Origin of the sequence: Nonomuraea sp. NPDC005501 (assembly GCF_040605905.1) — a bacterium.
Classification (GTDB): domain Bacteria; phylum Actinomycetota; class Actinomycetes; order Streptosporangiales; family Streptosporangiaceae; genus Nonomuraea.
Window position 1 is genome coordinate 1 of the sequence record NZ_JBEXDT010000034.1, and the last position, 57,219, is coordinate 57,219.

Here is a 57,219-nt window from a genome sequence, read left to right on the forward strand (position 1 = left end):
TCGGGGGCACGGTCACCCCCGACACCTACCGCGTCGCCGGCGACGGGTCGGTCACACGCACCGTCGCCGACAAACCGGCCCGCCTCGACCGGCGCGGCACGCGGCTCGTCGTCAGCGACGTGCCCGCCGGCATCCGGGACCGACCGGCGATCGACGACGCGACCGCCACGCGGCTCGCCGAGCTGGGCGAGGAGGTCGCCGCCGTGATGGGCGGGCCGCAGGACATCGAGTGGGCGATCCTCGACGGCCGCGCCTGGATCCTGCAAGCACGACCGGTCACCGCCGCACCCCCACCGCCACCACTGCTCCGACCTTCCGCAGCCTCGGGGGCCGCAGGCGCCACACTCACCGGGACACCCGGCAGCCACGGGACCGCGACCGGCGCCGCGAGGATCGTCCGCGGGCCCGGCGACTTCGCGCGCGTGCACCGGGGCGACATCCTCGTCTGCCCCTACACCGACCCCGCCTGGACGCCGCTGCTGCGCATCGCCGCCGGCGTCGTCACCGAAACGGGAGGCGTGCTCTCCCACGCCGCGATCGTCGCCCGTGAGCACGCCATCCCCGCCGTCCTCGGCGTCCCGAACGCGACGAGCAGGCTCCACGACGACACCCTCATCACCATCGACGGCACCAACGGCATCGTCACGACGGCCAACGCCTCATGACGACGCGACACCTCTATCTGGCACGCCACGGCGCGGCCGACGCGTTCGGGGAGCTCACCGGCGCCGGGGCCCGGCAGGCGGGCCTGCTGGGCGAACGGCTCGCCGGCCTACCGATCGACGCCGTGTGGCACTCTCCGCTGCCACGCGCCGTGGCGAGCGCACACGAACTCGCCCGGCATCTGCCGGGCGTGCCCGTGGCCGAGGCCGCCGAACTGGTCGATCATGTGCCCTACGTTCCCAGCACGGCCGAGACACCCCCGTCCTGGACCGGCTTCTTCGACGGCTACGACGACGCCGAGGCGGCCTCGGGCCGAAGGCTCGCCGAGGCGCTGGTCGCCCGGTTCGCGAAGGCGCCCGACACGACCACGACAGGGACCCGGCCCGACACGCACGACGTCCTGGTGACGCACGCCTACCCGATCGCGTGGCTGGTGCGGCACGCGCTGGACGCGCCGCCATCCCGGTGGCTCGGGCTGAACAGCGCCAATACCGCGCTGACGGTCATCGAGTACCGTACCGGCCTGCCGCCCACGATCGTGATGTTCAACGACATGAGCCACCTCCCGGCCGACCTGCGCTGGACCGGATACCCGAACGGCATGAGGCCGTGAAGCGGATCCCGGTCGCCGGGGCCGGCTCTACGGTCTCAGCCGGCCGGCTCGGGACTCCAGGTAGCGTTGCTCGGCGAGGCTCGCTGTGGCCTTCGCGGCGCGCCGGTAGTGCTCGTACGCCCCGGCCGGGTCGCCGGTCTTCTCCAGCAGATGCGCCCGTACGGACAGCAACCGGTGATGCCGGGCCATCCGCTCGTCACCGTCCAAGGTGGACAGCAGGGCCAGGCCGGCCGCCGGGCCCTCGATCTCGGCGAGCGCGATCGCCCGGTTGAGGGTGACCATCGGGTTGGGCGCTATCCGTTCCAGGATGAGGTAGAGGGCGTGCACCTGCGGCCAGTTCGTCTCCTCGGCCGTGGCCGCGTCGGCGTGCGTGGCGGCGATGGCGGCCTGCAGCTGGTAGGGCCCCAGCGCCGGGCCGGCCAGCGACGCCTTGACCAGTTCGCTGCCCTCCTCGATCAGCGCGCGGTCCCACCGCGTACGGTCCTGCTTGTCCAGCGGCACCAGGTCGCCGGCCGCGGTCGTCCGTGCCTCCCGGCGGGCGTGGGTCAGCAGCATCAACGCGAGCAGCCCGGCCACCTCACCGTCCTCGGGCAGTTGCGCGTGCACCATCCTGGTCAACCGGATGGCCTCGCGCGCGAGGTCGGCGCGGTGCAACTCGCTGCCCGAGGAGGCCGTGTAGCCCTCGTTGAAGATCAGGTAGAGCACGTGCAGGACGACCCGCAGCCGCTCCTCGCGCTCCGCGCCGTCCGGCAGGCTGAAGGAGCTGCCGGCGGCCTTGATGCGCTGCTTGGCCCTGCTGATCCTGACCGCCATCGTGGCCTCCGGCACCAGGAACGCGCGGGCGATCTCGGCGGTGGTCAGGCCGCCGACCGCCCGCAGCGTCAGGGCGGTCTGGGAGGAGGCGGTCAGCGTCGGATGGCAGCACAGGAACAGCAGGACGAGCGTGTCGTCGGTGTCCGGCACGTCTTCGGGCACCACCTCGCCGGCCGTCGCCGACTCCCGCTCGCGGCGCGCGTGGTCGCTGCGTATCTGGTCGATGAACCGCCGGGACGCGACAGTCACCAGCCAGCCGCGCGGGTTGCCCGGCACCCCCTCGGACGGCCACTGCACGGTGGCGGCGAGGACGGCCTCCTGGACAGCGTCCTCGCACCCTTCGAACTGGCCGTACCGGCGGATCAACGTGCCGAGGACCTGCGGCGTGAGCTCACGCAGCAGGTCCTCGATGGCTGGTGCTGTCATGCCTCCAATTGTCCGTCAGCGAACATCACCTGCCGCACCTCGATCCCCAGCCCCTCGATCGCGGCGTCCGGGATCTGCGCCGCCAGCTCGATCGCCCGCTCCTTGTTCTCGCAGTCGATCAGGTAGAAGCCGCCCAGATACTCCTTCGCCTCCAGGAAGGGGCCGTCGGTCACGACCGGCTGGCCGTTGCGCACGGAGACCACGGCGGCCTGTGACGGGTCGACCAGCGCCTGCGTGGTGATCAGCTCGCCGGACTTCTTCACCGCCTCCATGAACCTGCCGTGGCCGGCACCGATCGCCGCCTTCTCCTCGTCGGTCAGCGCGTCCAGCACGTTCGGGTTGATGTGCATGCTGATCAGGAACTTCATCTCGTACTCCTCGTGGTTCGCGAGCCCGGCCGGGCCCTTCGACTGGTTGGTCGGAGCCGCCCCCGTCGTCTTGACGTCCCCGGCCGGAACGTTCGCCTGAGTCTTTCCCTCCGTACCCATGTCAAGAAGCTCCCGGCCGCTCCGACGGGGGGCATCACGATGGGTACGCTCGGCCACCGGTCACGGTCCGCCAGGACTGCTCTTCGACCAGCTCGCGGCTGCGCCAGCCGTCAGTGGTGCGGCACACGCGGTGGTGGTACCAGCCGCCGCCCCGCAGCAGCCCGGCGGTGTCAGCCGTCACCATCTCGCGTGACGGGGCCAGCGTGTCGGTGAACGCGGCGCTCACCGCGGCCTCGTCCCGTCCGTCGACGCCGGCCCCGTCGAAGCGGATGGTGACGGAGCCGATCAGGTGCAGCCGGCCGGGCCACCCGGACAGCACCTCGGCCAGCCACGCCGTGACCTCGGCGCGGCTGCCCCGGATGCCTCCCGCGGAGCGGTAGTCGATGACGGCATCGGGGGTGAAGACGTCGTCGAGGAGGTGCCACCGGCCGGAGTCGACGGCGCGGGCGTAGCGGCCCAGCAGGTCGATGATCTCCAGCCGGTCGGCGATCTCGCGAGGGTCCATCCCCGGATTCAACCAAACGCTTGGTAGGCAAGCTAGGGCGGACCATGGATGAGCATCCCGCCGCGCCGTCCGACGGGCGCCGGGCTCACCCGCATCGTGACGGCCGCGGAGCCCTGGGATGCCACCGAGTCGGCGGAGGAGTGGACGGACGCATGCGGCGCACCTTCCTGGTGCGCAGCTTCCAGCTGACGCCCGGAGCCCCCGCGGACGGCCTGGCGCTGGACGCGCTGCGCCGGCGGCCCATCGCCTCGACAGCGGCGAAGCTCGTCCACGCCGCCCGGACGGTGAACGAGCACGCGCGACGGACCGACCCCACGTTCGACGTCCACAGCTTGTCGGCGGACCGCATCCTGACCCACATCGGCCGGCGATGGGGCGCCGAACCCGGAACCCTGGACCTGCACGCGCTGGACCGGGGGATGGGCTCCCGGGACGTCCTGGTCGCCGCGGCCCGACCGTACCACCTCCTGGCAAGCTACAACCCGAACCTGATGGACGTGCGGATCGACCACCAGGACGCGAGTCCGCCACCACCCCGGTAGATCCTCGTCCCGCGTGTGGGGGCCGCGAGCTACGACCGCGCGGCCGCGATGATCATGACGAGGCCGAGCACCGCCAGGGCGAGGTTGGCGAACAGCGGCTGGGCGGCCAGGAGGTCCACCCGGGGCACGATCACCCGGTTGAAGAAGTTCAGGAACAAGCCCATGAACGGCTGGACGGCCAGATGGTCGATGGCGCCGCTGACGCCCTGGAGCAGCAGGATCAGGCCCGTCACCTGGATGGCTTTGCGCATGATCGGACACTATGACCCGGTCCTCTCCCGGCGGATCGGTCATCGGGATGGGGCCGGGAGACTTTCGTAGGGGGTGCCCTTCCGGGGGAAGCGGGCAGGGGAGAGGCGTGAGAGTGGTGGTCCTTTCCGACACGCACGCGCCCCGCCGCTGGCGCTCGTGCCCGCCCCGGGTGGCCGGGCACCTGCGCGGCGCCGACGTGATCCTGCACGCCGGAGACGTGTGCGTCGCCTCCGTGCTCGACGAGCTGGCGGCGTACGCGCCCGTCCACGTCGTCAAGGGCAACAACGACGGCCCGGACGTGACCGCGCCCGAGACGCTGGAGCTGACCCTGGACGGCCTGCGGGTCGGCATGATCCACGACAGCGGACCGGCCAAGGGCCGCCTGCCCCGGCTGCGCCGCCGCTTCCCCGGCGCGGACCTGGTGGTCTTCGGCCACTCCCACATCCCGATGGACGAGACGGGCGACGGCCTGCGCATCTTCAACCCCGGCTCGCCGACGGACCGCCGCCGCCAGTCCCACGGCACGGTCGGCCTGCTGACGATCGACCACGGCGCCCTCCAGGAGGCCCGGATCGTGCCTGTCACCCCATGAGGTACGGGGTCAGGCCGGGTTGACGCGGGTGGACTCGCGCAGGACGAGGCTGCACGGCACCGTGAGCACCCCGCGGGCCCGCGGCGCGCCGGCGATCGCCTCCAGCAGGTGCTCCGCCGCGATCCGGCCGATCTCGCCCAGGTTCATGTCCACGGTCGTCAACGGCGGGCGGCTGCCCTCCACCATGGGCTCCCAGTTGTCGAAGCCCACCACCGCCACGTCGTCCGGGATGCGCAGCCCCCGCTCCCGCAACGTCTCCGACACCCCCCGCGCGATCTGGTCGCTCCCGCAGAAGATCGCCTCCACGTCCGGGTGTGCCCGCAGCAGGATGTCGGCCCCCTGCCGCCCCCACTCCTCGGTCCACTCGCCGAACAGCGGCTCGCCCGCGGGCCGGGCGCCCGCCTCGGCCAGCGCCCCCGCCATGCCCTCCGCCCGCCGCCGGGCCGCCTCGAACCGCTCCGGGCCCGTCACGTGGCCGATCCGGGTGCGGCCGGTGGCGAGCAGGTGGCGGGCCGCGAGCGCCCCTCCGCCCCGGTCGTCGGGAATGACGGAGAAGTCGTCGTCCCCGGAGGACTGGGTCATCGCGTAGACCACCGGCACCGGCAGGTCCGCGCCGATGCTGGGCCGTGGCTCGGTGCGCCGGCCGGTGACGATGATGCCCTCCACGCGCCGCGCCAGCAGCCGCTCCACGTAGTGCTGCTCCCGGATCGGGTCGTCACGCGTGTCGCACATGAACACGGAGATCTGCCCCGCGCCGAGCGCGTCCTCCGCGCCGAGCATGACCGGGATGCTGAACCGGCCGAAGCTGTCGCCGGTCACCAGGCCCACCGTGTAGGTGCGGCCGGCCAGCAGGCCCTGCGCCAGCGGGTTCGGGCGGAACCCGAGGCGCTCGGCCGCGGCGCTCACCCGGGCCCGGGTCTCCTCGCGCAGCTTGCCGCGGCCGTTGAGCGCCTTGGAGGCCGTGCCGATGGAGACGCCGGCGGCCGCGGCCACCTCGCGGATGGTGACGACATGAGCCTGTTCAGAGGACAAACCTTTTCCTTTCCAACCACTCTCACTATAAGACTCTTGACGCTGACCTCGGCCTGGATCTACGTTCCCCTAAGGAAAACCTATTCCTTATTTTCCTTCGGGGCGAGTGAAGGAGCTCTATGGTCAACCCCCCTCAGGTCTGTGGCCCCGCCGTACCCACCCAGGGTGCCAAGGCGGTGTGGCGCCCGCTGGGCGTCCGTGACGTCGACATCACCGGCGGGCCGCTGGGCCGCTGGCAGCGGATCAATCGCGAGGCCAGCATCCCGCTCGGCCTGGAGCAGATGGAGCGCGCGGGCAGCGTGCCGAACCTGCGCCTGGCGGCGGGCGAGGCGGAAGGCGCCTACCAGGGGTACCGGTTCCAGGACTCCGACCTGTACAAGCAGCTCGAAGCGGTGGCCTGGGAGCAGGCCCGCCGGCCCGGATCCGGCTACCTGGAGTTCGTCGCCGAGTCGGCGGCCCTGCTCGGCCGGGCGCAGCGGGCCGACGGCTACCTCAACTCCCACTACCAGGTGGTCAAGCCCGACAAGATCTACGCCGAGCTGGAGTACAGCCACGAGATGTACTGCGCCGGCCACCTGTTCCAGGCCGCGGTGGCCGGGGCGCGGGCGGGCGGCGACGAGCGGCTGACGGCGGTGGCGCGCAGGCTGGCCGATCACCTGGTCGAGGTGTTCCTCAAGGGCGGCGACGACGGCATCGACGGCCACGCCGAGGTCGAGACCGCCCTGGTGGAGCTCTACCGGGTCACCGGCGAGCGCTCCTACCTCGACCTCGCGGGCAAGCTCATCGACAACCGCGGCAAGGGCCTGATCAAGGACAGCGGCATGGGCCCGCTGTACGCCCAGGACCACCTGCCGGTCAGGGAGGCCGACACCCCGGTCGGCCACGCCGTGCGCCAGCTCTACCTGGAGGCCGGCATCGTCGACGTCTACCTGGAGACCGGCGACGAGTCGCTGCTGGAGTGCTCGGTCCGCCGCTGGGAGGACATGGTCGCCACCAAGATGTACCTGACCGGCGGCGTCGGCTCCCGCCACGACGGTGAGGCGTTCGGCGAGCGCTACGAGCTGCCGCCGGACCGCGCCTACAACGAGAGCTGCGCGGCCATCGCCAGCATCCACTGGAACTGGCGGCTGCTGCTGGCCACCGGCCACGGTCGCTACGCCGACCTCATCGAGCGTGTCCTTCACAACGCCTTCGCCGCCTCCACCTCGGCCGACGGGCTGCGCTTCTTCTACGTCAACCCGCTCCAGCGCCGCGACGACACCGTCGAGGACGCCTACCTGGGGCGGCGGCGCGAGTGGTTCGCCTGCGCCTGCTGCCCGCCCAACATCATGCGCACGGTCTCCTCCCTCGGCCACTACATCGCCACGACGGCCGAGCGGGCGCTGCACGTCCACCAGTACGCGCCGGGCGCGATCCGCTCGGGCGACCTGGACCTCGCCGTCGCCACCGGCTACCCCTGGGCCGGCAAGGTGGTCTTCACCGTGGAGCGGGCCCCGGCCGGCCCGTGGTCGCTGGCGCTGCGCGTCCCCGCCTGGAGCGCCGGCGCCGCCACCGTCACCGTCGGCGGCGAGACCGTGCCGGCCGAGCCGGACGAGCGCGGCTACGCCGTCGTCACCCGCGAATGGCGGCTCGGCGACACGGTCGAGCTCGACCTCGACCTGACGCCCCGCCTCACCTACCCCAACCGGCGGATCGACGCCGTGCGCGGCACGGCGGCCGTCGAGCGCGGGCCGCTCGTCTACTGCTTCGAGCAGATCGACCAGCGGGCCGACGTGGACGACCTCGCGCTCGACCCGCGGGCCGAGCTGCGCGTGGTCGACAAGGAGGACGTGCCGGGCCTCGGCCGGACCGTCCTCATCGAGGCCGGCGCGTACGCGGCCGACCCGCCCACCCTCGCCTACACCGGTACACCCCCCACGAGCACGCCCCCCACTCGTGTCACCGCCACCGCCGTCCCCTACTACCAGTGGGACAACCGCGGCGCGGGCGCGATGCGGGTCTGGCTGCCCCTCGCGTAAGGAACCACCAGATGAATCGACGTGATCTGTTCAGGATCGGCGGGCTGGCCGCGCTCGGCGCCGCGGCGGCGGCCTGCGGGGGCGGCGGCGCCGGCGGCTCGAAGGGCGGCACCCAGCTCCAGTTCATGTACTGGGGGTCCACCTTCGAGAAGACGGCCGTGGAGAAGATGCTCCGGCAGTACGAGCAGAAGAACGCGGGCGTCAAGGTCAAGGCGCTGTTCACGCCCGACGAGTACGACGTCAAGCTCAACACCCTGGTCGCCAGCGGCCGGGTGCCCGACGTCGGCTACGTGCCCATGGGCATGTCGTTCCGGCTGGCCGAGCAGGGCACGCTGGTCAACCTGTTCCCGTACGTGAAGAAGTACCCGCAGCTCGCCGGCTGCCTGCCGGACGCCTACCTGTGGTCCGGCCAGGACAAGCTGCACGGGCTGGCCACCGCCAACGAGGTCATGCTGCTCTGGTACGCCAAGGACGCCCTGGCCGAGGCCGGCGTCGCGCCGCCGCCCGCCGACGCCGCCGCGGCCTGGTCGTGGGACCAGCTCGTCCAGAACGCCTACAAGCTGACGGTCGACCAGAACGGCAAGCACCCCGACGAGTCCGGGTTCGACCCCAAGCAGATCCGGCAGTTCGGCATCTCCAGCAGCATCACCTACGGCGCCGCCTGGTACGGCTTCCTGCGCAGCAACGGCGCCGACTTCGCCGACGAGGCGGGCAAGCGCTGCCTGCTGGACACGCCCGAGGCGATCAAGGTGTTCCAGAACCTCCAGGACCTCGTCTACAAGCACCGGGTCATGCCCGGCCCCGGCCAGCTCGCCGCCACCGGCGACGACGTGCCCGGCACGAACGTGCTGCTCAAGACCAAGCGGGTGGCCATGGTCGTCGACGGCCACTGGTCGCTGCTGGACATGAACCAGAGCAAGGTGAACTTCGGGATCGGCGTGCTGCCCAAGTACGGCGAGCCGTTCACCACGACCCAGGTGGCGGGCGCGTCGGCGGTCTTCGCCGGCAGCAAGCACGTGGAGGAGGCGGTCGAGCTGTTCGCCTTCCACAACGACCCGCGCTACGTGGACCTGTACCAGCAGGGCCTGTGGATGCCGCAGGAGAAGAAGTACTACGAGGACTCCGCGGCCGTGGACTCCTGGACGAAGAACGCGGCGCACCCGACCGAGTTCCGCACGGCGGTCGTCGACTACACCCGCGAGCACGGGGTCCCCGACATGCGCAACCGGATCAAGAACATGTCGTCCATCTCCAGCGACGTGCTGACCCCGGCGCTGCAGGAGATCGAGTCGGGCAAGCGGCCCGCCGCGGACGTGCTCAAGGAGGCCACCCCGAAGATCACCGCGATGCTGCAGGGCTGGCACCACACCCAGGAGCTCTAGATGCGCAGGTTCGAGGCGCGATGGGGCGTCCTCATGGCGCTGCCCGCGATCCTCGGGTTCGTCATCTTCACGGTCGGCCCGATGATCGCGTCGTTCTTCTTCAGCCTGACCGACTGGCAGGTCGGCGGCGCGCCCACGTACGTGGGCCTGGACAACTACACGGCCCTCGCCGACGACCCGCTGTTCTGGAAGTCGCTCGGCGCCACCACCTACTACACGCTCGGCGCGGTGCCGCTCACGCTGATCGTCAGCTTCGCGGTCGCCATGCTGCTCAACCAGAAGGCCCGCGGCCTGCCGCTGTGGCGGACGATCTTCTACCTGCCGACGCTGGTCCCGGCCATCGCCAACGTGGTGCTCTGGATCTGGATCTTCAACCCGGACTTCGGGCTGCTCAACTCCCTGCTGCGCGAGGCCGGCCTGCCGACCTCGCAGTGGGTCTACAGCGAGGAGATGGCCGTCCCGTCGCTGATCATCATGAGCACGTGGGGCTTCGGCAACACCATGGTGATCTTCCTGGCGGGGCTCCAGGGCGTGCCGCGCCACCTGTACGAGGCCGTGTCGATCGACGGCGGCGGGCCGTGGCGGCGCTTCTGGCACGTGACGCTGCCCATGATGACCCCGACCATCTTCTACAACCTGGTGGTCGGCGTCGTCGGCACCTTCCAGGTCTTCACCCAGGCGTACGTGATGACCGAGGGCGGACCCAACCAGGCCACGCTCTTCTACGTCTACTACATCTTCCGCAAGGCCTTCACCGAGAGCGAGATGGGCTACGCCAGCGCCCTCGCCTGGGTGCTGTTCATGATCATCATGGTGGTGACGTTCCTCATGTTCCGCAACGCCCGGCGCTGGGTCTACTACGAGATGGCGGGCGCCCGATGACCGCGCTCGCGGCGCCGGAGAAGACGCGACCGCGGGGCGTCGCGCCGACCGCCGGGCTGCGCCGGCCGCGCCGGTACGGCAGGGCGCTGCTGTACGTGGGGCTGACCCTCGGCGCGATCCCGACGCTCCTGCCGTTCGTGTGGCTGGTGCGCAGCGCGCTCATGACCGACGCCCAGATGTTCGTCGCCCCGCCGGAGTGGATCCCGCGCCCGTTCCAGTGGTCCAACTTCGGTGAGGCGCTCACCGCCCAGCCGTTCGGCCTCTACCTGCTCAACACCGTGATCATCGCCGTCGTCTGCGTGATCGGCACGGTGTTCACCTGCTCGGTGGCCGCCTTCAGCTTCGCCCGGCTGCGCTGGAAGGGGCGCAACGCCGTCTTCGCGCTGCTGCTCACCGGCGTGATGCTGCCGTACGCCGTGACGATCATCCCGACGTTCGTCATGTGGCAGCAGCTGGGGGCGATCGACACGTTCGTCCCGCTCACCGTGCCGGCCTGGTTCGCCGGAGCGGGGGGCGGCGTGTTCAACGTGTTCCTGCTCCGGCAGTTCTTCCTGACGATCCCGTTCGAGCTGGACGAGGCCGCCTACATCGACGGCGCCTCGCCGTGGCGGGTCTACTGGACGATCGTCATGCCGCTGTCCAAGCCGGCCATCGTGGTCGTCACGATCTTCACCTTCATCGGCACCTGGAACGACTTCCTGGGGCCGCTGCTCTACCTGCAGGACGAGGAGAAGTACACGCTCTCGCTCGGGCTGGCCTCGTTCCAGAGCGTGTTCATCACGCAGTGGGGCTACCTCATGGCCGCCTCCGCGGCAGTCATCGCCCCGATCATCGCGCTCTTCTTCTTCCTGCAGCGCTACTTCATCGAAGGAGTCACGCTCACCGGCATCAAGAACTGAGAAGAGGTCCCATGAAACGATTAACGGCCGCCGTCGTCCTGCTCCTCGCCTCGATCCTCGTCCCGCTCGGCGTCGGCGCGCCCGCCGCGCACGCCCTGTCCGCCGCCCAGGTCGTCGACATGTACGGCAGGGTCGTCAACGACTACGGCGTCAAGCTCGTGGACTGGCAGGGCTACCTGGCCAACCCGTACATCGAGCTGACCGTCAAGCCCCCGCAGGACGCCCGGTTCCCGGTCACGATCGACCTCAAGGCCGAGGGCACCTCCCGCCTGATGATGGACCTGCCCAGCCAGCTCACCGCCACCGGCGCCACCAAGACGCTGACCTTCGCGAGCGCGAGCGAGCAGAAGACGTTCAAGCTGGCGATCCACTCCAAGCGCGGGCCCGGCGCCGACGAGCAGCACACGCTGCGGCTGTCGGCCAGGGACGCGGGCGGAGCCACGTTCCAGCAGAGCATGCCGATCATGGTGCAGCAGGACGAGAAGACCGCGCTGGAGCCGTCGATCCCCATCACCTTCGACTACCGCTACGACACGATCACCGGCTACTTCTCCGACCCGGCCTTCCGCACGGCCGCCGAGGAGGCGGTCAAGGACTGGTTCCGCTTCTTCGACGTCCAGCCGTTCGACAGCGTGGCGGCCGGGGCCGAGACCAACCACCTGCCGGGCAACGACTGGCAGAACACGATCACCGTCACGAACGGCTCCGCCTACACCGGCATGTACGTGTTCTTCCGCGGCATCCAGTCCCCGTACTCGACCGGCTACCCGGCCGCCAACGGCAAGTACCACACCCGAGGCGGCTCGCAGGTCGCCGGCCCGCTCCACCGCTCCACCGCGATGATCTTCGAGTACGACGAGGCCGGCAAGCGGCTGTTCACCTCCCTGGCCGACGAGGACTGGTACAAGACCGACATCGCGGGCCCCGTCCTCGACGTCCACGGCCTGGTCATGCACGAGTACGGCCACGCCGTCGCCTTCCACAGCGACTGGGCCGGCATGCGCTCCTACGTCTCGGGCGGCGGCAACGACCCGGACGTCGTCGAGTACCAGGGCTACCCGGTGCCCCTCGACAGCAGCTACCACATCCCCGGCGACCAGAAGTACTGGGACCGGATCAGCGGCCAGAGCGGCGGCTGGACCCACCTGTTCCCGACCCGCCGGTGGATGATGACCAAGCTGTCCCTGCTCGTCGCCGAGAACGCCGGCTGGAAGCTGAACCGCAACCTCACCCCGTTCCTCAAGCCGTCGATCGTCACGGCCTCCCTGCCGCAGGCGTCGCCCGGCCAGGCCTACCGGCAGACGCTGACCGCCAAGGGCGGCGTGCCGTTCTACGACTGGCAGGTCACCTCCGGCTCGCTGCCGCCGGGCCTGTCGCTCGACCGCTTCACCGGCGCGATCAGCGGGACGCCCACGACGGCCGGCACGTACGGCTTCACCGTGCGCCTTCGCGACTACGACAAGCTGAGCACCCCGGTCACGAAGACCTTCCAGCTCACGGTCGGCGGGGGCGGCGGCACGTCCGTCAACGTGGCCGGCGGCGCGACCCCGTCGGCCTCGTACACCTCGGCCTGGGAGAGCGTCGCGGCCGTCAACGACGGGATCGACCCGCCGCGCTCGAACGACACCGTCAACCCCCGCTGGGGCACCTGGCCGAACACCGGCCAGCAGTGGGCCGAGCTGACCTGGCCGTCCGCGCAGACCCTCAGGTCCGCCGACGTGTACTTCTTCGACGACGCCGACGGGGTGCGCCTGCCCGCCTCCTGGAAGCTCCAGCAGTGGAACGGCTCGGCGTACGTGGACATCCCGGGCACCTATCCGGTCGCGGCCGACGCCTACAACCACGTGACCTTCACCGGCGTGACCACGACCCGACTCAGGGTCGTGCTCCAGAGCGGCCAGGGCTCGGTCGGGCTGCTCGAAGTCAAGGCGAACACCTAGGAAAGGACCTCATGAGGAAGACCGCCATCGTCACCGCGCTGGCCGGGCTGCTGGGTGCCCTCTCGGTACCCGCTCCCGGCCTCGCGGCCCGGCAGGCCGCGCCGAACCTCGACGTCTTCGACATCTTCTACCGCAACGTCAACGGCTACGGCGTGCAGCTCGTCGACTGGCAGGGCTACCTGGCCAACCCGTACGTCGAGCTGACCGTGCGGGCGCCCAAGACGCCGGGCATCGCCTACCCGCTGACCGTGGACCTCAAGGCCGAGGGCACGTCACGGCTGATGTTCAACACGCCGAGCGAGCTGACCGCGACCGGGGCGACGAAGTCCTTCACCCTCACCGGGCCGGCCGACCGGGAGGTGGTGCGGCTGGCCATCCACTCCAAGCAGGGTCCCGGCCAGGACGAGCAGCACAAGTGGATCATGAAGACCACCGACGCGACCGGCGCGACGGCCACCCAGACCATGCCCATCCGGGTCCAGCAGGACGAGAAGAAGAAGCTGGAGCCGACCGTCCCGATCGACTTCGACTACCGCTACGACACGATCACCAAGTACTTCTCGGACCCCGGCGTCCGCAAGGCCGCCGAGACGGCCGTGCGCAACTGGTTCGCCTTCTTCGACCTCAAGCCGTTCGACACCGTCCCGGCCGGCGACGAGGTCACGCGGCTGCCGGGCGACGACTGGCAGAACGAGGTGGAGGCGAGCAACGCCAAGCCGTACAACGGGATGTACGTCTTCTTCCGCGGCATCCAGACGCCGTACTCGACGGGCTTCCCGACGATCAACGGCAAGTTCCACACCCAGGACGGCAAGCCCACGCCGTACCACCGCTCGACCAGCATGATCCTGGAGTACGACGAGCAGCTCATGAAGCTGTTCACCTCGCTGCGCGACGAGGACTGGTACAAGACCGACCTCGGCTCGGTCATCGACGTCCACGGGCTGGTCATGCACGAGTACGGCCACGCCGTCGCCTACCACAGCGACTGGGAGGGCATGGCGAAGTACGTCGAGAGCAAGGGCCGCGACGACCAGGAGGTGATCGACTACCAGGGCTACCCGGTGCCGCTCGACTCCAGCTACCACGTGCCCGGCGACGAGCCGTACTGGGACCGGCTGAGCGGGCAGAGCGGCGGCTGGCGGCACGTGTTCCCGACCAGGAGGTGGGAGCTGACCAAGCTGTCCCTGCTCATCGCGGAGAACGCCGGCTGGAAGCTCAACCGGAAGCTCACGCCGTTCCTCAAGCCGTCCATCGAGACGGGCTCGCTCGGCCGGGCCACCGCCGGCCGGCCATACGAGCAGCGGCTGGCGGCCAAGGGCGGCGTGCCGTTCTACGACTGGCAGGTCACGAGCGGCGCGCTGCCCGAGGGAGTGACGCTCGACCGGTTCACCGGCGCCCTCGCCGGCACGCCGGCCAAGGCGGGCACCTTCACCTTCACCGTGCAGCTCAGGGACTACGACAAGCTCAGCACGCCCGTGACCAAGGACTACACGCTCACCGTCCGATAAGCGACGCCATGTCCTGACATTGCCCCTGACCAGATCACATTTCATGACTTTTCGGGTCTTGTTATGGCAGGACCTCTTGCAAAGCGCACACGATCTCTTCACCCTCGACCCGTAGGCGTAAAGATCAGCTCTACCCCGGCGGGGGCCCGCCCCCGCCGGGTGTGAAGGAGAGCGTGTGCCGAACACCCCCCGCCGGCGTGCGATCCTGACCGGGATCATCGCCGTCCTCACCCTCATCCTGCCGCTGGGCGCCCCCGCCCTGGCGGCGCCCGCGGCCGCCACGACCGGCGCGGCCGGCGCGGACAAGATCAGTCCCACCGTCCAGGCCGAGCTGGCCGACGACGGCAAGGCCACCTTCTGGGTACGCCTCAAGGGCGCCGCCGACCTCAGCGCCGCCCGCCGGGCCAGGACCAAGGAGGCCAAGGCCGAGCAGGTCTTCGAGGCCAAGACCGAGCAGGCCCGGACCTCGCAGGCCGGCGTGCGCAAGCTCCTGGACTCCCAGGACGCCGACTACACCTCTTACTGGATCGTCAACGCCGTACGCGTCACCGCCGGGGCCAAGCTGGCCGCCGAGCTCGCCAAGCTGCCCGAGGTCACCGGCATCGAGCCGGTCCGCACGCTGACGCTGCCCAAGCCGGACCCGGGCAAGGCGGAGGCGCGGGTCAAGGCCGTCGAGTGGAACATCGACCGCATCGGCGCCCCGCGCGTGTGGAGCGACCTGCGCGACCGCGGCGAGGGCATCGTCGTCGCCCACATCGACTCCGGCGCCCAGTTCGACCACCCCGAGCTGGCCGCCGCCTACCGGGGGCGCAACGCCGACGGCTCCTACACCCACGACTACAACTGGTTCGACCCCGCCCACATCTGCCCGCGCGCCGCGCCGTGCGACAACAACGGCCACGGCACGCACACGATGGGCACCATGGTCGGCGCCGACGGCATCGGCGTCGCACCCGGCGCCAAGTGGATCGCCGCCAAGGGCTGCGAGGTCAACACCTGCACCGACGCCTCCCTGCTCGCCGCCGGCCAGTGGGTTCTCGCCCCCACCGACCTCAACGGCGCCAACCCGCGGCCTGACCTCGCGCCGGACATCGTCAACAACTCCTGGGGCGGCGACGGCTTCGACCCCTGGTACAAGGAGACCGTCGAGGCGTGGGTGGCGGCCGGCATCTTCCCCGCCTTCGCCAACGGCAACGAGGGTCCCGCCTGCCGGACCAGCGGCTCGCCCGGCCAGTACGTGAGCAGCTACAGCGCGGGCGGCTTCGACGTCAACAACGCGGTCTACGCCCGCTCCAGCAAGGGCGAGGGCGAGAACGGCGAGATCAAGCCGAACATCGCCGCCCCGGCCGTGAACGTGCGCTCCTCCGTGCCCGGCGGCGGCTACGACTCCTACACCGGCACGTCCATGGCCTCGCCGCACGTCGCGGCCACCGTGGCGCTCATCTGGTCGGCCGCGCCCGCCCTCCAGGGCGACGTGGCGGCCACCCGGCCGCTGCTCGACGGCACCGCGATCGACGTGAACGACACCTCCTGCGGCGGCACCGCCGCCGACAACAACGTCTGGGGCGAGGGCCGGCTCGACGCCTACGCCGCCGTTCAGGCCGCGCCCCGCGACGGCGTCGGCGACCTGGCCGGGACCGTAACCTCCACCACGGGCACCTCGACCGGCGGCCCCGTGGCCGGCGTCACCGTCACCATCACCGGCCCGGTCACCCGCACCGCCGTGACCGGCCAGGACGGCACGTACGCCGTGCCGCGCCTGCTGCCCGGCGACTACCGGATCACGGCCGAGAAGTTCGGCTACGCCGCCGGCGAGGCCACCGCCACGATCACCGCCGGCCGGCGCGCCACCGCGGACGTCTCCCTGGTCCAGCAGCCCTCCGCGGTCGTGTCCGGCACGGTCACCACGGCCGGCACGCCGGAGCCCGGCGCCAAGGTGGAGGCCGCCGGCACGCCGGTCAGCACCGTCACCGACGCCGCCGGCCGCTACCGGCTGTCGCTCCCGCACGGCGAGTACACCATCACCGTCACCCCGTCCTCCCGCTGCGCCCGCGGCGCCTCCGTGGGCGTCACGCTGTCCGGCGACACGGTCCAGGACATCGAGCTGGGGCTGCGCGGCGACAACTTCGGCTACACCTGCCGCACCGGGGCCGAGCCGTACGTGGCGGGCACCGACAAGCTCGCCCTCACCGGCGACGACGACGCCCAGCAGGTGACGCTGCCCTTCCCGGTCCCGTTCTACGGCACGGGACAGGCCAAGGCGTGGATCGCCACCAACGGCATGGCCACCTTCGCCGCCGACAAGGCCACCAGCGGCGGCAACGGCCGGCTGCCCACCGCCGGCACGCCCAACAACGCCGTCTACCCGTACTGGGACGACCTGGTCGTGGACGCCAACGCCGGCGTCTACACCGGCGTCACCGGCACGGCGCCGCACCGCCAGTTCGTGATCGAGTGGCGCAACGTCAAGTACTACAACGACGCCACGCAGCGCATCTCCTTCGCCGCCCTGCTCGGCGAGGACGGCACCGTCAGCTACCGCTACAAGGGCGTCGACAGCCAGCGCGACCAGGGCACCAGCGCCACCATCGGCATCGAGAACGCGACCGGCGCCGACGGCATGCTCTACTCCTACGAGGAGCCCGCCCTCACCGACGGCCAGAGCCTCACCTTCACCGCCAGCCGGCACGGCCTGGTCGTCGGCGTCGTCACCGACGCCAACGACGGCGACCCGCTGCCCGGCGCCACGGTGAAGATCGGCGACGTGGCCACCCTCACCACCGGCCCCGACGGCGCCTTCTCCGGCCAGCTCCTCGCCGGCGACTACCAGGTCGAGGTGTCCAAGGAGAACTACGGCACCTTCACCAAGCCCGTCACCATCGCCCCGGCCACGATCACCCGCATCGACACGGCTCTGGTCACCGGCCGGGTCAGCTCCTCCGTCGGCGAGATCACCCTGGTGATGCCCGCCGAGGCCAGCCGGACACGCACCTTCGAGCTGACCAACCTCGGCTCGACCACCGCCTACACCGTCGCCGCCGATCCCGCGCAGGGATGGCTCGCCGTCACGCCCACGTCCGGCGACCTGGCCAAGGGACAGCAGGTCACGCTGAAGGTCACCGCCTCCAGCGCCGGCCTCCAGCCCGGCACGCTGCGCAGCGGCAAGCTGCTCATCAGGTCGGCCAGCGGACGGCAGCCCGTCATCGAGGTCAAGGTGACGGTCGTCGTGCCCAAGCTCCAGGTCGCGGTGGACGTGGGCGCGAACAAGGGCGCGGTGGACGCCGGCGGCGACGCCTGGACGGCCGACCGCAAGTACACCCAGGGCGGCCACGGCTACGTCGCCACCTCCAACCGCACCCAGTCCACGTCCAAGACCATCAAGGGCACCGACGACCAGGCGCTGTTCCGCACCGCCCGCGAGGGCATGCTGGAGTACCGCTTCGACGGCGTGCCCGCCGGCACCTACACCGTCGAGCTTGACTTCGCCGACCTCCGCTCGACGGGCATCGGCAAGCGCGTCTTCGACGTGCTGGTCGAGGGGCAGCTCGCCATCCCGGCGCTCGACCTCGCCCTGGAGGCCGGCACGTACACGGCCGTGAGCAGGCAGTACACGGTGAAGGTCACCGACGGCCAGCTCAACGTCCGCTTCGCCACCCGGCAGGGCGACCCGATCCTCAACGCCATCCGCGTCTCCGAGCGGCCGGACAAGGCGACCTCCTGACGGACCGGGCGCGACTCGCCCCGCCGATGCGGGGCGAGTCGTGACCGCGGGCCGATCCTTCCTTGACCCGGCTACGGGTATTCCTGGTGGAAGGCGTCACGCGCGGGGGCACGACGCCGGGACGCAGCAGGGGGAGGACCGGGTGACGACACAGAAGCCGGCCGCCGACGAGCCGATGACCTCACCGCTCGCTCCGGTCAAGAAGCGCCGGGTGGGCGCGGTGCTCGCGAACTGGATGTCCACGACCGACCACAAGGTCATCGGTTATCTCTACCTGATCACGTCCTTCGGGTTCTTCCTGGCGGCCGGCGTGATGGCCATGATCATCCGGGCCGAGCTGTTCGCGCCGGGGCTGCAGTTCGTCTCGGCCCAGCAGTACAACCAGCTTTTCACCATGCACGGCGCTATCATGCTGCTGCTGTTCGCCACGCCGCTGTTCGCGGGGTTCGCCAACGTCATCATGCCGTTGCAGATCGGTGCGCCGGACGTGGCGTTCCCACGGCTGAACGCGGTGGCGTACTGGCTGTTCCTGTTCGGCGGGCTGATGGCGGTCTGGGGCTTCGTGGTGCCGCTGGGAGCAGCGGACTTCGGCTGGTTCGCCTACACGCCGCTGTCGTCGATCACGTTCTCGCCCAGCCTGGGCGGCGACTTCTGGATCATGGGCCTCTCCCTGTCGGGGGTCGGCACGATCCTCGGGTCGGTCAACTTCATCACCACGATCATCTGCATGCGGGCGCCCGGCATGACGATGTTCCGCATGCCGATCTTCACCTGGAACACGCTGCTGACCAGCATGATGGTGCTCATGGCGTTCCCGGTGCTGGCCGCCGCGCTGCTGGCGCTGGAGATCGACCGGAAGTTCGGCACGCACATCTTCGACGGGTCGAGCGGCGGGCCGATCCTGTGGCAGCACCTGTTCTGGTTCTTCGGCCATCCCGAGGTCTACATCATCGCGCTGCCGTTCTTCGGCATCGTCACCGAGGTCATCCCCGTCTTCAGCCGCAAGCCGCTGTTCGGCTACATGGGCCTGATCGGCGCGACGATCGCCATCGCGGGCCTGTCGATGACCGTGTGGGCGCACCACATGTTCCCCACCGGCCAGGTGCTGCTGCCGTTCTTCTCGTTCATGACCTTCCTCATCGCCGTGCCGACCGGGGTGAAGTTCTTCAACTGGATCGGCACCATGTGGCGGGGACACCTGAGCTTCGCGACGCCGATGATGTTCGTGATCGGCTTCCTCGTCACGTTCCTGCTGGGCGGCCTGACCGGGATCATCCTGGCCTCGCCGCCGCTGGACTTCCACATCACCGACACCTACTTCGTGGTGGCGCACTTCCACTACGTGGTGTTCGGCACGGTGGTGTTCGCGATGTTCGCGGGCTTCTACTTCTGGTGGCCCAAGATGACCGGCCGCATGCTGAACGACCGGCTCGGCAAGGTGCACTTCTGGATGCTGTTCGTCGGCTTCCACACGACCTTCCTCATCCAGCACTGGCTCGGGGTGGCCGGGTTCCCGCGCCGCTACGCCGACTACAGCGCCACCGACGGGTTCACCTTGCTGAACGAGATCTCCTCGCTGGGCGCGTTCCTGCTGGGCCTGTCCACGCTGCCGTTCCTCTACAACATCTGGAAGACCGCCCGCCACGCCCCGCGCGTCACGGTGGACGACCCCTGGGGGTTCGGCAACTCGCTCGAATGGGCCACCTCGTGCCCGCCGCCGCGGCACAACTTCACCTTCATGCCGCCGATCCGATCGGAGCGTCCCGCCTTCGATCTGCACTACCCGCGCGAACCCCTGGAACCGGCCGCGTGACCGGGGGCGAGGTTTAGGGAGTTCCCTTTGTGCCATATGCACTGCGTGGGACGACACGCCGGAAGGGGCGCCTGTGATGGTGGAAGGTACGCGGCAGAAGCGGCATGAGAGGCCGGCCAGGCCGCACGTCGTGGTGGTGGGCGGGGGCTTCGCGGGGCTCCGCGCCACCCGCGAGCTCGCCCGCGGGGGAGCTCGGGTCACGCTCGTCGACCACCATCCCTACACCACCTTCCAGCCGCTGCTGTACCAGGTGGCGACCGCCGCCATGGCCGCCGGCGACGTGACCTTCCCGCTGCGGGCCTTCGCGGCGAAGTACCCGCGCGTGCGCGTGCACGCGGCCGGGCTCGGCAAGCTGCTCCTCGCCCAGAAGCAGGTGGAGCTCACCGACGGCGCCGTCCTCGACTACGACTACCTGGTCCTCGGCACCGGAGTCTCCACCAACTGGCTCGGCATCGAGGGCGCAGAGAAGAACGCGCTGCCCCTGTACTCGGTGCGCGACGCCGAGACGCTGCGTTCGCGGCTCCAGCGCTGCCTGGAGGACACCGCCATGGGCAAGCGACCGAGCACCCACGTGGTGGTCGTGGGCGGCGGGGCCACCGGGGTGGAGATCTCGGGAACCATGGCCGAGCTGCGGGCGCGGACGATCCCGCTCACCCATCCGGAGATCAAGCCCGACCAGACCAGCGTCACCCTGGTCGAGCGGTTCGACTACGTGCTGGCTCCGTACAAGCCGAGCCTGCGGGACGCCGCCGCGCGGGCGCTGCGCAAGCGCGGGGTGCGGCTGCGGCTCGGGGCGACCGTCGCCTCCGTCGAGCCGGACGCGGTCGTCCTGGCCGACGGCACGCGCCTGCACAGCGACGTGACCGTCTGGGCGCTGGGCGTGACCGCCCCCAAGGAGGTCGCCGACTGCGGCCTGCCCCAGGGCAAGGGCGGCCGAGTCATCGTCACCGAGACGCTGAACCTCGGCGAGCACCCCGAGGTCTACGTCGTCGGCGACCTCGCGCTGCCGCCGGAGCCGCTGCCGCAGCTCGCCCAGCCGAGCATCCAGATGGGCGAGCACGCCGGCAGGCAGATCCTCGCCGCGGCGCGGGGCCGCGCCACCGTGCCGTTCCGGTACAAGGACCCCGGCATCATGGCGATCGTCGGCCGCGCCCAGGCCGTCGTGCAGCTGTCCAACGGCTTCACCTTCCGCGGGCTGCCGGCCTGGCTCGCCTGGATCTTCCTGCACGTCGCGTACCTGCTCGGCGGGCGCAACCGGGCCAGCGTGCTCGTCAACTTCTTCTGGCGCTACTTCGGGCCGCGCAGGAGTCGCGCCTCGGTCGCGGAGTGACTCATCGGAGGTGCGGATCATGCGGAGAGCGGACAGCGGGAGTGTGCTGTTCATCGGCAACGCCACCACGCTCATCCGGTACAACGGCTACACCCTGCTGACGGACCCGAACTTCCTGCACCGCGGGCAGCGGGCCCACCTGGGTTACGGCCTCACCTCGCGCCGCCTCACCGACCCGGCCGTGGAGCTGGAGGACCTGCCGCCGCTCGACGCGGTGATCCTGTCACACCTGCACGGCGACCACTGGGACCGCGTGGCGCGCGACGGCCTCGACAAGGCCACGACCATCGTCACCACGAGACACGCCGCGCGGCGGCTCCGGCGGCAGGGCTTCGAGCGGGCCGTCGGCCTGAAGACCTGGCAGGAGCACCAGCTGCGCAACGCGACGGGGGCGCTCACCATCACCTCGGTGCCCGCCCGGCACGCGCAGGGCCCGGTGGAGGCGCTGCTGCCGCCGGTGATGGGCAGCGTGCTGGAGTTCCGCAGCGAGGGCCGCATCGACCTGCGGCTGCACATCAGCGGGGACACCCTGCTGGACCACCGCCTGCACCAGATCCCGAAGCGCTTCCCGGACCTCGACGTGGGCATCGTCCACCTGGGCGGCACCAAGCTGCTCGGCACGGTGATGGTCACCATGGACGGGCGGCAGGGCGCGGACTGGGTGGACCTGATCGGTCCCGGGCGGGTCCTGCCGGTTCACTACGACGACTACACGGTCTTCAGCTCGTCCCTGGAGGACTTCCGGAGTCACATGGAGCACTCCGGCCACGGCGACCGGGTCGTCTACCTGGACCGCGGCGACACCTGGACCCTCCCGGTCCGTCCCACGGCCCGGACCCGGAGCTGAGGGCCGCCGGCGCGGAGGCACGTCAGCCGGAAGCGGACCGCTGGCACCAGGTGCGGACCGTGCCGGCCCTCACGCGACATTCCTCGGGGCAGTGACCGGGGCGGCGTGGTGGCGGGCGGTGCCGGGCGGGACACGGGTTAGGGTGCTGGCATGCCTACCGCACTGATCACCGGCGCGACCGCCGGCCTCGGCGCCGCCTTCGCCCGGCGGCTGGCCGCCGACGGCTTCGGCCTCGTCCTCGTGGCGCGCGACGAGCAACGACTCGGCGAGGCCGCCGACCGGCTCAAGCTCAGGTACGGCGTGAGCGTCGAGGTGCTCCCCGCCGACCTCGCCACGGAGGAGGGGCTGTCCCGGGTGGAGGACCGGCTGCGCGAGGACGACGGCCGGCAGGTCGACCTGCTCGTCAACAACGCCGGCTTCGGTCACCCCGGGGCGTTCCTCGACGTGCCGGTCGAGGACGAGCTGCGCATGCTCAAGCTTCACTGCGAGGCCGTGCTGCGGCTGACGCTGGCCGTCCTGCCCGGGCTGAGGCGGCGCGGCAGGGGAGGCGTGATCAACGTGGCCTCGGTCGCCGCGTTCTTCACCCGCGGCACCTACAGCGCCTCCAAGGCGTGGGTGGTGAACTTCAGCGAGTCCGTCGCGGTCGAGGTGCACGAGCCCAAGGTCCGGATCATGGCGTTGTGCCCGGGGTTCGTGCGGACCGAGTTCCATGAGCGGGCCTCGATGGACGTGTCCGGCATCCCGGACTTCCTGTGGCTCGACGCCGACGCCGTGGTCGGCGCCGCCATGCGGGACCTCGCGCTGGGCAGGCGCGTCTCGGTGCCCGACGCCCGCTACAAGGCCATCGTCGCCGTCGGCAAATTCGTGCCCCGCGGCCTGGCGGGCGCCGTCTCCGCCCGCCTCGGCCGCCGCTGACCCACGGTCCGGCCGGGAAGAACAGGCCGGGAAGAACGATCCGGCCGGGAAAAAAGGCGGGCCCCCGCCGCGGGAGGGGGTCGCGGTGGGGGCCCAGTCGGTGACGAGCGTGGCTCGTCACCGACACCTTGGGAGATCACAGGCCCCGGGCGTCACAGGGCCGGGGACCACTGATGGGGACTACAGGCCGCGGTTCTGCTCGTGGCCGATCGACAGACCGCTGGTCGGGTCGAAGAAGTGCAGGTTGTGCGTGTCCAGGACCAGGTCGATGCTCTGGCCGGGGCGGACGTGGCTGCGGGCGTTGACGCGCGCGGTCCACAGCGACTTGTCGCCCACCAGCGGCAGCGTGGCCTCGTCGTCGTCGCCCTGGTCGGCGGCGGCGACGGTGTCCTTGTGCTCGACCGGCGGGGCGTCGATGAGGAACAGCACGTTGATCTCGGAGCCCAGCTCCTCCGTGACCTCGGCCTTGACGGGCAGCGTGGCCCAGCCGTTGGCGTGGCTGCCGGCGGAGGCGGCGTCCTCGAAGTCGGAGGGACGGATGCCCAGGATGATCTTCTTGCCGATGAACTTGTCGAGGCCCGGCTTGTCGGTGAACGTCGAGTCGGGGATCGACAGCCTGATGTCGGCGAACGTCACGGCGGCGCCGTTGTCGTCGCGCACCAGCTCGGCGGTGGCGAAGTTCATCGACGGGGAGCCCATGAAGCCGGCGACGAACAGGTTGACCGGCTTGTCGAACAGGTTCTGCGGGGTGTCCACCTGCTGGAGCAGGCCGTCGCGCAGGACGCAGACGCGGTCGCCCAGCGTCATGGCCTCGACCTGGTCGTGGGTGACGTACACGGTCGTGACGCCGAGGCGCTCGTGCAGCGTGTTGAGGGAGGCGCGCATGGACACGCGGAGCTTGGCGTCCAGGTTGGACAGCGGCTCGTCCATGAGGAACGCCTGCGGCTCGCGGACGATCGCGCGGCCCATCGCGACACGCTGGCGCTGACCACCGGACAGGGCGGCCGGCTTGCGCTTGAGGTACGTCTCGAGGCCCAGCATCTTGGCGGCCTCGTTCACCCGCTTCTGGATCTCGGGCTTGGGCATCTTGCGGAGCTTGAGGCCGAAGGCGAGGTTCTCCTCGACCGTCATGTGCGGGTAGAGGGCGTAGTTCTGGAAGACCATGGCGATGTCGCGGTCCTTCGGCGGAAGGTGGTTGACCACCTTGTCGCCGATGGCGATCTCGCCGCCGCTGATGTCCTCCAGGCCGGCGATCATCCGCAGTGCGGTCGACTTGCCACAACCGGAGGGGCCTACCAGCACCATGAACTCGCCATCCTTGATCTCAAGGTTGAGCCCGTTCACGGCCTTCACGCCACCGGCGTAGATCTTGTCGACATTGGTCAGAACGATGGATGCCATGCCATTCCTTCGGGGTCCAGGGCGGCGGCCTAGGTGATGTGCGGGGTGTCCACTCACATGGATACGTTTTCATGCATCTCACCCGAAAGGGGCAGGAGTGTCAAGGGTTACGGGGTGACCAGCTTCTACGGATTCTGCGGGGTTCCGGTCGGATGGAAACCATGATGGAATCGTTTCCATGGAGGCGAGGCGGGCGACCATCAAGGATGTCGCCGAGGCGGCGGGCGTGGGCGTGGCCACGGTGTCCCGGGTGCTGTCGGGAGGCTCGGCCAGCCCGGACACCAGGGAGCGGGTGCTGGCCGTCGCGGCCCAGCTCGACTACCGGCCGAGCGCGCTCGGCCGCAACCTGCGCCGGCGCCGCACCGGCGGCATCGGCCTGCTCGTCCCCGACCTGACCGACACCTTCTTCGGGCAGCTCGCCGAGGGCGTGCTCGCCTGCGCCCGGTCCGCGGGCGAGCCCGTGGTGCTCGGCTCCACCGGCGACGACCCCGAGCAGGAGGCCGAGCTGGTCGGCATGCTGCTGGAGCAGGGCGTGGACCGGATGATCGCCGTGCCGTCGGGCGGCGCCGACACCTGGGGACCGGTGGCGCGGGCCGGCATGACCGTGGTCTTCGCCGACCGGCTCCCCGCCGAGCGGGCCGCCGACGGCCTGACCGGCGGGGGGCTGCCGGGGGGAGCGGCCGATCTCATGCTGCTCGACGGCGTTCCGCCGCCCCCGCCGCCCCGTCCCGCCGAAGTGCCCGCCGTCCTGGCCGACGACCGGACCGGCATCCGCACGGCGGTCCGCTACCTGCGCGGCCTCGGCCACCGGCGCATCGCCTTCCTCGGCGGCCCCGGCCACGACCGGCGGGTCGCCGCGTTCCGCGAAGCCGTCGGCCCGCCGGTGGACGAGGAGCTGGTCGTGTTCGCCACCGGCAGCCGCGACTCCGCCTACGCCGCCGCCTCGGGCCTGTTCCAGAGCCGTCCCGACCTGACGGCCGTGCTGGCGGGCGGCAACATGCTGGGGGAGGCGGCCGTCCTGGCCGCCCGCGAGCTGGACCTGCGGGTGCCGCGGGACGTGTCGCTCGTGATGTACGACGACGTGCCGTGGGCGGAGCTGTGCTCGCCGCCGCTCACGGTGATCGCCCAGCCGGGACGCGACATCGGCTACCGAGCCGCCGAGCTGGTGCTGCGCACCTCGGGCCGCCGCCCCCGCGCGATCGTCCTGCCCACGGAGCTCATCGTCCGCGGAAGCTGCGGCCCCCGCCGCTGACCTCTGACCGCGCCTCCCGCGCCCCAGTGGCCCCGTGGTTGCCATACTGATCGGCAAGGGATGTACTCGCTCCTGGGTTCCGGACGGTCTCGGGGAGATGTCACGGTGGATTTCGCGATTCTGGGATCCCTGCGCGTGCGCGGCGCGGAAGGGCCTCTTCGGCTGAACGCCAAGCAGCGCGCCGTGCTCAGCGCCCTGCTCCTCCATCCCAACGTCGCCCTCTCCACCGAGCGCCTGGTCGCCGCAGTCTGGGACGCCCCGCCGTCCTCGGCCGTGGCCAACCTCCAGACGTACGTCTCCCAGCTGCGCCGCGCCCTCCGGGGTAGCGCGCTGGACCTGCGCAGGGAGTCCTCCGGGTACATCTGCGAGGTGACGCCCGACCAGCTCGACCTGCTCGCGTTCGAGGACGCCGTACGGCGGGCGCGGCGCGCGCGGCAGGCGGGCGAGCGCGAGACGGCGGCGCGGGCCTACGCGGCGGCCGTGTCCCTGTGGCGGGGCAGCCCCGCGGAGGACGCCCGGCTCGGCATGGCGATGGCGCCCAGGATCGCCGAGCTGGAGGAGCAGCTCGTCGAGGCCAGGTCCGACTGGATGGACGTACGGCTGGAGCTCGGCGAGGAAGACCTGGTGGCCGAGCTGCGGACGCTGGTCGCCGCCCACCCGCTGCGTGAGCGGCTGTGGGCGCAGCTCATGCTGGCCCTGCAGAAGAGCGGGCGGCGCAGCGAGGCGCTGGACGCCTTCCGCCAGGCCCGCGCGGTGCTCCGCGCGGAGCTCGGCATCGAGCCGGGCCGCGAGCTGGCCGGCCTGCACGCCGCCCTGCTCGCCGGCGACCCCGTGCCGGCCCGCGCGCGGAGCGCCCCCGCCTTCCGGGCGCCGCTGTGCCAGCTTCCCGCCGGCACCTGCGACTTCGTGGGCCGGCAGGCCGAACTGGACGTGCTGCTGGCCGCCGCGCGGGCGCGGCCGGACCGCATGTCGCCGCCCATCGTGGTCGTGTCGGGGCTGCCGGGCGTGGGCAAGACCACGCTGACCGTGCACGCGGCGCACCTCCTGCGCGCCGACTACCCCGATGGTCAGGTCTTCCTGCGGCTGGGCCGCGACGCGGCCGGGCCCCGCAGCCCCGGCGACCTGGTGGGCGAGCTGCTCAGATCGCTGGGCGTGGACGGCACGCTGATCCCCGGGCCGCTGGAGGAACGGGCCAGGCTGCTCAGGCAACGCCTGGCCGACCTGGCCGTGCTCATCGTGCTCGACGACGCCCAGGACGCGACACAGGTGCGCCACCTGCTGCCGGGCACGGCGCGCTGCTGCGTCCTGCTGACGTCCAGGTCGCGGATGCCCGCGCTGGAGGGGGTGACCCGGCTGCCGCTGGAACTGCCCGGCGAGGACGACGCCCGCCTGCTGCTGGAGCGGGTGGCGGGCGGGGCCCGGTTCGGGGCGGCGCCGGAGGCGACGGGAGCCCTCCTGCGGGCCTGCGGGATGTTACCGCTGGCGATCAGGGTGGCGGGCGCCCGGCTGGCCATCCGTCCTTCCTGGCCGGTACGTGAGTTCGCCAGCCGGCTGGAGGACCGGCGGCTCGACGAGCTGATCGTGGGCGGGCTGGACGTGCGCGGCACGTTCTCGGAGAGCTACGCGGCCCTGCCCGAGCCGGCGCGGCGGGCGTTCAGGCTGCTCGGGCTGGCCGACCTGGAGAGCATCGCCGAGTGGTCGGCCGCGGCGCTGCACGGCGGGCCGGCCCTCGAGGCGGACGCGGCGCTGGAGACCCTGGTGATCAGCGGGCTGCTGGACACCGGCGAGGTCGACGGGGCGGGCCAGCCGCGTTACCGGCTGCACGATCTGCTGCGGGTCTACGCCGGCGAACGCGCCCAGGCCGAGGACGCTCCGGAGGAACAGCGGGCGGCGCTGGCCAGGCACGTGACGGAGTGTCTGCGCCGGATCAGGGCCGCCACCCGCGAGCTGCCCATACCGACCGCGCCGCCGTACCCGGAGGCCGAGGCGACCGCGGGGGTGGGCGTCGCGTGGCTGGCCGCTGAGCGCAGGACGCTCATCCACAGCGTGCAGGTGGCCCTCGACCTGGGCATGGCGGAGGAGGCCGCCGAGCTGGCGCACCACCTGTCCGCGTATCTGAACCTCGAAGGGTTCCTCGACGACGTGGAGCGGCTGCAGCGGCTCGTGATCGCCGCGGCTCCCGGTGAGCGGATCGCGCTGCGGGCGGAGCTGCTCCTGGCGGGGGTGCCGCTGTCGCGAGGGGCCTACGGGAACGCGAGCGCGCACTTCGGCCGGCTGTTGCGGGACTTCCAGCGGATCGGCGACGCGCACGGGGCCGCGTACGCGCTGATCAACCTGGCCGCGTGCCACCACGGGGCCGGGCTCTGGGAGCAGGGGCTGGACGCCGCGAACCGCGCCATCGCCATGATGGAGGAGCTGGGCGACAGCAGTGGGGTCGACTACGCCGCGATCTGGCCCATCTGGATCCACATGGAGCTCGGCCGGTACGGCGAGGCGATGCGGCTCTGCCAGGAGCGGCTGGCCAAGGCGGGCGACGACCCCCGCGTGCGCGGCGACCTGCTGCGGGCCCTGGGCACGGTCCGCTACATGCGCGGTGACGTGGCCGAGGCGGTGCGGTGCTACCGGGAGAGCCTGGTGCTCAGCGAGGCCATCGGGGACCGTGTCGCGGTGAGCAAGGTGCTGCGCAGGCTCGGTGAGGCGGTGGGCGCGCTCGGCGGGTTCGAGGAGGCCGTGGACGCGCTCGGCCGGGCCCGGTCGCTCTTCCGCGAGTGCGGCGACGAGCTGGGGGAGGCCCTGGCCACGTACGCGCTCGGCGAGGTGCGGCTGCGGCAGGGCCGCGCCGGGGAGGCGCTCGGCCTGCTGGGCACCGTACGCGAGCGGCTCGGGACCGACGGGCCGCCGGTGTGGCGGGCCCGCGTGCTCAGGGAGCTCGGGCGCGCGCACGCCGAGCTGGGGGAGCGCGAGCGCGCGGCCGCGGCGTGGCGCGAGTCGATCGAGTTGTTCGAGAGCGGACCGGAGCGCGCGCGGGTGGAGGCCTACCTGGCCGGCTGATACCTGATCACCGGTACGGCCTCCGCTCCCGACAGGCGTGCCGCCTGCCTGGCCCGGCCCGGGGTCGGCCCTTCGCCCACGACCTGGCCGTCGGCCAGCGCCACCCACACCCCGCCGGGGATCGTCCCGCCGAGCGCCTGCTCCACCTGCGGCCGCGACGGCGCCGCAGTGGGACGCCGGCGCCAGAAGAGCCACTGCACGACGATGAGCGGCCCGAGAATGCTCAGCAGCGGCACCGCGCCGCTGCCGGACAGGAAGGCCGCGACCATCACGGCCAGCAGCACGGCGTCGATCCCGGCCGCCGTCCATCCGGCGCGCCTGCCGTACCACCTGAAGGCCACCAGCGGCCACAACGCCAGCATGAGGCAGTCGCCCAGTCCGGCGATCGACGGGTCGGCGCCGTAACGGGTGGCCAGCACGGGCGCGAACGGCAGTCCGTCCAGCCGTGTCACGAAGTCGAGCGTGAGCGAGCTGAGCCCGGTGGCCAGCGTGTCGTAGCAGGTCAGCGCGGCCGCCAGGGCCGCCACCTGGGCCGGGGTGATGGCCGTCTGGACCCAGAGGTTGACCGCGCCCACGACGAGCAGGAGCACCGCGACGTCGTTCAGCACCAGCACGGCCTGCGTCCAGCCGGCGAAGTACGCCGCCACGTCGCCGCAGCACAGCAGCCCCGCGGAGATCGCGGCCGCCCTGCCGCCGATCACGGGGGCGAGGGTGAGCTGCGCGAAGGTGAAGACCACCACGCCGAACACGGTCACCACGATCCCCACGGGGATGTGCAGGTACGCGAACGGCATCGCCACCAGCGCCACGACCATGACCGCGATGTCCGCCCCGACGAACCGGCCGACCGGCGGGCGCGGGATCGCGTACCGGGTCAGGAAGAGCCCCGCCAGCACGATGGCCAGGGCGATGAGCGCGTGCAGGCCCACGACGTGCGCGGTCATCGGACTCCGATCGGAAGGGGAGCGGCGTGCTCGAAGCTGTGCTCGATCAGGTCGGCCCGGACCTGGCAGGGGCTGGGCAGCTCGTCGGGGGTCTCGACCAGCCTGATGCCCCTGATCGCCAACGCCCCGGCCCGCTCCTCCAGCCGGCCGAGCAGCGCCGGGTCGTCCTTGCCCGACACCACGTGCAGGACGCCGTCCTCGATCGCGAACCTCGTCGGCAGCGGCAGCGCGGGCTCGGCCTGCAGCAGGTCCAGCACGTCGCGGGTGGTCACCTCGCCGTCGACGGAGCGCCCCAGGAGGCGGGAGGTCGCCGGGATCGCCGCCATCGCGCACGTGGGCGGCTCGGGCAACGTCCTGACCATGTCGCCGGTGACGTAGCGGAGCAGCAGCGTCGTGTCGCGGAAGGTGGAGTACGGGGTGATGACCAGCACTCCGAGCGCGTCCGGGCCGGCGGGCTCCATGGTGACCGGGTCGAGCACCTCGACGAGGCCCTGGTCGGGCGGAAGATGCAGATGCCCGTCGTCGCACACCCGCCCGGCGACGGGCGCTACCTCGGTCATGGAGTAACCGTCGAAGACCTTGGCGCCCAGGGCCTGCTCGGCGCGCACGCGCAGCGCGTCGGTCAGCACCTCGCCGCCGGAGTACACCTCGGCCAGCCCGAAGTCGCGCGGGCTCCAGCCGCCGCGCTCGGCCTCCTGGACCAGGGCGCCGAGGTAGGAGGCGGTCACGTTGAGGTGCGTGATCAGCGGCTGCTTGCCGGGCACGTGCAGCGGCGTGGCCAGCCGGTCGAGAGTGGCGCGTGGATCGACCATGCCCAGGTGGACGAAGCCCGCCCCCGTCATCGGCACCGCCCGTTCGACCAGGATCTGGGCGATGGAACGGGAGCTGATCGCGTTGGCCCACAGATGGTCGGAGCGCAGGCCGCCGGCGAGCATGAGGCCGAGCGCGGAGATGGAGGACATCAGCTCGATCTCGTACGCGGAGAACCAGACGAGCGTGGGGCTGCCCGTCGTCCCGGTGGTGTGGGCGAGCACGGCCGGGCGGGCCAGGTCGGAGACGAACGCGGAGGGCATGCCCCTCAGGGCGAGCTTGGGCGTCGGCGGGATGTCGTCGGGGTCCCGCAGGCTGCGGTAGTAGGGGACCTCCGCCATGGCGTGCTTGATCGTCCGGCGCATGCGCCGCTTGGTGAGGTCCTCCTGGATCTCGGGGTCGGTGGCCGCCAGCATGTCGTCGGAGCCCTCGCCCGGCGAGCCGAACGCCTCCATGGTCGCCCGCGTGTCGTCCACCAGGGCGCGTACGTCCCGGATCCGGAACCTGCGGCCCGACATCATCGACCACGCGTAGCCCAGTTGCCGCACCGCTGTGCCGAACATGCCTCTCCCTGCTTCTCACTGATGGCGCGGTGCGTCCCCCGGGCCCCGGAGAGCCCGGGGGACGCGGGACGACGTCAGCCGTTGAGGATGAACACGGCGGTCGACAGGGCGCTGACGGCGTACTTGGCGTAGCGGCGAGCGGTCTTCACCATGGGTGTCTCCCTTTTCGTGCGGTACGAGGGGCAAACGCCGCCCCTCTGCCTGTAGACGATCAGCCCGGGCTCTACAAATCGGCCATATAACCGCTACACGCCGGCGGCCCGGGTCATACCTGAGAGCTACGCCGAAGTGGGCTCCCCGGGGTGAGGACGACCACGAGGCGTGATCCCTAGCGTCGGTGCCGGAAACACGAGTGATCTCCGGCATGGAAGGACCGACAGCCATGGCATCCCCGCCGCGCGGCATGCGCCTGCGCCGCGCCCTGCTCGCCGCGTTCGTCGCCGGGGCGGTGGCCGTGCCCGTGTCGGGTGCGGCCCGCCCCGGCGCCGTACCGGCGCCCGCCCCCGCCGCCCTGCCCCCGTTACGCGCCCTGACGCCCGCGGCCCTCGCTCAGCGGTACGCCGCCGCCCGCGAGGACATCCGCGCGGCCGAGCGGACCGCGGCCGGCCACGGCGACGTCCGCCGCGCCGGCCGGCTGCGCGAGATGGGCGGCCCGGACCGGAGCTTCCTGTCCTTCGACGGGCGCGACGGCGGACGCACCGTCGAGGTCTTCGGCGACCTGTCCCGCGCGGACCGGATCGCGGTCCTGGTGCCCGGCTCCGACACCAACCTGGACATGTACGACCGGCTGCGGGCCGGCGCGACCCGGCTGCGCGAGGCGCTGGGTGAGGGGGCGGCGGTCGTCGCGTGGGTGGGGTACCGGACGCCGAGCACGGTGAGCACCGAGGTGCTGACCACCGGCCGCGCCGACGAGGCCGCGCCCGCCCTGCGCGCCTTCGTGCGCACGCTGCGCGCGCTCGAACCGCACGCCAGGATCTCCCTGCTGTGCCACTCCTACGGATCGGTGGTGTGCGGGCGGGCCGCGCCGGGCCTGGAGGTGGCCGGCATCGTCCTGTACGCCAGCGCCGGTGTGGGCGTCGGCACCGTCGCGGGACTGCGCACGCGCGCCACCGTCTGGGCCGGCCGGGCCACCGGCGACTGGGTCGCCGCGATTCCCCACGTGCGGATCAGGCTCCCGTTCGCCACGCTGGGGCTCGGCGCCGACCCCGTCGGGCCGGGGTTCGGCGCCCGGGTCTTCGCCGCGGGCGACGGCGGGCACAGCGACTACCTGAAGGCGGGGTCGCTCAGCCTGGCCAACCTCGCCGCGATCGTGTCCGGCCGGCCGCCGGCCCGGACGGGACATGACACATGACCGCGCAGGGGGTGTCCGGGCGTGACGTGGTCGGGCCTGACCTGGTCGGGCCTGACCTGGTCGGGCGGGACGTGGCCGGGCGGGACCTGGCCGGGCGTGACCTGGTCGGGCGGATCGAGGCCGCGACCCCGCCGGGGCGTGACAGGGCGCTGGACGGGTTGCGCGCGCTGGCGATCGCCGGGGTCGTCCTGGGCCACTGGCTCGTCACCGCCCTCGTGGTGGACAGCGGCACGCTGCGCAGCGCGAGCCCGCTCACGTACCTGCCCGGGCTGACCCCCGTCTCCTGGACGCTGCAGACGCTGGCGGTGTTCTTCTGGGTGGGCGGCCGCGCCGCGGCGCTCAGCCACGCCTCCGCGCGGGCCCGGGGGGTGGGATACGGGCCGTGGGTCCGCGGCCGGCTGGCCCGGCTGTTCCGGCCGGTCGTGGCCGTGACGGCGGTCTGGAGCCTGGCGGCGGTGGTGATGCTCGCCTCGGGCGCCGGCCAGCAGACCGTGTACGCGCTGGTCAGGCTGGTGCTGTCACCGCTGTGGTTCCTGCTGGTCCACGCCGCTCTGACGGCGGCCACCCCGCTGGTCGCCCGGCTGAACCCGCTGTGGCCGCTCGCCGTCGTCGCGCTGGCCGACCTCGTCCGGTACGGCCTGGACGGCCCCGCCTGGGCCGGCTGGGTCAACGTCCCGGCGGGCTGGCTGGTGCCGTACTGCCTGGGCGCGGCCCGCCTCTGGGACGGCCCGCGCGCCCGGTCGGCCGCGTGGGGCCTGCTGGCCGGAGCCGGGCTGGTCGCGGCCGGGCTCGTGCTGTGGGCGGGCTACCCCGCCGCCATGGTCGGGGTGCCCGGCGCCCCCGTCTCCAACCTCTCCCCGCCCACTCTGGCGGCCGTCGCCTTCGGCCTGGCCCAGTGCGGTGCGGCCCGGCTGCTGTACGACCCGCTGCGGCGGGCGCTGCGACGGCCCGCCGCCTGGGCGCCGGTGGCGCTGGTGAACCTGTCGGCCATGACCCTGTTCCTCTGGCACCAGACCGCGATGATGGCGGTCACGGCGCTCGGCCTGCTCGCCGGCGTGCCCCTGCCCGGCCTGCACACGCTCCCCTCGGACGCCGGATGGGTGCTCGCCCGCCTGCTCTGGCTGCCCGCCTTCGCGCTGGCCCTGCTGGGCTGCTGGGCGGCCTTCCACGGGTACGAGCGGGCGGGGACCCGTTCCGGCGGCGGGACGCGGCATGTCTAGGGTGGACACGATGACCGGGAAGGGGCGCATGGGGGCGAAGGGGCGGGGGCGTGGGCCGCGTGCGCTGTTGGCGGACCTCCGGGCGGACCTCCTGGCCCTCGGGCCGGACCCGCTGCCGCGCATGGCCGGGCCGCGCCCGCTGGCCCGGCTGCCGCACGTGCTCGTAGTCCTGTACGCGGTCACCCTGGGGCTGGCCGGCCGCGGCTATCCCGACTACCCGGCCTTCCAGGGGCTCGCCCTGGTGCACGCCGTGGTGCTGGTCGTGGCGATGTTCCGGCCGCTCATGGCGTGGTGGGCCTCGCTGGCCGTCACCGTCGCCGGCTCGTGGCCCACGAGGTCGGCGGCCGTCGGCGACCTGCCGTACCAATGGGCGCCCTCCGCGCGGTTACCCGGGCCGGTGACACCGGACGTGGGTCGGGTGGCGGCCGAGTGGCTGCCGCTCGTCTGGTCCTGGACCGCGCCCGCGGTCGGCCTGCAGGCGGGGGTGTTGTTCCTGGTCGCGCTGCGGACGCGGCCCCGGGTGGCTGTCGAGACGTTGACGATCACCATCCTGGTGGGGACGTCCTGCGTCCTGCTGATCAACGTGCCGGACAGCCTCGGCGACGCCCCGGCCGGCGTGCCCGTCCTGGTGATCGCGACCATGATGGGCGCCGCGTTGCGCGGCCGTCGCGTGGCCCGCAGCCGCCTGATCGAGCAAGAAGTGATCACCGCCGAGGAGCGCGCCCGCCGCGCCGTGCTGGAGACGCGCAGCCGGATCGCCCGCGAGCTGCACGACGTCGTCGCCCACCACATGTCGGTGATCTCCATCCAGGCGCAGGTGGCGCCGCACCTGGTGGAGAACCCGCCCGGCGAGCTGACCGACAACCTGGCGGGCATCCGCCAGAACGCCGTGGAGGCGCTGACGGAGCTGCGGCGGATCCTGGGCGTGCTGCGCTCGGAGGACGCCCACACCGACGGGTCGCGTGACAGCCCGCAGCCCGCCCTGGACCGGCTGGACGAGCTGGTCGCCAACGTGCGCGGCGCCGGGCTGACGGTGACCGCCGAGACCACCGGCGAGCCGCGCCCGCTGTCGCCGGGGGTGGAGCTGTCGGCGTTCCGGATCGTCCAGGAGGCGCTCAGCAACGTGCTGCGCCATGCCCCCGGAGCGGATGTGCGGGTGGAGCTCCGGTACCTGCCCGCCGCCCTGGTGATCCGGATCGCCAACACCGCGCCGGACCGCCCCGTGCCGCCGCCGGGCGGTCCCGGGCACGGGCTGCTGGGCATGCGGGAGCGCACGGCCATGCTGGGCGGCGAGCTGGCCACCGGCCCGGCCCCGGACGGCGGCTTCGAGGTGACCGCCGTCCTCCCCGTCGCCCCGGCTCCCGCTGTCGCCTTCGGTGAGGACGTCGCATGACGCAGTCCATCCGCGTGGTGATCGCCGACGACCAGGTGATGGTCCGGCAGGGCTTCACGGTCCTGCTCGACGCCGAGCCCGGCATCGAGGTCGTCGGCCAGGCCGTGAACGGCCTCGACGCCGTCCGCATGACCGCCGAGCTGTCCCCGGACGTCGTCCTGATGGACATCCGCATGCCGGAGCTCGGCGGCATCGAGGCGACCCGGCGCACCACCCGGACCGCCGGCGCCACCGCCAAGGTGCTCGTCCTGACCACCTTCGACCTCGACGAGTACGTCTACGAGGCGCTGCGCGCCGGCGCGTCCGGCTTCCTGCTGAAGGACGCCTCGGCCGCCGAGCTGGCGCACGCGGTGCGGGTCGTGGCGGCGGGCGACGCCCTGCTGGCCCCGAACATCACCAAGCGGCTCATCTCGGAGTTCTCCCGCATGGCCGGGGCTCCGCGCGCCCCGCTCAAGGAGCGGCTCGGCGACCTGACGGAGCGCGAGACCGAGGTCCTGTCCCTGATCGCGCAGGGGCTGTCGAACGCGGAGATCGCCGGGCGCCTGGTGGTGGCCGAGCAGACCGTGAAGACCCATGTGGGCCGGATCCTGGTCAAGCTGGGCCTGCGCGACCGGACTCAGGCCGCCGTCTTCGCGTACGAGACCGGCCTCGTCCGCCCGTCCGGCTACTGAGCCCCGCCGGCTACTGAGCTCCACGCCGGCTACTGAGCCCCGCCGGTTACCGGCCGTCCTCCTGGGCGAACATCTCGGCCCATCGGCCGACGAACATCTCCCGCCCCTTGGCCTGGGCGACCGTCTCCGGACCGACGACGCCCTCGCCGAAGGAGCCCGCTCCGCCCTCCGGCCCGAGCGTGACCGCGATGAGCGGCCCGAGCGGGGTGTACTCCTGCTGCTCGCCCTCGCCCGTGATCAGCGCGCGGATGTTGCCGGCCGCCACCTCCGCCTGCCGGCCGGCCATGGCCGCCATGTCGCGGTCGGCGTTCGCGATGTCGCCGACGGCGAAGACGTGCGTCTCGCCCTCCACGCGCATCCGGGGGTCGACGCGGACGTAACCCCGCTCGTCGCGCAGGTCCGCGAGCGACCCGCCGTCGAGGTACTCGGTGTGCAGCCGGACGCCGAACGCGCGGTACCAGAGGTCGGCGGTGATCTCCTCGCCGTCGGTCGTCGTGACGCGGACGGCGCCCCGCGTGGCGGGCGGCGTGTCCGGCAGCTCCCGCAGCTTGACGCCCAGCCGCAGCTCGACGCCCAGCTCCTGAAGCTGGCGGCGCAGCTCGTCGCGCAGCTCCTGCGTGAACGGCCCGGCCAGGACGTCGTCGGCGATGTCGGTCACGGTGACGTGCTTGTCGGGGTGGAACGCCTTGATCTCGCCGGCCAGCTCCAGCCCGACCGACCCCGCGCCCACGATCAGGACGCGCGCCGCGCCGGTCAGCTCGTCGTGGGCCGCCCGGTGACGCTCCTTGGCGGCGAGGAGGTCGGGCTCGTCGTTCTTGGCGGGGAACGGGTAGGAGGAGCCGGTGGCGAGGACCAGGTAGTCGGGTTCGAGGACGCCGCCGGACTCAAGCTCGACCCGGCGCCCGTCCACCCGTACGGCACGGTCGCGCACGAACCGGCCGTGGGCGAGCAGCCGGTCGTACGGGAGGTAGATCTGGTCCACCCAGTCGGGCTGGACCAGCGAGCGCAGGGCGGCGACGTTGTGCAGGAACCCCTCGGTGGGGTCGACGAGCGTGACGTCGGCCACATCGTCGAGCGTCTTGGCGACGGTGACGCCCCCGTACCCGCCGCCGAGGACGACGACGGACGGGCGGGCGGTGAAGGTGTTGTCGGTCATGGCGACTTCCAGCCTGTGGGTGTGTGAGCGGCGTCAGGGGATAGCGGAAAGAGAGTCACTTCTATTTCCGAAGTGACAAGCTACACGCTAGCGCCTACGGATGCGAGTGGGTGGTGCGGAGCACCGTTCCGATGCCGCCCGGACGGGGGATTCGCGGCCGTCCGCGGGCCGCGCGCGTGCGCTAGCGTGGAATCATGGCGGTGACCCCCAACCAGAGCCACGACGTGACGTCGGAGGCATGCGTCCGCGGCGACGCCGCGCTGGCCCGCGCGTTCGTGTTCCTGGGGAAGCGCTGGAACGCCGTCATCCTCGGCACCCTGAGCCAGGGCCCGGTGGGCTTCCGCGACCTCTCGCGCGCCATCGGCGGGATCTCCGACTCGGTGCTGTCCGACCGCCTCGCCGACCTGGCCGCCGCTGGCCTGATCACGCGCCGGGTCGAGGAGGGGCCGCCGGTCGCCGTCTCCTACGCGCTGACCGACCGCGGCGTCGCCCTGATGCCGGCACTCGGCCAGATCTCGGCCTGGGCCAGCGAGCACCTGCTGGGCGACGACTGTTAGGGGCCGGTGCGTTCGCGGCTGGGCACGTAGCCCGGGGCCGATGCCCCTTCGCGTCCGGCGCGCCCACGAAGCTCGTCACGCCTGACGCTCGTGTGCGCGCGGGCGGGCTTCGGGGCGGAGCCCCGATCGGCGCTCCCTGAAGCGACACGCGCGTAGCGCGCCCCTCCTAGGGCGTTGCCCTGGGCCCGCGCGCCTGGGCGTTCCTCCGAATGTGGGGTCTTGGGGCTGGTTTGGGGTGGGGGTCCGTTCCTTGGGGGCCGCTTTACAGGGACTTTTCGATGGCGGCCACGATCGCCGGGTCCTCCGGAGGGGTGCCGGGGCGGAAGCGGGCCGCGACCTCGCCGTCCCGGGTGACCAGGAACTTCTCGAAGTTCCACTGCACGTCACCGGCCTCGCCGGCCGCGTCCGGGGTCTGCGTGAGCGTGGCGTAGAGCGGGTGGCGGTCCGGGCCGTTGACGTCGGCCTTCTCCAGCAGCGGGAAGTCCACCCCGTACGTCGTCGCGCAGAACTCCTGGATCTCCTCGGCCGAGCCCGGCTCCTGGCCCATGAACTGGTTGCAGGGCATGCCCACGACGCTGAAGCCGCGCGGCCCGTAGCGCTGGTGGAGCTCGACGAGGCCCGCGTACTGGGGGGTCAGGCCGCACTTGGAGGCGACGTTCACGATCAGGAGGGTCTGGCCGCCGGCGAGCTCGCCGAGCGTCGTGGCGTCGCCCGCGAGGGTGCGGAGCGGAATGTCGCGAAGAGTCATGATCTGACCCTATAGAGCCCTCCTCGGGATCGGCGCGAAGGCACGGGTGGTGGATCTCCAAACGTGATCGCCAGAAAATGTGACGCAGTTCACTTTTAGCTACAAAAGCCCTGAATACGGACATATTACGCTCTTTGCTACCGATCTACGCAGAGATGGACAACTAGCGATAAAGGGTGCTTTTCCGGCATGGTGTCGCTTCCCCGACCCCCGCTCGAAAGGGACCCCCATCCATGTCCATGCTTCGTCGTGCCAGTGTCCTGCTCCTCTCGGCCGCCCTCGTGGCCGGTGGCGGGGCCACGGCCGCGCAGGCGCAGACCGCCCAGGCGGCCGGCGCGAAGAACAAGGCCATCGCCAAGACTCTGGCCGCCAAGCGCGGCTGGACGAAGAACGGCCAGTTCAAGTGCCTCGTCAAGCTCTGGCGCAAGGAGAGCGGCTGGAACCACCGCGCCCAGAACAGCTCCTCCGGCGCCTACGGCATCCCCCAGGCGCTGCCCGGCAGCAAGATGGCCTCCAAGGGCAGCGACTGGCGCACGAACCCCAAGACGCAGATCAGGTGGGGCCTGTCCTACATCAAGCAGCGGTACGGCTCGCCCTGCGGCGCGTGGGCGCACTCCGAGTCGCACGGCTGGTACTGAGCGAGCCTCGCGGACGTCCCCGTTTCCCGTAAAGGTGGCGCAAGCCGGCCGCCGGGACGCGTCACGGAGGCCCAGCGAGACGGCGACGAGTCGTGAAGGATCACGCAAACACCTGTCCATCGCGTGTCGCTGTGCGTGACCGTTGATTACGGAGCGTAATAGAAACCCGCTAGAGGAACGTCGCGGAGCCCTCCGGGCCGCCCAGCACGATCGGGCGGTCACAGGAACCCGGAGAGGCCGCGCGGGCCCTCCTCGTCCGAGCCACGGACGCGGAGCGGCAGGGTGTCCGGGCGACCGGCGCGCCCGTCCGCACGCGACCCGACAGCAAGGATCGCATTGGACAGCAAACGCGCCCTTCACAGCGCTCTGACCGTGACGGCAACCGCCGTCGCACTCGGCACCACGGCGACGCCCGCCGTCGCCGCACCGAGCGCCACCGAGCCGGCCACCGGAGCCGGCTCGCACGCACAGGCCCACCAGTGGAGGGCCGACACGCGGGCCGTCCAGTGGAGGGCCGACACGCGGGCCGTCCAGTGGAGGGCCGACACGCGGGCCGTCCAGCGGAGGGCCGCGACGCCGGTCGTCCACCAGGGCTCATGGCACGCCCCGGTCATCCGGCTCCGCACCTGGACGCCCTCGGTCAAGTCCGGGCTCGCCACCCGGCTGCTGAACGGCCGGCAGGCCGCCGACCTGAGGCCCCAGCGCAGGAACAAGGTGATCGCCCTGGACCAGGTGGTCCGCAGGTCCTGGTCGTACCAGGAGTTCCAGTGCCTGGACAGTCTCTGGACAAGGGAGAGCAACTGGAATCACCGCGCATACAACAGCTCCTCGGGCGCCTACGGCATCCCGCAGGCCCTGCCCGGGGGCAAGATGAGTGGAGCGGGCGCCGACTGGCGCTCGAACCCGGAGACGCAGATCCGCTGGGGCCTCGCCTACATCAAGGGCAGGTACGGCCGGCCGTGCGGCGCCTGGGGCCACTTCCGATCGCACAACTGGTACTGACGGCAGCCGTTCTGGGGAAGGAACGGCTACCCGAGCGGAGGGCGCCCGGTGTCAGCGGGTGCCCTCCCTGCGTGCCGGATGCACGGTGATCGCCTGGATGAGCAGCTCCACGCCGAACGCGAACTCGGCCTCGTGGTCGCAGGCGCCCAGCAGCGGCGCGAGGGCGCTCACCTCCGGGAACAGGGCCGGGTCGGCGGCCTCCGCGCCGGCCAGGTGCCGGTGGTCGGTGGGCGCGAACGTCGGCGTCACCCCCACCTCGCGCAGCAGCGAGCCCACGACGAAGGCGATGAACAACCGCAGCACCCGCACCGCGTCCGGCCCGTCGAACCCGGCGCTGCGCAGCGTGGCCAGGGCGCGCTCGACCGGCAGCAGCCCGGCGGCGGAGTGGAGCTGGCGGCTGACCACGAGCATGGTGCAGCGCGGATAGTGGTGCGCGATCTGCCGGAAGGCGCGCGCCTGTATCCGGACCCGGTCGGTCCAGTCGGCGTCCGGGTCGTCGGTGAACTCGATCTCGCTGAGCACGGCCTCGGCCACGCCGTCGAGCAGCGCGTCCTTGGTCGGCACGTGGTTGTAGAGGGACATCACGCCGACGCCCAGCTCGGCCGCGATGCGCCGCATGGACACCGCGTCGGCGCCCTCCCGCTCGATCAGGTCGATCGCGGCCGCGACGATGCGCGCCCTGGACAGCGGCAACGTGGTCATGGCTCATTCTATGGACGCGCGTACAGCGTACGTCCCTCGCCGGCGATGTGCGTTTCGCCAGCTTCAGGCGCGAACGCTGGATGAACGCCCATGGTCCCGCGGGGCTGTCCGATGGTTGCCTTGAGACATGGAAGCCATGACAGCCGCGGGGCGCACGGTCGTCCCCGCGCGGGAAGCGCGTGCGGCGCGGCTGGCCGCCGGGCAGCGCGTGAGCGTGGTCGATCTTGAAGGCGGCCAGGTCGGCGACGTGTTCGCCTTCGCCGCCGAAGACGTGACCGAGCACCTCAGCGCCGCCCATACGCGCGCCGCCACGAAACGGTTGTTCCCCGCGGTGGGCGAGCCGTTCGTCACCGACCGGCGGCGACCGATACTGACGCTCGTCTCCGACACCTCTCCGGGCCGGCACGACATGTTGATCGCGGCCTGTGATCCGGCCCGGTACGCCGGACTGGGCGCGACGGCCTCCCACCCTTCGTGCGCGGACAACCTGCATCGCGCGGTCGCCGCGATGGGGTTGTCCGTCCCCTTCACGCCGCAGCCGGTCAACGTGTTCATGCGGATCCCGGTCGGCGAGGACGGACGGCTGAGCTGGCTGCCCGCCCTCAGCCGTCCGGGGGACGCCATCACGTTCGAGGCTGCCATGGACTGCGTGTTCGTGGTCTCCGCGTGCCCCCAGGACCTCGTCGGGATCAACGCCGGCGAGCCGACGTCGCTGGCGATGGACGTCAGCGCCCTGAACTGAGCCGCTGCGGCGGTTCGACCGCATGATGCTGCAGCCCACGGCGTTGTGGGCCCAGGCCAGGGGCCCCGCGCTCAGGCGGGGCCCGGGTCCTCCTCCCGCACCCGGGCGATCAGCTCCTCCACCTGGGTGTTCAGCCTGGTCCCTCGGGACCACCCCGCGTAGTGGGTGATGAAGACCACGACTTCGCGCAGCTCGTCCTCCGACAGCAGGTTCGTGCGCAGGGCGGCGTCGAGCTGGACCTCCGCCTGGTCGTCGATTCCCTGGCCGATCAGCAGGCCCAGGAGCAGCAGGCGGCGGTCCCTGACCGACAGCACGTCACGCGACCACAGGTCGCTGAACTGACGCTCGGCCGTCATGCCGTAGGAGTCCACGGTCTCGATCACCGGTTCTTTCATGAGTGCGCTCCCCAGTCGGAGGGATCCTCATATCTTTCGTCACTTCCTGAGAGGAACCAATGGGGGGTTGCACGAACGTTGTACGGCGGTGACCGTGGGGGAGTGGCCCTGACCATGGCTCCGTCTGATCTGTAACGACCGAAGCCAAGGTCCGGCCAAGATCTGGTCAAGATTTCTCACCGTACATCCGGCTCACCGCGCCTGAAAACGGGCACAACAACGGCGTTGGTCCGCCAAGCGGAGGTAACCCCCGGTGAGAACGGCACGGGCCCGGGTCGCGCTCATGGCCGCGGCCCTCATGCTGTCCGCGTGCGGGCAGCCCGACTACACCTACGTGCGCGACCGTGACGGCACCACCTACTTCAAGGTGCCCGCCTCGTTCGCCCAGCTCGACGCCCACCAGATCGACCTCTACCTGAGCGGGACGCAGCCCGGCTCCCAGGCCGAGGCGGAGCGGTCCCGGCGCGTCTGGTCCGTCGCCTTCGACCAGTCGTCCGCACCGGACGTCACCCACCTGCTCGGCTCCACCGAGCCCTTCGTCTACGCCACCGTCCACCAGCTCACCGACGAGCAGCGCGACGGGGTCTCCCTCGACCGGCTCCGCGACTTCGTCCTGCCGGTGACCGCCCGGGTGCGCGAGCTGTACGAGGCACAGGCCACAGCCTCCGGCAGGCAGCCGCTGTTCACCGGGTTCGAGCAGATCAGCGACCAGGTGCTCACCTTCGACCGGGGCGCCAGGGGCGTCAGGGTGCGCTTCAACTACCGGATCGGGGCGGACGTCCAGACCTTCGACCACACCGCCATCCTCGACGAGCAGGGCGACACCGTCTCCGTCATGCTCATCGGCTGCCAGGCGATCTGCTTCCAGGCCCGTGCCGCGGAGTTCGACAGGATCGCCGACTCGTTCAGACTGCTCCGGCTGCCCGGATGAGGGGGCACAGTTGACCACCACCACGCACCACGAAGGGCTGCGCGCGCCCGGCAGCGGGCCGGCCGACCCCGACTCGGTCACCAGGAAGAGGATGCCGTTCTGGGACCGGAGCAAGTTCCTCATCGGGCTGGGCGCGGCCTTCCTCGTCCTGTCCTGGAAGACCATGGCCGACTACGAGGGCATCGTCACCTTCCCGGAGGCCATGCGGGCCATCGCCTACGAGCATCAGTGGATCTTCTGGCTGCTCGGCGCCGAGGCGCTGCGCCAGCTCCACTTCCTCGTCAGCGAGCGCTCGCCCCGCTACCACGGGTTCTGGAGCCGCCGCGTGTTCGGCGGGTTCGAGCGGTGGGCGCTCACCCGTTTCGACGACTGGACGCGGTACCGGATCTCCCGGGCCGTCAAGATCGTGTTCTGGGTCGTGCTGGTGGCGCTGGTGCTCGGCGCCGTCCTGGAGACCAGCCCGTTCCTGGCGCTGTTCCGGGCCCCCGCGCTGGTGTTCCAGGCGCTGCCGTTCCTGCTCCAGATCGTCTTCCTGTTCTTCGTGGTCATCATCCAGTTCGTCGGCATGTTCTGGTTCCTGTCGCGCGGCGGCGTCGAGACGTACTTCCCCGACGACATCAAGACCCGCTTCGCCGACGTGTGGGGCCAGGACCACGTCGTCGAGCGCGTCCGCGAGAACATCGTCTTCCTCGAACGTCCCGGCGAGATCGAGGAGCGCGGCGGGTACGTCCCCAGCGGCCTGCTGCTGTGGGGGCCGCCCGGGACCGGCAAGACGCTCATGGCCGAGGCGGTCGCGGGGGAGACCGGCAAGCCGTACGTGTTCGTGGACCCCGGCGCGTTCACCAACATGTTCATGGGCATCGGCATCCTCAAGGTCAAGACGCTGTTCCGCAAGCTGCGCAAGCTCGCCCTGCGGTACGGCGGCGTGATCGTCTTCTTCGACGAGGCCGACTCGCTCGGCAAACGCGGCCGGCTCGCCGTGCAGGGACCGCCCGGCCAGGGCGGCGGCTGGTCGGCGTTCTCCGGCGCGGCGGACTGCCACGGCCTCGGCTACCTGTCCGAGGAGACCCGCTCCGTGCTGGCCTTCCGCCGCGGCCGGGATCCGGAGGAGCCCGGCGCCCGCAACCGGTTCGTCATGGGCGGCGGCCTGAACAGCGGCGACCCCGGCACCCTCCAGGCGCTGCTCACCGAGCTGTCCGGGCTCAAGAAGCCGCGCGGCTTCTTCAACCGCCTCGTCCGCCGGCTGCTCGGCATGCGGCCCAAGCCGCCGCCCAAGTACCGCATCCTCGTCATGATGGCCACCAACCGGCCCGACGCGCTCGACGAGGCGCTGCTGCGCCCCGGCCGCATCGACCGCATCTACAAGGTGGGCTACCCGTCCAAGGCGGGGCGGCTGCGCACCTACCAGGGCTACTTCGACAAGGTCGAGCACGAGCTGACCCCCGAGCAGATCGACAAGCTCGCCACCATCACCCCGTACGCCACCGGCGCCACCATCAAGGACCTGGTCAACGAGTCGCTCATCACCGCCATCCGTGACGAGCGCGAGGTCATCACCTGGTCCGACGTGCTGCGCGCCAAGCGGCTCAAGCAGCTCGGCCCGCCCGAGGACGTCGAGTACATCGAGCGGGAACGGCACGCGGTCGCGGTCCACGAAGCCTGCCACGCCGTCGTCGCCTACGTCACCCGCTTCCATCTGGAGATCGACATCGCCACCATCGAGAAGGGCGCCGACTACCTCGGCATGGTGGCCTCCATCAAGCCGGAGGACCAGTTCACCCGGTGGAAGTCCGAGTACGAGGCCGACATCATGGTCTCCCTCGCCTCCCTGGCCGGCGAGCGGATGTTCTTCGGCCAGGACAACTCCTCCGGCGTGTCCGGCGACCTGCACTCGGCGACCTACCTGACCGCGCTCATGGAGTCCCACTGGGGCATGGGCTCCGGGGTCACCTCGCTGCCCGCCCTCCAGGAGCTGGAGATCATGGGCGGCAAGGCCATGCCGCGGCGCGACGGCGGTCCCACCGGCATCGCCGACCAGGAGCCGCCCAGGGGCAGGCCCGAGCTGACGCCCGACGTGCTGGGGGAGCGGATCGAGTTCAACCTCGTACGGCTGCTGGAGCGGACCGAGCGGCTGCTGGAGGAGCACCGGCGCGACGTGCTGTGCGTGGCGCACGCCCTGGAGACCCACAAGACGCTCAACGGCGACGACGTGGTGGCCATCGTCGAGCGGCGCCCCGGGCCGATCATCGACGGCACGGTCTACGCCTCGGACGAGCTGTACCAGGAGCTGGAGGAGTACCACCTGGAGGCGGCGCGGGCGCACAAGGAGCACAGCCGCATCGACCGGGACCTGCCGGGGGTCGCGGAGCCGCCGGGCGCCGGGGAGGTGGTCACGGGTCAGATCCTGCAGAACGCCCCCTCGGGGACACCCGTCATCCAGACAGTGCCCTCTGCTTCCGCTGCGCCCCCTGCTTCCGCTGCGCCCCCTGCTTCCGCTGGGCCCCCTGCTTCCGCCGCGTCCGCCGCGATCTCGGCGGACGGGCGGCCGGAGTTCGTGCCGTGGGCGCCGGAGCCCGCGCCGGCCGCCGCCCCCGTGGCCACCCCGCTGTCGGCTCCGGTGCCGGCCGGCGATCCCCCGGCGGCCCTCGCGTCCCTGGCCGGCCCCGTCCCCACGCCGCGGCGCGGGCCGCGCGGGCGGGGCTGGGTGCTGGTCACGAGCCTGCTCGCGCTGGTGACCCTCGTCCTGCTCGTCGGGCTCGCCCTCACAGGCATGGCGCCGCCCACCGGCAGCGGCAAGGGGACGGGGGTCGCCTCGCCGGGGCTGCTGCTCATCGTGTTCGTCGTCGTGGTGGCCGTGATCGTCGGCATCGGCCTCGCGCTCGTGGCGGTCCGCGGCATGCGGGCGGCCCAGGTCAAGGCCGAGCGCGAGCGCGACCACGCGCACGCCCGAGCGCAGCTCCTGGCCGCCGCCATGGACCCGGACACCGCCATGCGCCTGCTCGGCTACGACGGGGTGAACGGGAGGGACCCGCGCAACTGAAGCGCCGGGCCGGGCGGGAGACCTCCGGCCCGGCCCGTTCGCATGCCCTCACACATCGAGATGCGGATTGGTGTCACTTAACACGACGTTCACATTCGGGCAAAAAGCGGGAAACGGCCGTCCGCAAGACTCGGCGCGGCTGAGAGAAACCCCGAAAGGACCGTTCGTGAGCTACAAGGCTGAGTACATCTGGATCGACGGCACCGAGCCCACCGCCCTGCTGCGCTCGAAGACGAAGATCCTTGCCGATGGCGCCGAGCCGCCCGTGTGGGGATTCGACGGCTCCAGCACCAACCAGGCCGTGGGTCACTCCTCCGACCGGGTGCTGCGCCCGGTGTCCACCTACCCGGACCCGATCCGCGGCGGTGACCACATCCTCGTCCTGTGCGAGGTCGAGGAGATCGACGGCACCCCGCACAAGAGCAACACCCGCGCCCTGCTGCGTCCCATCGCCGAGCAGTACGCCGGCCAGGAGTCCTGGTTCGGCATCGAGCAGGAGTACACCTTCTTCAAGGGCAGCCGCCCGCTCGGCTTCCCCGAGGGTGGCTTCCCCGCCCCGCAGGGCCACTACTACTGCGGCGTCGGCGCCGAGGCCGTGTTCGGCCGCGAGATCGTCGAGCTGCACCTCGACCGCTGCCTGGCCGCCGGCCTCGCGATCTCCGGCATCAACGCCGAGGTCATGCCCGGCCAGTGGGAGTTCCAGGTCGGCCCGGCGGGCCCCGTCGAGGTGGCCGACCACCTGTGGGTCGCCCGGTACCTGCTCTACCGGACGGCCGAGGAGTTCGGCGTGGAGGCCACCCTCGACGCCAAGCCCGCCCGCGGCGACTGGAACGGCGCCGGCGCGCACACCAACTTCTCCACCAAGGCGATGCGCGAGAACTACGACGCGATCATCGTCGCGTGCGAGTCGCTCGGCGAGGGCGACAAGCCGATGGAGCACGTCTCCCAGTACGGCGCCGACATCGAGCTGCGCCTGACCGGCCACCACGAGACCGCCCCGTGGAACAAGTACAGCTACGGCGTGTCCAACCGCGGCGCCTCCGTCCGCATCCCGTGGCAGGTCGAGGTGGACAAGAAGGGCTACATCGAGGACCGTCGCCCCAACGCCAACATCGACCCGTACGTGGTCACCCGCCTGCTGGTGAACACCTGCTGCGCGGCGCTGGAGAAGGCCGGCCTCGTCTGACCGGTGGCACGACGCTGATCTCAGGGAACGCGGGCACCCCCGATGGGGCCCGCGTTCCCGCGTTGTCCGACTGCGCACCGTCGCCTCTCGACGCCGTACGGTAGTCGGGTCACCGCCCATCGTGACACGGGGCCACTCCGCCGCGCAGGCCGACGCCCGCGGCGGAGTGGCTTTCTTCCCGGCTTCCTCTCGCGGGAGGATCCTCCGCCGGCGGTCTAGAGGCGGAAGTCCAGGTCGGGGGTGATGTCGGCGACGTCCATCTGGGCCTTCTGCAGGCGGCCCGAGTGGTCCCAGTTCATCGCCTGCCAGCGGGTGAACTGCTCCAGCACCCACATGCCCGACTGGCGGCTGCCGTTGCCGGACTTGCCGTTGCCGCCGAACGGCAGGTGCGCCTCAGCCCCGGACGTGGAGTTGTTGACGCTGACCATGCCCGCCGAGACGCCTTCGCGGAAGCGGAACGCGTGCCGGGCGTCGGTCGTGTAGATGGAGCTGGACAGGCCGTAACCGGGCAGGTTCGCCAGCTCGATCGCCTCGTCCAGGGTCCGGAACGTCGTCACACCGACGATCGGGCCGAACGTCTCCTCCAGGAACAGCCGGTCCTCCGGCCGCACCCCGTCGACCACGACCGGGTGGTAGTACAACCCGCCCTCGCCGGTGAAGTCCTGACGCGCGCTGTCCGGGGTGATCCGTCCGGTCTCGCCGGTGACCACCCGATGGTGGGGCTGGATCCAGGTCAGGTACTCCTCGTACCGGTCGGCGAACTTCTGGTCGAGGAGCGGGCCCGCCAGCACGTCCTGGTCCGGCTCGCCGATCCTGGCCTCCCGCACCGCCGCGGCGAACCGCTCCACGAACTCGTCGTGGACGCTCTCGTGCACGATCACCGTGCCGAGGCTGGTGCAGCGCTGGCCGGCCGTGCCGAACCCGGAGAACAGAGCGCCCTCGACCGCGAGATCCAGCTCGGCGTCCGGCATGATCACCATCGGGTTCTTGCCGCCCAGCTCCAGGCACGCCGACTGCAGGTGGCGCCCGGTGAGCTCGCCCACCTTCCGCCCGACCTCGCTGGAGCCGGTGAACCCGACCTTCTGCACCGTCCCCTCCTCCAGCGCCCGCTCCAGCCCGCCGAACGTCTCGGCGCCGTCGGCGAACACCACGTTGAGCACCCCGTCGGGCAGGCCGGACGCGGCGAACAGCCGGTACAGGGCATGCCCGGACGCGGCCGCGTACTCGGCCGGCTTCCACACCACGGCGTTGCCGCACAGCAGCGCCGGCACCAGGTACCAGGACGGCACGGCGACCGGGAAGTTGCCCGCGGTGATCACCGCCGCCACGCCCACCGGGTTGCGGAAGGTGAACAGGTTCTTGTCCGGCATCTCCGACGGCACGGTCTGCCCGTACAGCCGGCGGCCCTCGCCGAGGAAGAAGTCGCACGTGTCGACGATCTCCCGCACCTCGCCCAGCGCCTCGGCGTACGGCTTGCCGATCTCCTCGGTGACCAGCCGGGCCAGGCTCTCGGCGTTGGCCTCGACCAGCCGCCCGATGGATGCGATCACCCGCCCGCGCACCGGCGCGGGCACCTTGGCCCACTCGCGCTGCGCCTCCTTGGCGGTCCGGCAGGCGGCGGCGAACGTGTCGGCGTCGGCCATCCCGACGCTCGCCACGACCTCGCCGGTGCGCGCGGGGTTGGTCGACTGGTACGTGCTCGCGCTGGCGGCGTCCTTGCCACCCACGACGGAGACGATCTGACGGGTCACCGGTGCCCTCCTCAAAGTTCCTACGGCCAGACAATCATCCCGCCGCGGAAAACCCAAGGCGGACCCCCGCGGGTCCGCGTTCGCGGGCTCGGTTCGAGAATCCACCAAGGTCGCTTACCTGGGACGTAATTGGCAGCTCTACCTCCGCCAGGCAAGACTTTACCCATCAGCACCGCAGACCCACCCGCACCACGACATTGGGGGCCATGAGATGTTCTTCGAGACGAATGACGGGACCAGGCTGGCGTACGAGGACTACGGCCAGGGCCGGCCGATCGTGTTCGTCGCCAGTGCGATGCTCTGCTCCGACATGTGGGAGTACCAGATCCCGTACTTCGTGGAGCGCGGCTACCGCTGCATTGCCCTGGACCGGCGCGGGCACGGCCGCTCCGACCGGCCCAGCACCGGTTACGACATGGACACGGCGGCCGACGATCTCGCCGTGCTGATCGAGCGTCTCGACCTGCGCGAAGTGACCTTGGTGGGCCACTCGATGGGCGGCGCCGAGATCGCCCGGTACCTGCACCGGCACGGCGACGAGCGGATCGCGCGGATCGCCCTCGTCTCCGCCATGCTGCCGTTCATGCGGCAGACCGACGACCACCCCGAGGGAATCCCCGGCGCCATCCTGGACGCGTCGATCGCCTCGCTCGACGCCGACCGGCCCAAGTGGCTGGCCCGGCAGGCTCAGGCGTTCTTCGCCACCCACCTGGGCAACGACGTCTCCCCGGCGCAGGTCGAGTTCACCATGCGTCAGTGCCTGGAGGTCTCGCCGTGGGCGGTGCGCCAGAGCCAGCGGAACGTGGTCAACTTCGACCACCGGGCCACCCTGCCGGAGATCAACGTCCCGACGCTGGTCGTCCACGGCGCCGCGGACTTCTCCGCCCCGATCGACGTCACCGGCCGCCGCACCGCCAAGCTCATCCCCGGCGCCGTCTACCACGAGTACCCCACCGCCGGCCACGGCCTGTTCGTCAGCCACCGGGACCAGCTCAACGACGACCTGCTCGCCTTCATCACGGGCCGGTGACCCGCCAGGACGCCGCGCGAGGAGGCCGCCTCCACGGGGAAGGCGGCCCCTGGCCGGCTACTCCCGGCCCTCGTCCGGCAGGCCGTTGTCGAACTGCTGCGGCTGGGCGAGCTCGTTCGGCTTGCCGCGCTCGGACTTCGCCAGGACGGCGGCGTCGGGGTAGTCGGTGACGAAGGCGTCCACGCCCAGGTCCAGGTGGGCGCGGTACTCCGCCAGCGCGTCGCCGTGGTCGGTCGGCGCCTGACCGCGGCGCAGTTGCAGGGGCAGGTACTGGTTCTCGCTGCGGAACGTGTACACGCCGATCTTGAGCCCCGCCTTGTGCGCGTCCGACACCAGCGCCGTCGGGGTGCCCCAGCCGCCGTCCGGGTTGACCGGGATCGCCGATGACTTGTCCGGCCCGATCCACCGGGCGTACTGGGCGATCTTCGCCAGCCCCTCGGGCTCCATCATGTCCGCGTACGTCGTCGGGTCCCCGGCCGCCGTCAGGTCGTACGGCCGGCCCGTGGTGCCGAGCGCCTGCCACAGCGGCACGCGCAGCTCCTTGGCCACCCGCTTCAGGCTGGACGGCTCGAACGACGGCACCACCACCGGGCTGTTCGGCCGGTCGAGCCCGTTGCGCTTGACGGTCTCGATCAGCGGCTCCTCCAGCGGCAGCCCGATCGACCTGAAGTACGTCGGATGCTTGGTCTCGGGGAAGACGCCGACCTGCCGGCCGTACTGGCGGGAGAGCCCCTTGGCCAGGTCGAGCACCTCCTGGAACGTCAGCACCTGGTATTGACGCGCTCTCTGCCCCATAAGGCGGAGATTCAGCCTGTGCCGCATCGTGCGGCGCTTCTGTGGCTTCCTGTTTCGTCGGGCTGTGCCGGACTGGCGTCCGGTCTGACCGGCCCTCGGCAGGCGTTTAGCCTCTCCGCCCGTCCGGCGGCGAGAATGTTGATAGCGGCGTTGACGTCCCGGTCGTGGACCGCGCCGCACGGGCAGGTCCATTCCCGGACGGTCAGGGGCATGGCCTCGGCGAGCGTCCCGCACGCCGAGCAGAGTTTCGAGCTCGGAAACCAGCGGTCCACTCTCGCGAAGATCCGCCCGTACAGCTTCGCCTTGTACTCCAGCATGTCGACGAAAGCCGACCATCCGGCGTCGTGCACGCTTTTGCCCAGTCTCGTCCGGGCGAGCCCGCCCACAGCCAGGTCCTTCACATACACCGCTTGATTGTCGCGGATGATCTGCGTGGACAGCCGGTGGTGGAACTCACGCCGCGCATCGGCGACCTTGGCGTGCTGGCGGGCGACCCTGCCACGGGCCCTGGCCCGGTTGCTGGAGCCTTCCTCCTTGCGGGCCAGCGCTTGTTGCAACGTGCGGAGTTTCCTCTCCGCACGGTGCAGAAACCTCGGCGAGTCGATCTTTCGGCCGTCGGAGAGCACCCCGGTACCGGCCGAAGAAGGACAACCGGCAGGCGATCCGGTTCCGGGGCGAGCTTCGGCCCTTTACGTTTGCCGGAGACCGAAGCGAAGAAGTTCCGCTGGCCCGGGGTCGGATCGATCCGGTAGGAGTACCGCAACTGCACCTGATCATCATGCAGGTGGCTCACGCCCGAGCGCAGCGAAATCCGGGACCGGCAGACACTGCGGTTTCACCCGTACCAACCTGACCCGACTGAATAGATCATGCGGGACGTGTGCACCGGCTTCGAAACCCGGATTCGCGAGTTCAACGGCAACAACAGCGAAATTTCCGGTGACAAGCGCGTGCGGCGACGGAGGCGGAGACCCGCCGTGAGGCCCGGCGCCCGGGTTGACAACGGACGGCCGAGTCCAACACCCTTTCACTATTCGATTAGGGAAAGGGTGTTTCGGTTGATCGAATTCAACCTGGACCGCGGCTCGGGGGTCTCGACGTACCTGCAGCTCGTTCACCAGGTCAAACAGGCGCTCCGGCTGGGTACGCTGCGGCCGGGCGACCAGTTGCCGACCGCCCGGGAGGTGGTCGAGAGCCTGGCCATCAACCCCAATACCGTGCTCAAGGCGTACCGGGAGCTGGAGCGCGAAGGGCTGGTCGAGGGACGGCCGGGGATGGGGACGTTCGTCCGGCAGGGCATCGCGGGTGCGACCCTGGCCGAGCACACGCGGCTGCGGCGCGGTCTGGAGACGTGGGTGCGTGACGCCCACGCGGCCGGGCTCGATCAGGAGGACCTGCGGGCGCTGTTCGCCGTGGTCCTGGCCGACGCCGCGAAGAAGGGCGTGGCATGAGTCCCGCGCTGGAGGCGACCGGGCTGGGCGTCCGATATCGGCGCACGTGGGTGTTGCGCGACTGCTCCCTGTCCGTGCCCACAGGACGCGTGGCGGCGCTTGTCGGGCCCAACGGCGCGGGCAAGACCACGCTCATGCACGCCGTCGTCGGCCTGCTGCGGCCCGCGCTGGGAAGCGTCCGCGTGGCCGGTGAGGCGGCGTTCGTGGCGCAGGACAAGCCGCTGTACGAGAGCTTCACCGTCGCCGAGATGCTCACCTTCGGCCGCCGTATGAACCGGCGCTGGGACGAGGCCGCCGCGGTCGACCGGCTCGCCGGGCTGGGCATCCCGCTGGAGCGGAAGGTGGGCGGGCTGTCGGGCGGGCAGCAGGCACAGGTGGCGGTCACGCTGGCGCTGGCCTGCCGTCCGGACCTGCTCGTGCTCGACGAGCCACTGGCCAACCTCGACCCCGTCGCCCGTCATGACGTGATGCGCTCGATCATGGCGGACGTGGCCGGGCGGGAGCTGACCGTGCTGCTGTCCTCGCACGTCGTCTCCGACCTGGAGGAGACGTGCGACTGGCTGGTCGTGCTGAACGGGGGCCGGCTGCAGGTCAGCGGTGACATCGAGGAGCTGCTCGACGGGCACCTCGTGCTCACCGGGCCGGAGGAGGCGTCGGCGGCGGGGACGCAGGTGGTGGGCGCGAGCCGTACGGGCAGACAGGTCAGCATGCTGGTCAGGGGCGCGCCCCCGCTCGATCCGCGCTGGCGGGCGCGGCGCCCCGGGCTGGAGGAGCTCGTCATGGGCTACCTGCGCAGCCCCGGGTCGGCGGCGCTGCCGGGACTGACAGGAGTGGGCTCATGATGTGGCTGACGTGGCGCCAGCACCGGGCGCAGATCCTCGTGACGGCGGGTTTCCTGGCGCTGCTGGGGGTGCTGCTGCTGGGCTCGGCGGTGGAGGCGAGCCGGTACGTGGCCGAGCACGCCGCGCCCGGCTGCCCGGGGCCCGCCGTGGCGTGCGGAGAGCTGGCGGTGGCGCTCGGGCAGCGCTACGACGCCGTCTACTCGGTGTTCGGCTGGATGCCGCTGGTCCTGCCCGCGCTGATCGGGGCCTTCTGGGGCGCACCGCTGCTCGGCCGCGAGTACGAGCGCGGCACCCACCGCCTGGCCTGGACGCAGTCCGTGCCCGTGTGGCGGTGGCTGGCGGTCAAGCTGTCGGTCCTGGGCGGGGCCGTGGTGGCGGGCGGGCTGCTGCTGTCGCTCATGGTCGGCCTGTGGCGGCCGGTGTTCAGGGCGGGGGTCGACTCCTCGTTCGGCAACATCGGCGTGTTCAACATGGTGGGGGTGGCGCCGGCGGCGTGGTGGCTGTACGCGCTCGCGCTGGGCACGGTGGCCGGCACCCTGTTCCGGCGTACGCTGCCCGCGATGGCGCTGGTCGTGGCCGGAGTGGCGGTGACGATGTTCACGCTGTTCCAGCTGAGCGACCACTATGCGGAGCCGGCGCGTGTCGAGCTGTCCGGCACCGTGCTGCCGGACGATCCCGACCCCCGGCTGGTGAGCGCCGCCTGGGTGGAGCCGTCGGGAAGGGAGGTCGCCGATCCGGCCGGCAGTGGCTGCCCGCGCCGGGTGGACGTGGGGCCGAGCAACAGGAACGCCGAGGCGTGGCAGGCGTGCCTGTTCGGCAAGGGTTACAAGTACGCGGTGTACTACCATCCGCCGTCCAGGTTCTGGCGCTTCCAGTGGACCGATGCGGGGATCCTGACGCTCGCGTCGGTGGCCTTCGGCGGCGTGGCCGTGCGCCGCACCCTCCGCCGCCCCGCTGACGGGGCTCGCTCCGTCAGCGGGGCGCGGGGGGACGGCAAAAACCGCAGCATGACGGTGTCGCAGGTCGCTGGCGGGATAGGGATCAGGGTGTCCGGGGCCGGTCCCTTCCCAGCAGGAGATGACACATGGTCGCTCCCCTTCTCGCCACCGTGAGCGATGCCGCCGGGACGGCCCTGAAGGAGGCCGCCGCGAGTTCGGCCGACCTGGGGGCCGCGCGGATGCAGATGGCGCTCTCCCTCGGCTGGCACATCATCCTCGCCTGCTTCGGCGTGGGCATGCCGGCGATCACCCTGCTGGCCGAGTGGCGGGGGCACCGCACCGGTGACGTCCACTACCGGCTGCTGGCCCGGCGGTGGGCGCGGGCCATGGGCGTGCTGTTCGCCGTGGGCGCCGTCTCCGGCACCATCCTGTCGTTCGAGATGGGCCTGCTGTGGCCGGGGATGATGGGCACGTACGGCGAGGTCATCGGGCTGCCGTTCTCGCTGGAGGGCATCGCGTTCTTCATCGAGGCGATCTTCCTGGGCATCTACCTGTACGCCTGGGACCGGATGCCGCCCGTCCCGCACATGCTGTCCGGCGTGCCGATCGTCATCGCGGGTGTGGCCAGCGCGTTCTTCGTCGTCACCGCGAACGCCTGGATGCAGCAGCCGACCGGATTCCTCCTGCGCGACGGCCGGGTGGTGGCGGTGAACCCGTGGGCGGCGATGTTCAACCCGGCGACGCCGCCGCAGACCGTGCACATGATCCTGGCCGCGTTCATGGTCGCCGGGTACGGCATGGCGAGCGTGTACGCCGTGGCCATGCTGCGCGGACGGCATGACCGCTACCACCGGGTCGGCCTGCTGCTGCCGCTGACCGTGGCGGGGATCGTCACGCCGTTCCAGATCGGCGTGGGCGACTGGGCGGCGCACTTCGTGGCCGACAACCAGCCCGTCAAGCTGGCCGCCATGGAGGGGGTCTTCGCGTCGGGGCGCGGGGTGCCGCTGCACCTGGGCGGGATCGCCGTCGACGGCGAGCTCAGGTACGCCCTGGAGATCCCGTACGGGCTGTCGCTGCTCGCCCACTGGGATCCCGGCGCCGCCATCCAGGGCCTGAACGTGGTCCCGCCCGGCGACCGGCCGCCCGTCAACATCGTCCACTGGGCGTTCCAGATCATGGTGGGCATGGGCATGGCGCTGCTGCTGCTCGCCGCGTGGCTGGCCGTGTCCTGGTGGAGGCGGCGTGAGCCGCCGCGCACGGTGTGGTTCGCGCGCGCCGCGGCGCTGTCGGGGGTGGCGGCGGTGCTCGCGCTGGAGGCCGGCTGGGTCGTCACCGAGGTGGGGCGGCAGCCCTGGATCGTCTTCCGCGTGCTGCGCACCGCCGACGCCGTGAACCCGGCGCCCGGCCTGGTGTACGGCTTCGTCCTGGTCACGGCGGTGTACGTGGCGCTGACCGTCGCCACCGTGTACGTGCTGCGGCGGCTGGCGCGTGACGTGCCGGTGCCCGTCGCGCCGCAGGAGCCCGACGTCTCCGGCTACAAGGTCGTCTGACCATGCCGCTGCCGGAGATCATGCTCGCGGTGCTGTGGATCGGCCTGACCGCGTACGTGCTGTTCGCCGGAGCCGACTTCGGCGGCGGCGTGTGGGACCTGCTGGCCGGCGGGGCCGCCACGGGCCGCCGGAGCCGGGAGCTGGTGGAGCACTCCATCGGTCCCGTCTGGGAGGCCAACCACGTCTGGCTGATCTTCGTGCTCGTGCTGATGTGGACGGGCGTCCCGTCGGTGTTCGCGGCCGTCGCCTCCACCCTGTACATCCCGTTGACGCTCGCGGCGCTCGGCATCATCGCCCGGGGCGCGGCCTTCGCCTTCCGCAAGGCGTCCACGGAGCTGTGGCAGCAGCGGCTGTTCGGGGCGACGTTCGCGTTCTCCTCCGTCGTCACGCCGTTCTTCCTGGGAACGGTGGCGGGCGCCATCGCCTCCGGCCGGGTGCCGCCGGGCATCGCCAAGGGCGACCTGGTGACGAGCTGGGCGAACCCGACGTCGCTGGTGGCGGGCGCGCTGGCCGTCGGCACCGCCGCGTACCTGGCCGCCTGCTACCTGACCCGCGACGCCGAGCGCACCGGGCAGAAGGACCTGGCGGAGGAGTTCCGGCGCCGGGCCCTGGTGACCGGCCTGGTCGTGGGCGTGCTGTCGGCGGCGGGGCTGCTGGTGCTGCACGCCGACGCGCCGCGCCTGTTCGCCGAGCTGACCTCCGGCCGGGCGCTGCCGTTCCTGGTGCTGTCGGTGGTGGCCGGGGTGGCGTCGCTGCCGCTGCTGTGGCTGCGCCGCTATCTGGCGGTACGGATCACCGGCGCGCTGGCCGTGGTGGGGCTGCTGTGGGGGTGGGGCGTGGGGCAGTACCCGGTGCTGCTGCCGGGCGTGACGCTGCGGGAGGCGGCGGCCACCGGGACGGTGCTGGCGGCCAGCCTCGGCGCCCTGGCCGTCGGGGCGGTGCTGCTGGTGCCGTCGCTGTGGTGGCTGTACGCGACGTTCCAGCGCGGGCACACCGGCGGCAAGGACCGGGAGCAGGCCGGGAGTTAGGCCCTTCCCACCGGCCCACGCTTTTCCTTACGCCATAAGCTATCCTCTGTCGGGTAACTCTTTATGTCATAAGGAATCAGAGGTGAACCGGATGACCACCCGGGTGACACTCCACGACGGAGCCGAGATCGACGTCGAGATCAAGGGCGACGGCCCCGCCGTGCTCCTGCCCGTGAACCCCCGTCCCGTCGAGGGCCCGCAGGCGGAGGAGATGCGCAAGTGGGGCGCGGACCCCGCGCTGGGCCGCACCCTCATCGACGGGCTGGCGGACCGCTTCACGGTCGTCGCGTTCGACTACGAGGGCCATGTCCTGGCCCAGCCCAAGCCGGACACGCTCACCCCCGCCAACGTGGCCGCCGACCTGCTGGCCGTGGCCGACGCCGCCGGGGCCGACCGGTTCGCGTACTACGGCTACTCCTGGCTCGCGCTCAGCGGCCTCCAGCTCGCCGTCCGCACCGACCGGCTGTCGGCGCTCGTCATGGGCGGCTACCCGCCGATCGGCGGCCCGTACGCGGCGATGCTGGCCGTCACCACCGCCACCCACACGATGGCGACCGACCCGGCCCCCGAGGAGCCCGACGGTGAGCCAGGGGAGCCGGGCGACTGGTCCAAGGTGAAGGTGACGATGACGCCCGGCCAGACGCAGCAGTTCGTCACCCTGTACGAGGAACTGCGCGGGTTCGACGACCTGGCCGTGCAGTCGCGGGTCACCTGCCCGCGGCTGTGCTTCGCCGGCTCCGCCGACGTGATCCAGTACGACGAGCGGTGGGGCGGCGTCATCGTGGACATCGCCGGCCCGTTCACCGGACGGCGGGACGAGATGGAGTCGCTCGGGTGGGAGGTGCGGGTGCTGGACGGCCTCGACCACACCGGCGCCATGCAGCCGGGCGCCGTCCT

Annotated in this window: 49 protein-coding genes and 1 pseudogene (1 of these 50 only partly in view); 35 read left to right on the plus strand and 15 right to left on the minus strand. The window is 71.6% G+C overall.

Annotation, left to right across the window (positions count from 1 at the left end):
* Together ABZS51_RS18350 and ABZS51_RS18355 are read left to right on the plus strand one after the other, a co-directional pair.
* Nucleotides 1-665 (plus strand): PEP-utilizing enzyme (locus ABZS51_RS18350; protein ID WP_355442077.1); only part of this gene is annotated, 665 nt, incomplete at its 5' end.
* Entirely contained in the window at nt 662-1,276 is a 615-nt protein-coding gene (locus tag ABZS51_RS18355; RefSeq protein ID WP_355442080.1) for a histidine phosphatase family protein, read from the plus strand. The genes ABZS51_RS18350 and ABZS51_RS18355, both read left to right, overlap by 4 nt.
* Before the next feature lie 27 nt (nt 1,277-1,303).
* On the opposite strand, the gene ABZS51_RS18360 is transcribed toward ABZS51_RS18355, so the two are convergent.
* From ABZS51_RS18360 to ABZS51_RS18370, 3 genes are read right to left on the minus strand one after another with little or no spacing between them, the layout of a single operon-like run.
* Nucleotides 1,304-2,515 carry a DUF6596 domain-containing protein gene (locus tag ABZS51_RS18360; RefSeq protein WP_355442083.1) on the minus strand — a complete coding sequence of 404 codons (1,212 nt, stop codon included), beginning with the start codon at nt 2,513-2,515 and terminating at the stop codon, nt 1,304-1,306.
* Nucleotides 2,512-3,003 carry a YciI family protein gene (locus ABZS51_RS18365; RefSeq protein WP_355442087.1) on the minus strand — a complete coding sequence of 164 codons (492 nt, stop codon included), beginning with the start codon at nt 3,001-3,003 and terminating at the stop codon, nt 2,512-2,514. Before ABZS51_RS18365 ends, ABZS51_RS18360 begins: the two co-directional genes overlap by 4 nt.
* A 34-nt stretch (nt 3,004-3,037) precedes the next feature.
* On the minus strand, nt 3,038-3,508 hold the full coding sequence (locus ABZS51_RS18370; RefSeq protein WP_355442090.1) for a nuclear transport factor 2 family protein: 471 nt from the start codon (nt 3,506-3,508) through the stop codon (nt 3,038-3,040).
* A gap of 152 nt (nt 3,509-3,660) precedes the next feature.
* Here ABZS51_RS18370 and ABZS51_RS18375 point away from each other — a divergent pair, with 152 nt between their 5' ends.
* Complete coding sequence (locus ABZS51_RS18375; RefSeq protein ID WP_355442093.1) at nt 3,661-4,050, plus strand: hypothetical protein; 390 nt, start codon at nt 3,661-3,663, stop codon at nt 4,048-4,050.
* Between the two features lie 29 nt (nt 4,051-4,079).
* Here ABZS51_RS18375 and ABZS51_RS18380 read toward each other — a convergent pair whose 3' ends face one another.
* Nucleotides 4,080-4,301, minus strand: a complete 222-nt coding sequence (locus ABZS51_RS18380; protein WP_310712770.1) for a hypothetical protein — start codon at nt 4,299-4,301, stop codon at nt 4,080-4,082.
* A 107-nt stretch (nt 4,302-4,408) separates the two neighbouring features.
* On the opposite strand from ABZS51_RS18380, the gene ABZS51_RS18385 reads away from it, so the two are divergent.
* On the plus strand, nt 4,409-4,894 hold the full coding sequence (locus tag ABZS51_RS18385) for a metallophosphoesterase family protein (RefSeq protein WP_355442096.1): 486 nt from the start codon (nt 4,409-4,411) through the stop codon (nt 4,892-4,894).
* Between the two features lie 9 nt (nt 4,895-4,903).
* Here ABZS51_RS18385 and ABZS51_RS18390 read toward each other — a convergent pair whose 3' ends face one another.
* Complete coding sequence (locus ABZS51_RS18390; RefSeq protein ID WP_355442099.1) at nt 4,904-5,926, minus strand: LacI family DNA-binding transcriptional regulator; 1,023 nt, start codon at nt 5,924-5,926, stop codon at nt 4,904-4,906.
* 119 nt (nt 5,927-6,045) lie between these two features.
* Between ABZS51_RS18390 and ABZS51_RS18395 the strand changes: the two genes are divergently transcribed.
* From ABZS51_RS18395 to ABZS51_RS18445, 11 genes are all read left to right on the plus strand, one after another.
* Entirely contained in the window at nt 6,046-7,944 is a 1,899-nt protein-coding gene (locus tag ABZS51_RS18395; protein ID WP_355442102.1) for a beta-L-arabinofuranosidase domain-containing protein, read from the plus strand.
* An 11-nt stretch (nt 7,945-7,955) separates the two neighbouring features.
* The gene (locus ABZS51_RS18400; protein ID WP_355442105.1) at nt 7,956-9,326 is read left to right on the plus strand and encodes a sugar ABC transporter substrate-binding protein; all 1,371 of its coding nucleotides are present in this window, start codon (nt 7,956-7,958) and stop codon (nt 9,324-9,326) included.
* Entirely contained in the window at nt 9,327-10,208 is an 882-nt protein-coding gene (locus tag ABZS51_RS18405; protein WP_310712778.1) for a sugar ABC transporter permease, read from the plus strand. It abuts the gene before it with no gap.
* Nucleotides 10,205-11,107, plus strand: coding sequence for a carbohydrate ABC transporter permease (locus ABZS51_RS18410; RefSeq protein WP_355442108.1), 903 nt, complete (start codon nt 10,205-10,207; stop codon nt 11,105-11,107). Before ABZS51_RS18405 ends, ABZS51_RS18410 begins: the two co-directional genes overlap by 4 nt.
* A gap of 11 nt (nt 11,108-11,118) precedes the next feature.
* Nucleotides 11,119-13,047 carry an Ig domain-containing protein gene (locus ABZS51_RS18415; RefSeq protein WP_355442112.1) on the plus strand — a complete coding sequence of 643 codons (1,929 nt, stop codon included), beginning with the start codon at nt 11,119-11,121 and terminating at the stop codon, nt 13,045-13,047.
* Nucleotides 13,048-13,058: 11 nt separating this feature from the next.
* Entirely contained in the window at nt 13,059-14,558 is a 1,500-nt protein-coding gene (locus ABZS51_RS18420) for an Ig domain-containing protein (protein WP_355442115.1), read from the plus strand.
* A 175-nt stretch (nt 14,559-14,733) separates the two neighbouring features.
* Nucleotides 14,734-18,279 carry a S8 family serine peptidase gene (locus ABZS51_RS18425; protein WP_355442117.1) on the plus strand — a complete coding sequence of 1,182 codons (3,546 nt, stop codon included), beginning with the start codon at nt 14,734-14,736 and terminating at the stop codon, nt 18,277-18,279.
* A 175-nt stretch (nt 18,280-18,454) separates the two neighbouring features.
* On the plus strand, nt 18,455-20,092 hold the full coding sequence (ctaD, locus tag ABZS51_RS18430) for a cytochrome c oxidase subunit I (RefSeq protein ID WP_355442241.1): 1,638 nt from the start codon (nt 18,455-18,457) through the stop codon (nt 20,090-20,092).
* Between the two features lie 76 nt (nt 20,093-20,168).
* Complete coding sequence (locus tag ABZS51_RS18435) at nt 20,169-21,422, plus strand: NAD(P)/FAD-dependent oxidoreductase (RefSeq protein ID WP_355442119.1); 1,254 nt, start codon at nt 20,169-20,171, stop codon at nt 21,420-21,422.
* A 19-nt stretch (nt 21,423-21,441) separates the two neighbouring features.
* A complete protein-coding gene (locus ABZS51_RS18440) occupies nt 21,442-22,269 on the plus strand; it encodes an MBL fold metallo-hydrolase (protein ID WP_310712788.1) in 828 nt (275 codons plus the stop codon).
* 150 nt (nt 22,270-22,419) lie between these two features.
* On the plus strand, nt 22,420-23,184 hold the full coding sequence (locus ABZS51_RS18445; protein WP_355442121.1) for an SDR family oxidoreductase: 765 nt from the start codon (nt 22,420-22,422) through the stop codon (nt 23,182-23,184).
* 180 nt (nt 23,185-23,364) lie between these two features.
* Here ABZS51_RS18445 and ugpC read toward each other — a convergent pair whose 3' ends face one another.
* Complete coding sequence (gene ugpC, locus ABZS51_RS18450) at nt 23,365-24,585, minus strand: sn-glycerol-3-phosphate ABC transporter ATP-binding protein UgpC (protein WP_355442123.1); 1,221 nt, start codon at nt 24,583-24,585, stop codon at nt 23,365-23,367.
* Between the two features lie 178 nt (nt 24,586-24,763).
* On the opposite strand from ugpC, the gene ABZS51_RS18455 reads away from it, so the two are divergent.
* A complete protein-coding gene (locus ABZS51_RS18455) occupies nt 24,764-25,837 on the plus strand; it encodes a LacI family DNA-binding transcriptional regulator (protein ID WP_355442126.1) in 1,074 nt (357 codons plus the stop codon).
* A gap of 105 nt (nt 25,838-25,942) precedes the next feature.
* Entirely contained in the window at nt 25,943-28,888 is a 2,946-nt protein-coding gene (locus ABZS51_RS18460; protein WP_355442129.1) for a BTAD domain-containing putative transcriptional regulator, read from the plus strand.
* On the opposite strand, the gene ABZS51_RS18465 is transcribed toward ABZS51_RS18460, so the two are convergent.
* Together ABZS51_RS18465 and ABZS51_RS18470 are read right to left on the minus strand one after the other, a co-directional pair.
* Nucleotides 28,873-29,832, minus strand: a complete 960-nt coding sequence (locus ABZS51_RS18465; protein ID WP_355442132.1) for a hypothetical protein — start codon at nt 29,830-29,832, stop codon at nt 28,873-28,875. The two genes, ABZS51_RS18460 and ABZS51_RS18465, sit on opposite strands and share 16 nt — an antisense overlap.
* Nucleotides 29,829-31,205 (minus strand): AMP-binding protein, encoded by a 1,377-nt coding sequence (locus ABZS51_RS18470; RefSeq protein ID WP_355442135.1) that lies wholly within the window; start codon nt 31,203-31,205, stop codon nt 29,829-29,831. The genes ABZS51_RS18465 and ABZS51_RS18470 overlap by 4 nt, the downstream gene beginning before the upstream one ends.
* Nucleotides 31,206-31,587: 382 nt before the next feature.
* On the opposite strand from ABZS51_RS18470, the gene ABZS51_RS18475 reads away from it, so the two are divergent.
* From ABZS51_RS18475 to ABZS51_RS18490, 4 genes are read left to right on the plus strand one after another with little or no spacing between them, the layout of a single operon-like run.
* Nucleotides 31,588-32,556, plus strand: coding sequence for an alpha/beta hydrolase (locus tag ABZS51_RS18475; protein ID WP_355442138.1), 969 nt, complete (start codon nt 31,588-31,590; stop codon nt 32,554-32,556).
* Nucleotides 32,553-33,776 carry an acyltransferase gene (locus ABZS51_RS18480; RefSeq protein WP_355442141.1) on the plus strand — a complete coding sequence of 408 codons (1,224 nt, stop codon included), beginning with the start codon at nt 32,553-32,555 and terminating at the stop codon, nt 33,774-33,776. Before ABZS51_RS18475 ends, ABZS51_RS18480 begins: the two co-directional genes overlap by 4 nt.
* 10 nt (nt 33,777-33,786) lie before the next feature.
* A complete protein-coding gene (locus ABZS51_RS18485) occupies nt 33,787-35,169 on the plus strand; it encodes a histidine kinase (RefSeq protein WP_355442143.1) in 1,383 nt (460 codons plus the stop codon).
* Nucleotides 35,166-35,840: a response regulator transcription factor gene (locus ABZS51_RS18490; RefSeq protein WP_355442146.1), complete on the plus strand. Its 675-nt coding sequence runs from the start codon at nt 35,166-35,168 to the stop codon at nt 35,838-35,840. Before ABZS51_RS18485 ends, ABZS51_RS18490 begins: the two co-directional genes overlap by 4 nt.
* Nucleotides 35,841-35,886: 46 nt before the next feature.
* Here ABZS51_RS18490 and ABZS51_RS18495 read toward each other — a convergent pair whose 3' ends face one another.
* A complete protein-coding gene (locus ABZS51_RS18495; RefSeq protein ID WP_355442149.1) occupies nt 35,887-36,996 on the minus strand; it encodes an FAD-dependent oxidoreductase in 1,110 nt (369 codons plus the stop codon).
* Nucleotides 36,997-37,190: 194 nt separating this feature from the next.
* On the opposite strand from ABZS51_RS18495, the gene ABZS51_RS18500 reads away from it, so the two are divergent.
* Complete coding sequence (locus tag ABZS51_RS18500; protein ID WP_310716231.1) at nt 37,191-37,553, plus strand: helix-turn-helix domain-containing protein; 363 nt, start codon at nt 37,191-37,193, stop codon at nt 37,551-37,553.
* Between the two features lie 262 nt (nt 37,554-37,815).
* Here the strand turns inward: ABZS51_RS18500 and ABZS51_RS18505 are convergent, their stop codons facing one another.
* Nucleotides 37,816-38,301: a glutathione peroxidase gene (locus ABZS51_RS18505; protein ID WP_355442153.1), complete on the minus strand. Its 486-nt coding sequence runs from the start codon at nt 38,299-38,301 to the stop codon at nt 37,816-37,818.
* A gap of 344 nt (nt 38,302-38,645) precedes the next feature.
* Here ABZS51_RS18505 and ABZS51_RS18510 point away from each other — a divergent pair.
* Together ABZS51_RS18510 and ABZS51_RS18515 are read left to right on the plus strand one after the other, a co-directional pair.
* A pseudogene (locus ABZS51_RS18510) lies at nt 38,646-38,939 on the plus strand (transglycosylase SLT domain-containing protein); the annotation flags it as partial.
* Between the two features lie 372 nt (nt 38,940-39,311).
* Complete coding sequence (locus tag ABZS51_RS18515; protein ID WP_355442156.1) at nt 39,312-39,941, plus strand: lytic transglycosylase domain-containing protein; 630 nt, start codon at nt 39,312-39,314, stop codon at nt 39,939-39,941.
* 51 nt (nt 39,942-39,992) lie between these two features.
* Here the strand turns inward: ABZS51_RS18515 and ABZS51_RS18520 are convergent, their stop codons facing one another.
* On the minus strand, nt 39,993-40,643 hold the full coding sequence (locus ABZS51_RS18520; protein WP_355442160.1) for a TetR/AcrR family transcriptional regulator: 651 nt from the start codon (nt 40,641-40,643) through the stop codon (nt 39,993-39,995).
* 127 nt (nt 40,644-40,770) lie between these two features.
* Here ABZS51_RS18520 and ABZS51_RS18525 point away from each other — a divergent pair, with 127 nt between their 5' ends.
* Nucleotides 40,771-41,385, plus strand: coding sequence for an urea carboxylase-associated family protein (locus tag ABZS51_RS18525; protein ID WP_355442163.1), 615 nt, complete (start codon nt 40,771-40,773; stop codon nt 41,383-41,385).
* Nucleotides 41,386-41,456: 71 nt separating this feature from the next.
* Here the strand turns inward: ABZS51_RS18525 and ABZS51_RS18530 are convergent, their stop codons facing one another.
* Nucleotides 41,457-41,780, minus strand: coding sequence for a carboxymuconolactone decarboxylase family protein (locus ABZS51_RS18530; RefSeq protein ID WP_310716222.1), 324 nt, complete (start codon nt 41,778-41,780; stop codon nt 41,457-41,459).
* Between the two features lie 253 nt (nt 41,781-42,033).
* Between ABZS51_RS18530 and ABZS51_RS18535 the strand changes: the two genes are divergently transcribed.
* From ABZS51_RS18535 to glnII, 3 genes are all read left to right on the plus strand, one after another.
* Complete coding sequence (locus tag ABZS51_RS18535; RefSeq protein WP_355442166.1) at nt 42,034-42,711, plus strand: hypothetical protein; 678 nt, start codon at nt 42,034-42,036, stop codon at nt 42,709-42,711.
* Nucleotides 42,712-42,721: 10 nt separating this feature from the next.
* Nucleotides 42,722-45,751 (plus strand): AAA family ATPase, encoded by a 3,030-nt coding sequence (locus tag ABZS51_RS18540; protein ID WP_355442169.1) that lies wholly within the window; start codon nt 42,722-42,724, stop codon nt 45,749-45,751.
* A 166-nt stretch (nt 45,752-45,917) separates the two neighbouring features.
* On the plus strand, nt 45,918-46,937 hold the full coding sequence (gene glnII, locus ABZS51_RS18545; protein WP_310716216.1) for a glutamine synthetase: 1,020 nt from the start codon (nt 45,918-45,920) through the stop codon (nt 46,935-46,937).
* A 215-nt stretch (nt 46,938-47,152) separates the two neighbouring features.
* On the opposite strand, the gene ABZS51_RS18550 is transcribed toward glnII, so the two are convergent.
* A complete protein-coding gene (locus ABZS51_RS18550; RefSeq protein WP_310716215.1) occupies nt 47,153-48,688 on the minus strand; it encodes an aldehyde dehydrogenase family protein in 1,536 nt (511 codons plus the stop codon).
* Nucleotides 48,689-48,899: 211 nt separating this feature from the next.
* On the opposite strand from ABZS51_RS18550, the gene ABZS51_RS18555 reads away from it, so the two are divergent.
* Nucleotides 48,900-49,718, plus strand: coding sequence for an alpha/beta hydrolase (locus ABZS51_RS18555; RefSeq protein WP_355442173.1), 819 nt, complete (start codon nt 48,900-48,902; stop codon nt 49,716-49,718).
* A gap of 57 nt (nt 49,719-49,775) precedes the next feature.
* On the opposite strand, the gene ABZS51_RS18560 is transcribed toward ABZS51_RS18555, so the two are convergent.
* Nucleotides 49,776-50,513: a glycerophosphodiester phosphodiesterase family protein gene (locus ABZS51_RS18560; protein ID WP_355442176.1), complete on the minus strand. Its 738-nt coding sequence runs from the start codon at nt 50,511-50,513 to the stop codon at nt 49,776-49,778.
* An 11-nt stretch (nt 50,514-50,524) separates the two neighbouring features.
* Nucleotides 50,525-51,139, minus strand: a complete 615-nt coding sequence (locus ABZS51_RS18565; RefSeq protein WP_355442179.1) for an RNA-guided endonuclease TnpB family protein — start codon at nt 51,137-51,139, stop codon at nt 50,525-50,527.
* A gap of 423 nt (nt 51,140-51,562) precedes the next feature.
* Here ABZS51_RS18565 and ABZS51_RS18570 point away from each other — a divergent pair, with 423 nt between their 5' ends.
* From ABZS51_RS18570 to ABZS51_RS18595, 6 genes are all read left to right on the plus strand, one after another.
* Entirely contained in the window at nt 51,563-51,964 is a 402-nt protein-coding gene (locus ABZS51_RS18570; protein WP_355442182.1) for a GntR family transcriptional regulator, read from the plus strand.
* Nucleotides 51,961-52,806 (plus strand): ABC transporter ATP-binding protein, encoded by an 846-nt coding sequence (locus ABZS51_RS18575; RefSeq protein ID WP_355442185.1) that lies wholly within the window; start codon nt 51,961-51,963, stop codon nt 52,804-52,806. Before ABZS51_RS18570 ends, ABZS51_RS18575 begins: the two co-directional genes overlap by 4 nt.
* Complete coding sequence (locus ABZS51_RS18580; RefSeq protein ID WP_355442188.1) at nt 52,803-53,918, plus strand: hypothetical protein; 1,116 nt, start codon at nt 52,803-52,805, stop codon at nt 53,916-53,918. Before ABZS51_RS18575 ends, ABZS51_RS18580 begins: the two co-directional genes overlap by 4 nt.
* A complete protein-coding gene (locus tag ABZS51_RS18585; protein ID WP_355442191.1) occupies nt 53,891-55,294 on the plus strand; it encodes a cytochrome ubiquinol oxidase subunit I in 1,404 nt (467 codons plus the stop codon). The genes ABZS51_RS18580 and ABZS51_RS18585 overlap by 28 nt, the downstream gene beginning before the upstream one ends.
* Before the next feature lie 2 nt (nt 55,295-55,296).
* Nucleotides 55,297-56,322: a cytochrome d ubiquinol oxidase subunit II gene (locus ABZS51_RS18590; RefSeq protein WP_355442194.1), complete on the plus strand. Its 1,026-nt coding sequence runs from the start codon at nt 55,297-55,299 to the stop codon at nt 56,320-56,322.
* Between the two features lie 91 nt (nt 56,323-56,413).
* Nucleotides 56,414-57,219: the 5' portion of an alpha/beta hydrolase gene (locus tag ABZS51_RS18595; protein ID WP_355442197.1), read on the plus strand. It continues 52 nt past the right edge of the window; the window shows 806 of its 858 coding nt (coding positions 1-806); its start codon is at nt 56,414-56,416; its stop codon lies off the right edge, out of view.

Coding starts and splice junctions, on each gene's coding strand:
- ABZS51_RS18370 (WP_355442090.1), bottom strand. CDS start 3,508: ATGGACCCTCGCGAGATCGCCGACCGGCTGGAGATCATCGACCTGCTG.
- ABZS51_RS18375 (WP_355442093.1), top strand. CDS start 3,661: ATGCGGCGCACCTTCCTGGTGCGCAGCTTCCAGCTGACGCCCGGAGCC.
- ABZS51_RS18395 (WP_355442102.1), top strand. CDS start 6,046: ATGGTCAACCCCCCTCAGGTCTGTGGCCCCGCCGTACCCACCCAGGGT.
- ABZS51_RS18590 (WP_355442194.1), top strand. CDS start 55,297: ATGCCGCTGCCGGAGATCATGCTCGCGGTGCTGTGGATCGGCCTGACC.
- ABZS51_RS18445 (WP_355442121.1), top strand. CDS start 22,420: ATGCCTACCGCACTGATCACCGGCGCGACCGCCGGCCTCGGCGCCGCC.
- ABZS51_RS18495 (WP_355442149.1), bottom strand. CDS start 36,996: ATGACCGACAACACCTTCACCGCCCGCCCGTCCGTCGTCGTCCTCGGC.
- ABZS51_RS18360 (WP_355442083.1), bottom strand. CDS start 2,515: ATGACAGCACCAGCCATCGAGGACCTGCTGCGTGAGCTCACGCCGCAG.
- ABZS51_RS18500 (WP_310716231.1), top strand. CDS start 37,191: ATGGCGGTGACCCCCAACCAGAGCCACGACGTGACGTCGGAGGCATGC.
- ABZS51_RS18555 (WP_355442173.1), top strand. CDS start 48,900: ATGTTCTTCGAGACGAATGACGGGACCAGGCTGGCGTACGAGGACTAC.
- ABZS51_RS18435 (WP_355442119.1), top strand. CDS start 20,169: ATGGTGGAAGGTACGCGGCAGAAGCGGCATGAGAGGCCGGCCAGGCCG.
- ABZS51_RS18410 (WP_355442108.1), top strand. CDS start 10,205: ATGACCGCGCTCGCGGCGCCGGAGAAGACGCGACCGCGGGGCGTCGCG.
- ABZS51_RS18585 (WP_355442191.1), top strand. CDS start 53,891: ATGGTCGCTCCCCTTCTCGCCACCGTGAGCGATGCCGCCGGGACGGCC.
- ABZS51_RS18520 (WP_355442160.1), bottom strand. CDS start 40,643: ATGACCACGTTGCCGCTGTCCAGGGCGCGCATCGTCGCGGCCGCGATC.
- ugpC (WP_355442123.1), bottom strand. CDS start 24,585: ATGGCATCCATCGTTCTGACCAATGTCGACAAGATCTACGCCGGTGGC.
- ABZS51_RS18480 (WP_355442141.1), top strand. CDS start 32,553: ATGACCGCGCAGGGGGTGTCCGGGCGTGACGTGGTCGGGCCTGACCTG.
- ctaD (WP_355442241.1), top strand. CDS start 18,455: ATGACCTCACCGCTCGCTCCGGTCAAGAAGCGCCGGGTGGGCGCGGTG.
- ABZS51_RS18455 (WP_355442126.1), top strand. CDS start 24,764: ATGGAGGCGAGGCGGGCGACCATCAAGGATGTCGCCGAGGCGGCGGGC.
- ABZS51_RS18420 (WP_355442115.1), top strand. CDS start 13,059: ATGAGGAAGACCGCCATCGTCACCGCGCTGGCCGGGCTGCTGGGTGCC.
- ABZS51_RS18580 (WP_355442188.1), top strand. CDS start 52,803: ATGATGTGGCTGACGTGGCGCCAGCACCGGGCGCAGATCCTCGTGACG.
- ABZS51_RS18470 (WP_355442135.1), bottom strand. CDS start 31,205: ATGTTCGGCACAGCGGTGCGGCAACTGGGCTACGCGTGGTCGATGATG.
- ABZS51_RS18575 (WP_355442185.1), top strand. CDS start 51,961: ATGAGTCCCGCGCTGGAGGCGACCGGGCTGGGCGTCCGATATCGGCGC.
- ABZS51_RS18355 (WP_355442080.1), top strand. CDS start 662: ATGACGACGCGACACCTCTATCTGGCACGCCACGGCGCGGCCGACGCG.
- ABZS51_RS18560 (WP_355442176.1), bottom strand. CDS start 50,513: ATGGGGCAGAGAGCGCGTCAATACCAGGTGCTGACGTTCCAGGAGGTG.
- ABZS51_RS18490 (WP_355442146.1), top strand. CDS start 35,166: ATGACGCAGTCCATCCGCGTGGTGATCGCCGACGACCAGGTGATGGTC.
- ABZS51_RS18440 (WP_310712788.1), top strand. CDS start 21,442: ATGCGGAGAGCGGACAGCGGGAGTGTGCTGTTCATCGGCAACGCCACC.
- ABZS51_RS18485 (WP_355442143.1), top strand. CDS start 33,787: ATGACCGGGAAGGGGCGCATGGGGGCGAAGGGGCGGGGGCGTGGGCCG.
- ABZS51_RS18505 (WP_355442153.1), bottom strand. CDS start 38,301: ATGACTCTTCGCGACATTCCGCTCCGCACCCTCGCGGGCGACGCCACG.
- ABZS51_RS18400 (WP_355442105.1), top strand. CDS start 7,956: ATGAATCGACGTGATCTGTTCAGGATCGGCGGGCTGGCCGCGCTCGGC.
- ABZS51_RS18525 (WP_355442163.1), top strand. CDS start 40,771: ATGGAAGCCATGACAGCCGCGGGGCGCACGGTCGTCCCCGCGCGGGAA.
- ABZS51_RS18365 (WP_355442087.1), bottom strand. CDS start 3,003: ATGGGTACGGAGGGAAAGACTCAGGCGAACGTTCCGGCCGGGGACGTC.
- ABZS51_RS18415 (WP_355442112.1), top strand. CDS start 11,119: ATGAAACGATTAACGGCCGCCGTCGTCCTGCTCCTCGCCTCGATCCTC.
- ABZS51_RS18380 (WP_310712770.1), bottom strand. CDS start 4,301: ATGCGCAAAGCCATCCAGGTGACGGGCCTGATCCTGCTGCTCCAGGGC.
- ABZS51_RS18475 (WP_355442138.1), top strand. CDS start 31,588: ATGGCATCCCCGCCGCGCGGCATGCGCCTGCGCCGCGCCCTGCTCGCC.
- ABZS51_RS18530 (WP_310716222.1), bottom strand. CDS start 41,780: ATGAAAGAACCGGTGATCGAGACCGTGGACTCCTACGGCATGACGGCC.
- ABZS51_RS18465 (WP_355442132.1), bottom strand. CDS start 29,832: ATGACCGCGCACGTCGTGGGCCTGCACGCGCTCATCGCCCTGGCCATC.
- ABZS51_RS18405 (WP_310712778.1), top strand. CDS start 9,327: ATGCGCAGGTTCGAGGCGCGATGGGGCGTCCTCATGGCGCTGCCCGCG.